At 69.3% G+C, this 56441-nt stretch carries 57 protein-coding genes and 1 pseudogene (2 of these 58 running past the window's edge); 40 read left to right on the top strand and 18 right to left on the bottom strand.

Features of this window, described 5'->3' with window-relative positions:
* From rpsB to AC0KS4_RS16995, 3 genes are all read left to right on the top strand, one after another.
* Positions 1–845 carry the 3' portion of a 30S ribosomal protein S2 gene (rpsB, locus tag AC0KS4_RS17005; protein ID WP_225328568.1) on the top strand. Its footprint begins 1 nt before the window's first position, so 845 of the gene's 846 nt are visible here — the last part of the coding sequence; its start codon straddles the left edge of the window (only 2 of its three bases are visible, at positions 1–2); the stop codon is at positions 843–845.
* Between the two features lie 12 nt (positions 846–857).
* The gene (tsf, locus tag AC0KS4_RS17000; protein WP_238956473.1) at positions 858–1673 is read left to right on the top strand and encodes a translation elongation factor Ts; all 816 of its coding nucleotides are present in this window, start codon (positions 858–860) and stop codon (positions 1671–1673) included.
* A gap of 69 nt (positions 1674–1742) precedes the next feature.
* On the top strand, positions 1743–3149 hold the full coding sequence (locus AC0KS4_RS16995) for an amidase (protein WP_238956472.1): 1407 nt from the start codon (positions 1743–1745) through the stop codon (positions 3147–3149).
* Between the two features lie 9 nt (positions 3150–3158).
* Here the strand turns inward: AC0KS4_RS16995 and AC0KS4_RS16990 are convergent, their stop codons facing one another.
* Positions 3159–3575, bottom strand: a complete 417-nt coding sequence (locus tag AC0KS4_RS16990; protein WP_225328565.1) for a MarR family winged helix-turn-helix transcriptional regulator — start codon at positions 3573–3575, stop codon at positions 3159–3161.
* Positions 3576–3706: 131 nt separating this feature from the next.
* On the opposite strand from AC0KS4_RS16990, the gene AC0KS4_RS16985 reads away from it, so the two are divergent.
* The 5 genes from AC0KS4_RS16985 (at position 3707) to AC0KS4_RS16965 (ending at position 8125) form a co-directional block, all read left to right on the top strand.
* Positions 3707–4120 (top strand): ChaB family protein, encoded by a 414-nt coding sequence (locus AC0KS4_RS16985; protein ID WP_238956471.1) that lies wholly within the window; start codon positions 3707–3709, stop codon positions 4118–4120.
* 322 nt (positions 4121–4442) lie between these two features.
* A complete protein-coding gene (locus AC0KS4_RS16980) occupies positions 4443–5621 on the top strand; it encodes a phosphatidylserine decarboxylase (protein ID WP_225328563.1) in 1179 nt (392 codons plus the stop codon).
* A gap of 134 nt (positions 5622–5755) precedes the next feature.
* The gene (locus tag AC0KS4_RS16975; protein WP_238956470.1) at positions 5756–6256 is read left to right on the top strand and encodes an oxidoreductase; all 501 of its coding nucleotides are present in this window, start codon (positions 5756–5758) and stop codon (positions 6254–6256) included.
* A gap of 11 nt (positions 6257–6267) precedes the next feature.
* On the top strand, positions 6268–7758 hold the full coding sequence (locus tag AC0KS4_RS16970; RefSeq protein WP_238956469.1) for a molybdopterin-dependent oxidoreductase: 1491 nt from the start codon (positions 6268–6270) through the stop codon (positions 7756–7758).
* 1 nt (position 7759) lies between these two features.
* Positions 7760–8125 (top strand): hypothetical protein, encoded by a 366-nt coding sequence (locus AC0KS4_RS16965; RefSeq protein WP_238956468.1) that lies wholly within the window; start codon positions 7760–7762, stop codon positions 8123–8125.
* Here the strand turns inward: AC0KS4_RS16965 and AC0KS4_RS16960 are convergent.
* The 4 genes from AC0KS4_RS16960 to AC0KS4_RS16945 form a co-directional block, all read right to left on the bottom strand.
* Positions 8091–8423 carry a hypothetical protein gene (locus AC0KS4_RS16960; RefSeq protein WP_238956467.1) on the bottom strand — a complete coding sequence of 111 codons (333 nt, stop codon included), beginning with the start codon at positions 8421–8423 and terminating at the stop codon, positions 8091–8093. The genes AC0KS4_RS16965 and AC0KS4_RS16960 overlap by 35 nt on opposite strands.
* Positions 8424–8434: 11 nt before the next feature.
* Positions 8435–9508, bottom strand: a complete 1074-nt coding sequence (locus tag AC0KS4_RS16955; protein WP_238956466.1) for a YncE family protein — start codon at positions 9506–9508, stop codon at positions 8435–8437.
* A gap of 79 nt (positions 9509–9587) precedes the next feature.
* Complete coding sequence (locus tag AC0KS4_RS16950) at positions 9588–10427, bottom strand: SDR family oxidoreductase (RefSeq protein ID WP_225328557.1); 840 nt, start codon at positions 10425–10427, stop codon at positions 9588–9590.
* Positions 10428–10515: 88 nt separating this feature from the next.
* Positions 10516–10692, bottom strand: a complete 177-nt coding sequence (locus AC0KS4_RS16945) for a hypothetical protein (RefSeq protein ID WP_020188525.1) — start codon at positions 10690–10692, stop codon at positions 10516–10518.
* A gap of 303 nt (positions 10693–10995) precedes the next feature.
* Between AC0KS4_RS16945 and AC0KS4_RS16940 the strand changes: the two genes are divergently transcribed.
* Together AC0KS4_RS16940 and AC0KS4_RS16935 are read left to right on the top strand one after the other, a co-directional pair.
* A complete protein-coding gene (locus AC0KS4_RS16940; protein WP_238956465.1) occupies positions 10996–11580 on the top strand; it encodes an MPT63 family protein in 585 nt (194 codons plus the stop codon).
* Positions 11581–11679: 99 nt separating this feature from the next.
* A complete protein-coding gene (locus AC0KS4_RS16935; protein ID WP_225328555.1) occupies positions 11680–12618 on the top strand; it encodes a lysophospholipid acyltransferase family protein in 939 nt (312 codons plus the stop codon).
* Positions 12619–12649: 31 nt separating this feature from the next.
* Here the strand turns inward: AC0KS4_RS16935 and AC0KS4_RS16930 are convergent, their stop codons facing one another.
* Together AC0KS4_RS16930 and mbp1 are read right to left on the bottom strand one after the other, a co-directional pair.
* On the bottom strand, positions 12650–13354 hold the full coding sequence (locus tag AC0KS4_RS16930) for a winged helix-turn-helix domain-containing protein (protein ID WP_238957343.1): 705 nt from the start codon (positions 13352–13354) through the stop codon (positions 12650–12652).
* Between the two features lie 204 nt (positions 13355–13558).
* Positions 13559–13798 (bottom strand): microaggregate-binding protein 1, encoded by a 240-nt coding sequence (gene mbp1 / locus AC0KS4_RS16925; protein ID WP_225328554.1) that lies wholly within the window; start codon positions 13796–13798, stop codon positions 13559–13561.
* A 328-nt stretch (positions 13799–14126) separates the two neighbouring features.
* Here mbp1 and pyrH point away from each other — a divergent pair, with 328 nt between their 5' ends.
* From pyrH to rlmN, 4 genes are read left to right on the top strand one after another with little or no spacing between them, the layout of a single operon-like run.
* A complete protein-coding gene (gene pyrH, locus AC0KS4_RS16920; RefSeq protein ID WP_238956464.1) occupies positions 14127–14924 on the top strand; it encodes a UMP kinase in 798 nt (265 codons plus the stop codon).
* Between the two features lie 15 nt (positions 14925–14939).
* Positions 14940–15497, top strand: a complete 558-nt coding sequence (gene frr, locus AC0KS4_RS16915; protein ID WP_238956463.1) for a ribosome recycling factor — start codon at positions 14940–14942, stop codon at positions 15495–15497.
* 32 nt (positions 15498–15529) lie between these two features.
* The gene (locus AC0KS4_RS16910; RefSeq protein WP_225328552.1) at positions 15530–16459 is read left to right on the top strand and encodes a phosphatidate cytidylyltransferase; all 930 of its coding nucleotides are present in this window, start codon (positions 15530–15532) and stop codon (positions 16457–16459) included.
* 33 nt (positions 16460–16492) lie between these two features.
* Positions 16493–17587, top strand: a complete 1095-nt coding sequence (rlmN, locus tag AC0KS4_RS16905; RefSeq protein WP_225328551.1) for a dual-specificity RNA methyltransferase RlmN — start codon at positions 16493–16495, stop codon at positions 17585–17587.
* A gap of 96 nt (positions 17588–17683) precedes the next feature.
* Here the strand turns inward: rlmN and AC0KS4_RS16900 are convergent, their stop codons facing one another.
* Entirely contained in the window at positions 17684–17938 is a 255-nt protein-coding gene (locus AC0KS4_RS16900) for a DUF2631 domain-containing protein (protein WP_225328550.1), read from the bottom strand.
* A 114-nt stretch (positions 17939–18052) separates the two neighbouring features.
* On the opposite strand from AC0KS4_RS16900, the gene dxr reads away from it, so the two are divergent.
* From dxr to AC0KS4_RS16835, 13 genes are all read left to right on the top strand, one after another.
* The gene (gene dxr / locus AC0KS4_RS16895) at positions 18053–19264 is read left to right on the top strand and encodes a 1-deoxy-D-xylulose-5-phosphate reductoisomerase (protein ID WP_238956462.1); all 1212 of its coding nucleotides are present in this window, start codon (positions 18053–18055) and stop codon (positions 19262–19264) included.
* Positions 19265–19283: 19 nt separating this feature from the next.
* Positions 19284–20507, top strand: coding sequence for a M50 family metallopeptidase (locus tag AC0KS4_RS16890; RefSeq protein ID WP_238956461.1), 1224 nt, complete (start codon positions 19284–19286; stop codon positions 20505–20507).
* A gap of 90 nt (positions 20508–20597) precedes the next feature.
* Entirely contained in the window at positions 20598–21764 is a 1167-nt protein-coding gene (gene ispG, locus AC0KS4_RS16885) for a flavodoxin-dependent (E)-4-hydroxy-3-methylbut-2-enyl-diphosphate synthase (RefSeq protein ID WP_225328547.1), read from the top strand.
* 49 nt (positions 21765–21813) lie between these two features.
* Entirely contained in the window at positions 21814–22668 is an 855-nt protein-coding gene (locus tag AC0KS4_RS16880; protein WP_238956460.1) for a GNAT family N-acetyltransferase, read from the top strand.
* Positions 22669–22817: 149 nt separating this feature from the next.
* Positions 22818–24632: a penicillin-binding transpeptidase domain-containing protein gene (locus tag AC0KS4_RS16875; protein WP_238956459.1), complete on the top strand. Its 1815-nt coding sequence runs from the start codon at positions 22818–22820 to the stop codon at positions 24630–24632.
* Between the two features lie 41 nt (positions 24633–24673).
* Positions 24674–25258, top strand: coding sequence for a DUF1707 SHOCT-like domain-containing protein (locus AC0KS4_RS16870; protein ID WP_225328544.1), 585 nt, complete (start codon positions 24674–24676; stop codon positions 25256–25258).
* Between the two features lie 31 nt (positions 25259–25289).
* On the top strand, positions 25290–26147 hold the full coding sequence (gene map, locus AC0KS4_RS16865; RefSeq protein WP_238956458.1) for a type I methionyl aminopeptidase: 858 nt from the start codon (positions 25290–25292) through the stop codon (positions 26145–26147).
* 25 nt (positions 26148–26172) lie between these two features.
* On the top strand, positions 26173–27693 hold the full coding sequence (locus tag AC0KS4_RS16860; protein ID WP_238956457.1) for a cobyric acid synthase: 1521 nt from the start codon (positions 26173–26175) through the stop codon (positions 27691–27693).
* Between the two features lie 153 nt (positions 27694–27846).
* On the top strand, positions 27847–28398 hold the full coding sequence (locus AC0KS4_RS16855; RefSeq protein WP_225328598.1) for an alpha/beta hydrolase: 552 nt from the start codon (positions 27847–27849) through the stop codon (positions 28396–28398).
* Positions 28399–28418: 20 nt separating this feature from the next.
* On the top strand, positions 28419–29813 hold the full coding sequence (locus AC0KS4_RS16850) for a glutamine synthetase family protein (RefSeq protein WP_275254179.1): 1395 nt from the start codon (positions 28419–28421) through the stop codon (positions 29811–29813).
* Positions 29794–30591: a gamma-glutamyl-gamma-aminobutyrate hydrolase family protein gene (locus AC0KS4_RS16845; RefSeq protein WP_238956456.1), complete on the top strand. Its 798-nt coding sequence runs from the start codon at positions 29794–29796 to the stop codon at positions 30589–30591. Before AC0KS4_RS16850 ends, AC0KS4_RS16845 begins: the two co-directional genes overlap by 20 nt.
* Position 30592: 1 nt before the next feature.
* Positions 30593–31957 carry an aldehyde dehydrogenase family protein gene (locus AC0KS4_RS16840; protein WP_238956455.1) on the top strand — a complete coding sequence of 455 codons (1365 nt, stop codon included), beginning with the start codon at positions 30593–30595 and terminating at the stop codon, positions 31955–31957.
* Positions 31958–31960: 3 nt separating this feature from the next.
* Complete coding sequence (locus AC0KS4_RS16835) at positions 31961–32740, top strand: 3-oxoacyl-ACP reductase (RefSeq protein WP_238956454.1); 780 nt, start codon at positions 31961–31963, stop codon at positions 32738–32740.
* On the opposite strand, the gene AC0KS4_RS16830 is transcribed toward AC0KS4_RS16835, so the two are convergent.
* From AC0KS4_RS16830 to nicT, 6 genes and pseudogenes are all read right to left on the bottom strand, one after another.
* The gene (locus AC0KS4_RS16830) at positions 32737–33687 is read right to left on the bottom strand and encodes a PPE family protein (protein WP_238956453.1); all 951 of its coding nucleotides are present in this window, start codon (positions 33685–33687) and stop codon (positions 32737–32739) included. The genes AC0KS4_RS16835 and AC0KS4_RS16830 overlap by 4 nt on opposite strands.
* Positions 33688–33803: 116 nt before the next feature.
* On the bottom strand, positions 33804–34265 hold the full coding sequence (locus tag AC0KS4_RS16825) for a hypothetical protein (RefSeq protein WP_225341282.1): 462 nt from the start codon (positions 34263–34265) through the stop codon (positions 33804–33806).
* Positions 34266–34347: 82 nt separating this feature from the next.
* Complete coding sequence (locus tag AC0KS4_RS16820; protein ID WP_238956452.1) at positions 34348–35472, bottom strand: alkaline phosphatase family protein; 1125 nt, start codon at positions 35470–35472, stop codon at positions 34348–34350.
* A 106-nt stretch (positions 35473–35578) separates the two neighbouring features.
* Positions 35579–36445, bottom strand: a pseudogene (locus AC0KS4_RS16815) (Kae1-like domain-containing protein); the annotation flags it as partial.
* A gap of 18 nt (positions 36446–36463) precedes the next feature.
* On the bottom strand, positions 36464–36961 hold the full coding sequence (locus AC0KS4_RS16810) for a hydrogenase maturation protease (protein WP_238956450.1): 498 nt from the start codon (positions 36959–36961) through the stop codon (positions 36464–36466).
* A gap of 575 nt (positions 36962–37536) precedes the next feature.
* Positions 37537–38676: a Nickel transporter NicT gene (gene nicT, locus AC0KS4_RS16805; RefSeq protein ID WP_238956449.1), complete on the bottom strand. Its 1140-nt coding sequence runs from the start codon at positions 38674–38676 to the stop codon at positions 37537–37539.
* A 156-nt stretch (positions 38677–38832) separates the two neighbouring features.
* Here nicT and AC0KS4_RS16800 point away from each other — a divergent pair, with 156 nt between their 5' ends.
* Positions 38833–39324 (top strand): Fur family transcriptional regulator, encoded by a 492-nt coding sequence (locus AC0KS4_RS16800; protein ID WP_238956448.1) that lies wholly within the window; start codon positions 38833–38835, stop codon positions 39322–39324.
* A 2-nt stretch (positions 39325–39326) separates the two neighbouring features.
* On the opposite strand, the gene mtr is transcribed toward AC0KS4_RS16800, so the two are convergent.
* Together mtr and AC0KS4_RS16790 are read right to left on the bottom strand one after the other, a co-directional pair.
* Positions 39327–40706 carry a mycothione reductase gene (gene mtr / locus AC0KS4_RS16795; RefSeq protein WP_238956447.1) on the bottom strand — a complete coding sequence of 460 codons (1380 nt, stop codon included), beginning with the start codon at positions 40704–40706 and terminating at the stop codon, positions 39327–39329.
* Between the two features lie 2 nt (positions 40707–40708).
* Positions 40709–41734, bottom strand: a complete 1026-nt coding sequence (locus AC0KS4_RS16790; RefSeq protein WP_238956446.1) for an alpha/beta hydrolase — start codon at positions 41732–41734, stop codon at positions 40709–40711.
* 166 nt (positions 41735–41900) lie between these two features.
* Between AC0KS4_RS16790 and mqo the strand changes: the two genes are divergently transcribed.
* The 8 genes from mqo (at position 41901) to AC0KS4_RS16750 (ending at position 52438) form a co-directional block, all read left to right on the top strand.
* Positions 41901–43334, top strand: a complete 1434-nt coding sequence (gene mqo / locus AC0KS4_RS16785; protein WP_238957341.1) for a malate dehydrogenase (quinone) — start codon at positions 41901–41903, stop codon at positions 43332–43334.
* The gene (locus AC0KS4_RS16780) at positions 43327–43797 is read left to right on the top strand and encodes a GNAT family N-acetyltransferase (protein ID WP_238956445.1); all 471 of its coding nucleotides are present in this window, start codon (positions 43327–43329) and stop codon (positions 43795–43797) included. The genes mqo and AC0KS4_RS16780 overlap by 8 nt, the downstream gene beginning before the upstream one ends.
* Positions 43794–45632, top strand: a complete 1839-nt coding sequence (locus tag AC0KS4_RS16775) for a magnesium chelatase subunit D family protein (protein WP_238956444.1) — start codon at positions 43794–43796, stop codon at positions 45630–45632. Before AC0KS4_RS16780 ends, AC0KS4_RS16775 begins: the two co-directional genes overlap by 4 nt.
* Before the next feature lie 15 nt (positions 45633–45647).
* The gene (gene cobO / locus AC0KS4_RS16770; RefSeq protein ID WP_238956443.1) at positions 45648–46262 is read left to right on the top strand and encodes a cob(I)yrinic acid a,c-diamide adenosyltransferase; all 615 of its coding nucleotides are present in this window, start codon (positions 45648–45650) and stop codon (positions 46260–46262) included.
* Complete coding sequence (locus tag AC0KS4_RS16765) at positions 46259–47659, top strand: cobyrinate a,c-diamide synthase (protein WP_238956442.1); 1401 nt, start codon at positions 46259–46261, stop codon at positions 47657–47659. The genes cobO and AC0KS4_RS16765 overlap by 4 nt, the downstream gene beginning before the upstream one ends.
* Before the next feature lie 81 nt (positions 47660–47740).
* Positions 47741–48946, top strand: a complete 1206-nt coding sequence (gene cobA / locus AC0KS4_RS16760) for a uroporphyrinogen-III C-methyltransferase (protein ID WP_425326324.1) — start codon at positions 47741–47743, stop codon at positions 48944–48946.
* A gap of 33 nt (positions 48947–48979) precedes the next feature.
* Positions 48980–50587 carry an MFS transporter gene (locus AC0KS4_RS16755; protein WP_225330155.1) on the top strand — a complete coding sequence of 536 codons (1608 nt, stop codon included), beginning with the start codon at positions 48980–48982 and terminating at the stop codon, positions 50585–50587.
* Between the two features lie 105 nt (positions 50588–50692).
* Positions 50693–52438, top strand: a complete 1746-nt coding sequence (locus tag AC0KS4_RS16750; RefSeq protein WP_238956441.1) for a proline--tRNA ligase — start codon at positions 50693–50695, stop codon at positions 52436–52438.
* A 7-nt stretch (positions 52439–52445) separates the two neighbouring features.
* Here AC0KS4_RS16750 and AC0KS4_RS16745 read toward each other — a convergent pair whose 3' ends face one another.
* Both AC0KS4_RS16745 and AC0KS4_RS16740 read right to left on the bottom strand, forming a co-directional pair.
* Entirely contained in the window at positions 52446–52892 is a 447-nt protein-coding gene (locus AC0KS4_RS16745) for a ferritin-like domain-containing protein (RefSeq protein WP_238956440.1), read from the bottom strand.
* Positions 52889–53416, bottom strand: a complete 528-nt coding sequence (locus tag AC0KS4_RS16740) for a hypothetical protein (RefSeq protein WP_225330158.1) — start codon at positions 53414–53416, stop codon at positions 52889–52891. The genes AC0KS4_RS16745 and AC0KS4_RS16740 overlap by 4 nt, the downstream gene beginning before the upstream one ends.
* A gap of 208 nt (positions 53417–53624) precedes the next feature.
* Here AC0KS4_RS16740 and rimP point away from each other — a divergent pair, with 208 nt between their 5' ends.
* The 4 genes from rimP to infB form a co-directional block, all read left to right on the top strand.
* Positions 53625–54167, top strand: a complete 543-nt coding sequence (gene rimP, locus AC0KS4_RS16735) for a ribosome maturation factor RimP (protein ID WP_238956439.1) — start codon at positions 53625–53627, stop codon at positions 54165–54167.
* A gap of 52 nt (positions 54168–54219) precedes the next feature.
* Positions 54220–55275, top strand: a complete 1056-nt coding sequence (gene nusA / locus AC0KS4_RS16730) for a transcription termination factor NusA (protein ID WP_472408520.1) — start codon at positions 54220–54222, stop codon at positions 55273–55275.
* Between the two features lie 166 nt (positions 55276–55441).
* Positions 55442–55717, top strand: a complete 276-nt coding sequence (locus AC0KS4_RS16725; protein WP_255641943.1) for a YlxR family protein — start codon at positions 55442–55444, stop codon at positions 55715–55717.
* 85 nt (positions 55718–55802) lie between these two features.
* On the top strand, positions 55803–56441 hold the 5' portion of the coding sequence (infB, locus tag AC0KS4_RS16720; protein WP_238956438.1) for a translation initiation factor IF-2. It continues 2139 nt past the right edge of the window; 639 of the gene's 2778 nt are visible here — the first part of the coding sequence; it begins with the start codon at positions 55803–55805; its stop codon lies beyond the right edge, outside the window.

Genomic DNA, 56441 nt, shown 5'->3' with positions numbered 1-56441 from the left:
TGGCCGTCGTAACCATGAAGCAGCTGCTCGACAGCGGCACCCACTTCGGGCACCAGACCCGTCGCTGGAATCCCAAGATGAAGCGGTTCATCTTCACCGACCGCAACGGCATCTACATCATCGACCTGCAGCAGACGCTGACCTTCATCGACCAGGCGTACGAATTCGTCAAGGAAACCGTCGCCCACGGCGGCAGCGTGCTGTTCGTCGGCACCAAGAAGCAGGCTCAGGAGTCCGTCGCCGCCGAGGCGACCCGCGTCGGCATGCCGTACGTGAACCAGCGCTGGCTGGGCGGCATGCTGACCAACTTCTCCACCGTGCACAAGCGGCTGCAGCGCCTCAAGGAGCTCGAGGCGATGGAGCAGACCGGTGGCTTCGAGGGCCGCACCAAGAAGGAAATCTTGATGCTGACCCGCGAGAAGAACAAGCTGGACCGCAGCCTCGGCGGTATCCGCGACATGGCCAAGGTGCCGTCGGCGATCTGGGTCGTCGACACCAACAAGGAGCACATCGCGGTCGGTGAGGCCCGCAAGCTCGGCATCCCGGTCATCGCGATCCTGGACACCAACTGCGACCCCGACGAGGTCGACTACCCGATTCCGGGCAACGACGACGCGATCCGTTCGGCCGCGTTGCTGACCAAGGTCATCGCCTCCGCGGTCGCCGAGGGCCTGCAAGCGCGCGCCGGGGTCGGCCGCGGCGACGGCAAGCCCGAGGCAGAGGCCGCCGAGCCGCTGCCCGAATGGGAGCAGGAACTGCTGGCCTCGGCCGCTGCGACCGCTCCATCGGCTGCCCCCACCGAAGCCGCTGCGGGCACCTCCGAACCAACCACTGAATCCTCCTAGGAAGGCTGAACATTGGCGAACTTCACCGCTGCCGACGTCAAGCGGCTTCGGGAACTCACCGGTGCCGGCATGCTCGACTGCAAGAACGCGCTTGCCGAAAGCGACGGCGACTTCGACAAGGCGGTCGAGGCGCTCCGGATCAAGGGCGCCAAGGACGTCGGCAAGCGTGCCGAGCGGGCCACGGCCGAGGGCCTGGTCGCAACCCAGGGCGGCGCGCTCATCGAGCTGAACAGCGAGACCGACTTCGTCGCCAAGAACGCGGAGTTCCAGGCGCTGGCCGACCAGATCGTGGCCGCGGCCGTGTCGTCGAAGGCCAAGGACCTCGACGAACTCAAGGCCGCCGCGATCGGTGGCAAGACCGTCGAGCAGGCGATCGCCGAACTGTCGGCCAAGATCGGTGAGAAGTTGGAGTTGCGCCGCGTGGCGAACTTCGACGGCACCGTCGAGGCCTACCTGCACCGGCGGGCCGCGGACCTGCCGCCGGCGGTGGGCGTGCTGGTCGAGTACCAAGGATCGGACAAGGAGGCCGCCCACGCCGTCGCCCTGCAGATCGCCGCGCTCAAGGCCCGCTACCTGTCCCGCGACGACGTGCCCGAGGACGTGGTGGCCAGCGAGCGCCGCATCGCCGAGGAAACCGCCAAGGCGGAGGGCAAGCCGGAGCAGGCCCTGCCCAAGATCGTCGAGGGACGGTTGAACGGCTTCTTCAAGGACGCCGTGCTGCTCGAGCAGCCGTCGGTGTCCGACAGCAAGAAGACGGTCAAGGCCCTGCTCGACGACGCGGGTGTGACGGTGACGCGGTTCGTGCGCTTCGAGGTGGGTCAGGCCTAACGGCCTGCCCGCCGCCGAACAAGCCGGGAAACCTCCCGGCGGTCGCGTGGGCGCGTTAGCGTCACTGCTATGCGACACGTGCACGCCTTCGGCGACGACGCGCTCGGCGATCTCGACGCGGTCGGCCTCGCCGAGGCCATCCGCTCCGGGCGGGTCGGCCGGGCCGAGGCGGTGGAGGCGGCGATCGCCCGCACCGAAGCCGTCGACCCGGCCCTAAACGGGTTGGCGTACGCGGGATTTCAGCAAGCGCGGGCCGCCGTGTCGGACGCTGCGAGCGGCTACTTCTGCGGCGTCCCGACGTTCATCAAGGACAACGTCGACGTCGCGGGCCAGCCCACGATGCACGGCACCGATGCGTGGACGCGCCGGGACGCCCTCACCGACAGCGTGTTCACCCAGCTGTACCTGGCCACCGGGTTGACCTCGCTGGGCAAGACACAGTTGTCGGAATTCGGTTTCAGCGCGTCGGCCGAACACCCGCGGCTGGGCCCGGTCCGCAACCCGTGGGACACCGAATACAGTGCCGGCGCATCATCATCCGGGTCGGGGGCGTTCGTCGCCGCCGGTGTGGTGCCCATCGCGCACGCCAACGACGGCGGCGGCTCCATCCGCATCCCGGCTTCCTGCAACGGGCTGGTCGGGCTCAAACCGTCGCGCGGCCGACTGCCGCTGGACGCGACGCTGCGCCGGATGCCGGTCGGCGTCGTCGTCAACGGCGTGGTGACGCGTTCGGTGCGCGACACCGCCGCGTTCTACCGGGAGGCCGAGCGGATCTGGCGCAACCCCAAGCTGGCCCCGGTCGGGGACGTCACCGGCCCCGGCCGGCAGCGGTTGCGGATCGCGGTGGTGACCCGCTCGATACAGCGCGAGTGCAGTCCCGCGCTGCGGGAGCTGACGCTGAAGTCGGCCGGCCTGCTCGAGGAGCTGGGCCACCGGGTCGAACACGTCGACCAACCGCCGGTGGCGGCCAGCTTCGTCGACGATTTCGTGCTGTATTGGGGCTTTTTGGCGCTGGCCCAAGTGCGCAGCGGACGACACATGTTCGGCGCGACGTTCGACCGCGCCAAGCTGGATTGCCTGACGCTGGGTCTTGCCCGACACACCAGCCGCCACCTGCACCGGCTCCCGTCGGCGATCATGCGCCTGCGGGGGGCGCGGCGGCGCACCGCGCGGTTCTTCGGCACCTACGACGCGGTGCTCACGCCGACCCTTGCCGACGAGACACCCCGCATCGGGGTCCTGGCGCCGACCGATTATCAGCAGGTCATCACCCGGCTGATCGAATGGGTGTCGTTCACCCCGCTGCACAACGTCACCGGTGAACCTGCGATCTCGCTGCCGTTGGCCCAGTCCGCGCACGGCATGCCGGTGGGCATGATGCTGTCGACCGGTATGGGGCAGGAGTCGCTGCTGCTCGAACTGGCCTACGAGCTCGAGGAGGCGCGGCCCTGGGCGCGCATCCAGGACGCCGGGTGATCGGGCCCGCTAATCGGTCCCGAGTTTTTCGAGCATCCTTTTGAATTCGCGCTGCTGCGTGTCGGTGAGCTTGCTCAGGATCCGCGCGTCGGCGCCGCGGACCGCCGCCTCGGCGCGCTTGAGCAGGGCGCGGCCCTGGCCGGTCAGGTTGGCCGGTAGCGCGCGCCCGGACGACACGGACGAGGGCCGCGCCACCGCGCCGACGTCTTCCAGTTTGCGCAGCACCGTGTTCATCGCCTGCGGGGTGACGCCCGCGTGGCGGGACAGCTCGGCGCTCGACATTCCCGGGTACATCGAAAGGATGCGCAGGCAAACGAATTCGGGCAGGGCCAGGCCCAGCGGACTCAATACCGCGGCAACCTCTGGCCGCAGCACCGTCGCCACCCGGTAGAGCAAATAACCCAGCGGGGCGTCGTCCTGATTCATGTCAACCATGTTGACATATTTCCGCCGGCCCGACGCGCACATTTCCCGGACGGCGATTGCCCGGCCCGCAACGGGGTAACCGACTGCGGTAACACGTTTCCTGCACCGCTTTTGGCGCACGAGGAGGTTCGATGCCGAAGACGACGAAAGGCGGAGCGCCAAAAAAGAGTGAATTGCCCAGCACTTTGCGGCGTTCCAACGCCAAAGCCCAACGCACGTTCGCGAAATCCCACGATGCGGCCGCAGATCAGTACGGCAGCGAGGAGCGGGCCCACCGAGTGGCTTACGCCGCCGTCAAGCACAGTTTCGAAAAGGTCGGGGACCACTGGGAACCCAAGGAGCACAAGGGCCCGTCCGACGAGCGCGCCGAGCGTGGTGGGCTACGACCGTCCGGCGAGTCGGCCGAGGGCGTCGACGCCAACGCGAGCAAAAAGCATCTGCTCGACGTGGCCCGCCGGCTCGACGTTCCGGGCCGGTCGACGATGAACAAGTCGGAGTTGGTCGACGCGATCAAGAAGCACGATCGCCGGGTCCGCGGCCGCTGAGCGGGAATCGTCCGGCGACGCAGATGTCGGCCTCGAGTTCGCTCGTAAGCCGACCGCGGGGCCGGAACACCAAATTGCCGGCGCGCCTTGTTGTTTGGCGACGAGCGGCGATACGGGAAGCCGACGCATCAGATCCATCCGAGCGCCGATGCCCACCCGCGACGCGCCGAACCAAACACCCAATGTTCGGCGCCGCGAACCGGGCGCGAACCGCCGCGAGTCGCAGCCCGTTTGCCGCCCGGGAGCGGGGGTACGCGGCCGACGTGGCTCCGAAGCGCTCGGTGCGCGTCGAGCCCTATGGCCACGACAAAGGAGCAGTGATATGAGCGAGCCGGACACCGTCATCAAGGCGCTTCGCGACGTCCTCGACAAGGAACAGGGCCTGGCCGATCGGCTCGAGCGGTCGCTGCAGACCGCGCGCGAGCGGGCCGGGTCCGAACTGAACCCGGACCTGTATGCGGCGCTCGAGTGGCCGCGCGACGTCGGCGAGTACGAGGCCTACCTGAAGCGCTTCATCCGATGGGTGCCGCAGGAGTCGGACGCCGACGCCTGGAAGAACGAAAACCGGCAGGCGCAAGAGGTCAGCGATCGCATGGCGCACTTCTACTTCCTCGTCGACCAGGGTGACGAGCCCGCGCAGGGGTCCGGTGACTTCCGGGAATGGCTGACCGAGTTCGCCCGGCAGTGGGGGAGTTTTTTGGACACGCCGGAGTCGTTCAGCCCCGAAGCCCTGCAGTCGTTCATCGACAATGCGCCGGAGTACCGCATCCATGAGTCACTGGTCGACGGTGCGCCGAACGCGCCCAGCGGATGGCTGACCGCCAACCAGTTCATCGCGCGGGAGATCAACGGGGGGCTGCGCCCGATCGTCGAGCCGACCACCAATCTGGTGGTGACCTCACCGGCCGACTGCAAATACCAGCACGCCTACGACATCGACGCCGACTCGAGCATCCCGGCCACCACCGTCAAGAACGAAAAGTACGGCAATATCAAGCAACTCATCGAAGGCAGCCAATACAGCGAGAGCTTCGCGCGCGGCACCTTCGTCCATTACATGCTGCCGGTGCACGCCTATCACCGCTACCACCTGCCGGTCGCGGGACTGGTCAGGGAGTCCTTCCGAATCAACGGGAAAGTCTTCATGCGGGTCGGCCTAAAAGATCACGAGTTCGCCTCCAGCGACAGCGCCAGCAGCGGCTACGAGTTCTCCCAGACCCGCGGCGTGGTCACCATCGACACCTCGCAGTCGGACTGCGGCGATATCGGCATCGTGGCGGTCATTCCGGTCGGCATGGCCCACGTGTCGTCGGTGGTCCTCACCGCGGTGCCCGGCAAACACATGGCAAAAGGGGAGGAGTTCGGCTACTTCCAGTTCGGTGGCTCGGACATCATCATCCTTTTCCAGGAGGGGGTCGATCCCCAGCTCGACAAGAGCGAGGAATTCCGGCTGGTCGGTTCGCCGGTGGCGCGCTGCGCCGCGGCACGAAAAGCGCAGTGAGGGTGATTATCACGCCACCGATCGGGTAAGGCCCTGCCCGCGGGGGCAGTGGGCTTCGCCCGCGCCGCGCAGTGAGCCGGTCGCGGTCGCGTTGTCGCCGTTTGTGCGCCGATCAGGCGGGGTAGTCAGCCGCAATGGCCGGTCTTTTGGGGCGACTGGGGCTCAAAGCGTGGCACAAGGTGCTGTCCTCGCCCCTGCTCACGCTCAACGGCTACGTCGCCTTCGATTTGCCGCGCGCGGTAACCGCGTTGGGCGCATCGCTGCTCATCGGCCTGGTGGCGGTGCATGCCTATGTGGCGGCGACCCGGCCGGGTTTGCCGCTCTATTTCTGGGTGTATGTGGCCGTGCTGATCGCCGCCTGCCTGGGCGCGGTCACCGCGATGGTGTTTGCCGTCAAACCCCGTGTGCCGCAAGCGGGTTGGTTCGCCGGCAGCCTGATGTGCGCGGCGTTTCTGGTGATCTATCTGGTCAGCCGGTTTGTCAGCCTGCCGGGCTTGGTGGCGGTGACCGGCCGCTGGGACCTCGCGCCGGGGACGTTTGCCATGGCGTTCGCCGGGGGCTTCATCGCCGTACACACCACGGTGCTGTCCGGCATCAACGTGGCATACCCGCAACGACAGAACTGGCACGACTGAACGGTGACGACATGACAGTGCTCGACTATCCGGCGTGGCTGCGCATCGACCACTGGCTCAATGTCCTGTTTTTGACGCTGGTGATCCGCAGCGGCATCGAGATCTTGTCCACGCACCCGAAGTTGTACTGGCACGACGACAGCAAGCCGGGCACCGAGTGGGCGCGCTTCACGGTCAAGGAAATGCCGATCAACAAGCTCTACGACACCCTCGACGAGGAGGAGGACTACAACTCGCTGTTTTCGTTGCCCGGCCACAAGAAACTGGGCATGGGTCGGCACTGGCACTTCTTCTCGGTGATCGGCTGGGTCCTCGTCGGGCTGTCGTATTACATCCTGTTGTTCGCCACCGGCCAGTGGCACCGGTACTGGCCGGCGTCGTGGTCGATCTTCGGTGAGGCGTGGGACGACATCGTCACCTACATGAGTTTCAATTTGCCGCCGCTGCTGCCGGGTGAACCCCTGGATGCCATCCAGAAGCTGACCTACGCGGGTGTCATCTTCGTGCTGGCGCCGTTCCAGATCCTGACCGGCGCCGCCCAGTCACCGGCCATCGAGGCCGCATTTCCCTGGTATGTGCGCATGTGGGGCGGCCGGCAATGGGCGCGGAGCCTGCATTTCCTCGGGCTGATCGCCTTTGTGGTCTTCATCGTCATCCACCTGTCGATGATCTTCTTCTGGAGTTGGGGCCAGCTCACGGCATCGATGATCTTCGGTTCCGTGCGCAACATCGGTTGGGCCACAGCGCTTTCGCTGGTGATCATCGCGGCCATCGTCGCCGTCCACGTCGCGGCGACGGTGTGGAGTCTGCGGCGGCCCGTTCAGGTCCGCCGCGTGCTCGGCGCCGTCGTCACGCGCGTCCGCAAAATCCTGTTGCGGCCGCTGAATTCGAAGCAGAACTACCCCGAGCGGATGACCTCCAAGGAACACCGGGTCAACGGCAAGCCGCCGACGAGCGCTGAGTACAAGGTGATGGCCGTGCACAACTTCGTCGACTGGCGCGTGCGGGTGGGCGGCCTGGTGGAAAACCCGGTGACGCTGGACCTGGACGCGTTGCGCGGCCTGGCCGACCAGCAATCGCAACGCGTGATGCACAACTGCGTGCAGGGTTGGACCAGCATCGGCCAGTGGAGCGGTGTTCCGCTCGCCCAACTCGCCGACCATGTTCGTCCCCTCCCGCAGGCGAAATACATCTGCTTTCTGACCATGCAGGACACGGGCCGCGACGAGCCCAGCGCGGAAGGGGAGGGCCAGTTCTACGAGGTGATCGATCTCGAACTCGCCTACAAACCACAGACATTGCTCGCCTACGAGATGAACGGAATGCCACTGCCCATCAAGCACGGCGCGCCGCTGCGGTTGCGGGTGGAGACCCAGGTCGGCTTCAAGATGGCGAAGTGGATCAACCAGATCGAATTCATCGACGACTATTCCGGCATCGGCCACGGTCTGGGCGGGTGGCGCGAGGACAACGTCCACTACGACAAGGACGTGGAGATCTGATATGACCGACATGACCCGCACCGACGGCGAGCGGCCCGAGCTGATCGACCTGCAAAGCGTTGAGCGCGAACGGGTTTCAGATCTGGTAGCCGTCAAGGGTGGGCACTGTGCCGGGTGCGGCGCCAAGGATTTCGCCGTCGGGCGCGCGCTGTACCTCGGGTTTCTGTTCCTCGACGAGGATGACGACGCCTTCATGGTGGCGTTGACCTGCCGCAACGCCGAATGTCCCGCGCCGCGCACCGGAATCGTGTTGCCGGCCAACGAGTTTCTCTCCGACTACCGAGAGATCTCCGAGATCGAGGACATCGCGAGCCGCGCCAGGGCGAGACAAGCTAGCGCAACCTGGGGTGGCTCGGGGTATCGGTGAAGCGGGGCCGGGCGAGATCGAATCTCTCGATCGAATCCGACACCGAACGCAGGTCGTCACACAGGGATTGGAACCGTCGTTCGTCGGCGTCGTCGAGCACGCCCAGGCAGCTGTAGTGCACCAACCGCCGGAACCTCCCGGCGAGCGCTGCCCCCCAACGGATTCCGAAGTCGTAGGCCTGCCCTTCGGGAACGTCGTCGAGCCGCGCGAGCTCTCTGAGCGCCGCGACCTGCTCGGCGAGCAGCTCGAGATCGTCATCGACACCCACCGGCTCGGGTTTGTGCGCTGTGGTGCTCATCGGCCCTCCCCTCACAGGCGTGGCTTCGCCACGCTGATCACGTAGGGCTGGCCGCGCAGGGTCAGATACACCCGCTTGGGACCGATCGCCATCCCGGACAGCGGCGCCGAGGCGATCGGGCCCGACGGCAGCCCCGCCCGGTAGTCGATCGTGCGGATCACCCGGATGGTCCCGTTCGGAAAGCCGGTGAAGCTCGCCGTTTCCAGCACCGCCACGTCGCGGTCGGTGGCCGCGTAGATGCGGGTGTCGTCGGTGCCCACATAGCGAATCGGCGACGAGAGCTCGGTTCGGGCAAGGACTTCGAGCCCGTCTCCGCCGCGACGCGAGTCGACCGCGTACAGCACCTTGTCGTCGCGGCCGGCCACATAGCTGCGCGTGACCTGAGTGCCGTCGCCGGCCCACACGGCGACGGCCATCGGCAGCGAGCCGCGCTTTTCGGGTGGCGACGTGGGCCCCTTGTAATAGCGGATCCCCGAAGCTCCGTAGAGGTGGTACTCGATTTCCCGCCCGCGGTTGGACCCGTCGATGGTGTCGGCGGCCTGGCCGGTGTAGGTCGCCGTCGGGAGCTTGCGGAAGCCGTACTGGTCCACCGGCGTCACCGACGAGCCGTCCGCGGCCAGCGCCAGCAGCACCCGCATGCCGGCGTCTTCGGCGAGGTAGGACGGTGCGGGGCCGGCGTCGAATTCGGCGACCGGTTGCAGGGTCGCGATGTCGACGACGGCGACCTTGCCGCGCTCCGGCTGCGGCACGAAGACGTGGCGGTCGTCCTTCTGGCTGATCTGCAGGTTGCGCCCAGACCCCATCGGGGCCGACAGCCGGGTGTGGGCGGTGCCCGGGCCGGCGTAGGTGACCGCGGCCAGGCGGTGATCGTCGGTCAGGCCCAGCAGGTCGTTGTCGTGATACGACCACACCGGGTCATGCATGGCGGCGCCGACGGCCGCCATACTGACCGCCGGCGCGCTTTCCAGTGACGATCCGGGCGCGGAACATCCTGCCACCGCCATGATTCCGGCGGCCGCGGCGACAGACCACCGCCGTCGCAGCTTTCGCCGCTGACCGTTTCCGATGGCCACGATCGGTGCCATCCTTTCCCGTTCGCCCGTCCGGGCTGTACCCCGGTGAGCGCCTCGTTACACCTGCCCGATGACGCGCGAGGATCGCCGCCTACAAAATCGGTCGGCCGCCCGTGACGGCCACCCGCGCCCCGGAGATGTAGCTCGCGTCATCGGAGGCCAGCAGCACGTAGATCGGCGCGAGTTCGGCGGGCTGGCCGGCTCGCCCGAGGGGCACGTTGTCGCCGAAGGACTCCACGCTGTCCGGTGGCATGGTGGCCGGGATCAGCGGTGTCCAGATCGGGCCGGGAGCCACGCTGTTGACGCGAATTCCCTTCTCGCCCAACAACTGCGCCAGGCTGGCGGAGAAATTGGCGATCGCCGCCTTGGTCGCCGCGTAGGGCGCCAGGGTCGGATTGGGGCTATCGGAGTTGACCGATGAGCTGCCGATGATCGACGAGCCGGCGTTCATGTACGGCAGGGCCGCCTTGGCGAGGTAGAAATACGCGCCCACGTTGAGCCGGAAGGTGTAATCCCACTCCTCGTCGCTGATCTCGTCGAGGCTTTTGCGCATCATCTGATACGCGGCGTTGTTGACCAGGATGTCGACGCCGCCCAATTCCTGCACCGCCCGGTCCACGACGGCGCGGCAGTGGGCGGCATCGGAGAGGTCACCGGGCACCAGCACGCATTTGCGTCCGGCGTTGGTGACGTAGCGGGCCACGTCGCGCGCGTCGTCGTCCTCGTTGAGGTACGCGATCAGCACGTCGGCGCCCTCCCGCGCGAAGGCGATGGCGACGGCGCGCCCGATGCCGCTGTCGCCGCCGGTGATGATCGCCTTTTTGCCGAGGAGTTTTCCCGAGCCCTGGTAAGTGTTTTCACCACAATCGGGAATTGGATCCATCTGGGACTGCACGCCCGGGACGGATTGTTGTTGCGGGGTAAAACCCATGTGATTTCCTTTGCCTCGCTCGAAAGTTCGCCTTGCCATTCAGAAGCCGGCGGGCAAACGCGCGCCCGCGCCGTGACGGATTCCGCTTTTACGATTCGCGGCGGGTCGGGCCGGCGGTCGGGACGTCCGGATCGTCGTCGGCCGGCGGCTCCGGGTCCCGCCACTCCTCGCTGCGGCTGGAACGATTGCCGCGAACCGTGCCTTCCAATTCGTGCTTGAGTTCGTCGTCTTCCCGTGAGCTGTGCTTGGAGTTACCACGTTGCACCTCATCGCCCCCTTCGCGGATATCTCGGCCAGCGTTGCCCGCTGCGCCGGGAACGCCTTAGCGCATCGACTACCCGGCGGCGCACGGCCTAATCGGCGGGCAGCGCTGTTAGGGATGATGCAGGTGTTATGCCTGTTGCCAAAGGTGTTGTCCGCGAAAACAACCTATTTCGGCAGCTAACTGACCGGGTATTGGCATGCGGCGGAATACACATGTTTAAGGCCGTAGCCGGATGGCTATTTCGCTGCGTATATCTGCATGCCCTTGACGGGGGGCGATTGTGTGCGACGAAAGGAATGAAGAATGAAGGTCACCAAGACGGCCATTAAGACACTTGCCGCCGCCGGGATTGCGGCCGCGGGCGTTTTCGCCGCGGCGCCGGCTCTGGCTTCGCCGCCGCCCAATATTCAGGGATTCGGCACCAGCGAACAGCTCGTGGACGGCGCCCTGATCACCAATTACACCGTGAGCAACCTGCAGCCGAGCAATGTCACCATCCCGGGCTACACGCCCAAAGGCACGCTCTACCAGGCGGACATCAGTGCCCGGTCGGAGGCCGGCCTGGTGACCCCGATGGTCAACGACTTCATCGCCCGCGGACCCAATGGGCAGAACTACCGGGTGATCGACAAGGTCGGGACGCCGAACGGGCTCAGCCCCGCGCCGATCCCGCAGGGCAGTGAGTCCACCGGCACGCTGTATTTCGACGTGACCGGCGCACCCCCCAACGGCGTCGTCTACAACGACGGAATGCAAGACGTTCTGATCTGGACGTCGAACATGGAGGGCGGCTCGGCGTCCGGGACGATCAACAGCCCGGCGCCCGGCGCGCCGAACAGCCCGGCACCCGGTGCGCCGCCGGCCCCGGCGCCGGCGCCCAGCGCCTGATCGCCTGATCCGGCCGTAAAAACTCCCCGCGCCCGAAACGGTGCGGGAAGTTTTTCGGCTGGGGGAATCGCGCGCGCCCGAACCGGGTATCCGGCATCCATGAGTAACCCGGACCACAGACCGGCGAGCGTGCGCAAACAAGCGCAACGCAACGCCGAGCAAACGCGCGCGGCGATGGAAGAGCGGCGCAGCGAACACAACGGGGGGCTCAGCGGCTGGGTTGCCGAGCGCGCCGGCCGCTGGGATCTCTCCGGCCAGGACGAGGCCACCCTGCAGCGACAGAAATATCTGTGGAATGTGCTGGTGGACTACTGGTTTCGGATGGAGATCGACGGGTGGGAGAACATTCCGGAATCACCGCCGGCGCTGCTGGTCGGGATCCACTCCGGGGCCCCGTTCGTGTGGGACGCCTGGACGGTCGGTCTGCAATGGTGGCGACGGTTCGGCCAGGACCGCACACTGCATGGCACCGCCCATGACGCGTTGATGGCAATCCCGTTGTTCGGGCGCTACTTCCGATCGATGGGGGTCCTCCCAGCCGCGCCGGACGCCATCGCCACCGCCTTGGCCGAAGGGCGTGACGTCGCGCTGTGGCCCGGTGGGGAAGTGGATTCGCTGCGCCCGTGGACCGAGCGCGATCGCGCCAACCTCGCGGGCCGGACGGGCTTCGTCAAGATGGCGATCCGGGCCGGGGTGCCGATCGTGCCCATCGCGACCGTCGGCGGGGCCGATGCGATGCCCGTGCTGATCCGCGGCGACCGGCTGTCAAAAGCCTTGCAACTGGACCGTCTACTGCGGCTCAAGGTATTCCCCCTCGCGATCTCGTTGCCGTGGGGGATCGCGCCGGCGGCGCTTCCCCAGCTGCCGCTACCGGCCAAGATCAGGACGCGCTTCATGCCCGCGGTGGAACTCGACCACGATCCCGCGCGGGTGGACGACGAGGAATACATCGACCGCAAATACCACGAGGTGCAGGATTCCATCCAGGAAGGCATGGATGCGCTCGCGCGCAAGCGCGCCTTCCCGTTCTTCGGGTGACGTACCGCGAAAGCTGTTGCGGCCGCGGGTATCAGCGCGGGGGCGTCAGCGCCGGATCGCCGACGATCCACTCCGGTTGCGGGGGCGTCGCCGCTCGGTAACCGACCCCGCGGACGGTGTCGACCATGGATTCGTGCCGGGCTCCGAGTTTGGCGCGCAGTCGCCGAATGTGGACGTCGACGGTACGGGCCCGGCTGCTGCTGTCATAACCCAACGCCTCCTGCATCAGCCGGGTGCGGGTGAATGCCTGACCGGCATGCAGCACAAGGAAATTCAGCAATTTGAACTCGGTCAGTGTCAGGGCGAGGTCGTGGCCGTCCAGCGACGCGGTGAAGCTGGCCGGATGCAGGCGAAGATCGCCGAATTTCAGCGTGCCGTCGGCGGTGCCGCGACGGCGGCCGACCGCCAGCCGCAACCGCGCCCGCAGCTCGTCCCCGCCGGTGCCGGGCAGCATCACGTCATCGAAATTGCCATCGCCGTCGACCGCGGCGCAATCCGCCGGCGCGACCAGGGCCACCACCGCGGTTGCGGGATTGTGGGCCGCCAGTCGACGGCTAACCGCCTGAGCCGCAGCCACGTTGCTGCGCGCGTCGATGATCGCCACGTCGGCAGTGGCGCAATGACCGTCGGTGTGGGCGGTCAACGCCGCGCGCGCCGGAAGCGCGACCGTTGCCAGATCCGGTAAGGCCGATTCGAAATCGGCCTCGTCGGTGAGCACCACAATGTCCATCGACATGTCCAACGACATCTCCAAACCTCGTGAGGTCCCTGCGTTCCCCCCGGTCCGTAGGCGCCTCGCGCGAGATGTCTGGCAGCGCTAGGCGTGTGTACCCGCTCCGCCGAAAATTATGCAAAGCTATGCAAACTCAGGCCGTTGGTGCCAAGAAAGTCGATGGGCCCGGCCCGTTTTCACGGACCGGACCCATCTTTCCCAGCAGGTTTACTGGTTGGACTTCTGGCGTTGCTCGGCCGCCTCGGCGCCGCCGCGTGCGGCTTCGGCCTCGGCTTCCTTCTTCGCCGCGTCGCGCTGCGCTTCGGCCTTGTCTTGCTGCGCCTGGCCCTCACGGGTGAGGTCATCGCGACCGGCCACCGCGCCTACGGCCTCCTTGGCCTTACCCTTGACGTCCTCGACGACGCCCTTCACCGCTTCCGCGGGTCCTGACTTGTTCTCTTCCGCCATGGATCCGTTCCTCCTCGTTGGCGTACTGTGAGCGATCCACGCTCAACGACGATCGCGAGCGATCGACCCGGTCATACGGTGAAGCCGGCCCTTTTTGCTCAAGACCGCATGTGTCACCGCGTTGTAGCGGGTTCCCCTGCCGTCCATGGCTCAAACGCCGCGCGGGACGCCAGGCAATCCGGTACCGGCAGACTCGAAAATCGCTCCGGCACGCCAACTGTGCGCATAATGCACCCCGCCGATGCCGCATTGTGCTGCGATGAGGCAGGATGTGAAATGCCGTTCCGGATGAGATCGCCCGGGATGGCACTCTCATGCGAGGAGTCTGATGACGGAGTCCAGGGAGCCCCACGTCGCCGGCCCGGCGCCTGGAAGGCAGGAGCCGACGAACGGATTGGCTTCCGGCCAGCCGCTGACACGGGCCAGGTATTCGCGAGTGCTGCTCAAGCTTGGCGGCGAAATGTTCGGCGGCGGCCAGGTGGGTTTGGATCCCGACGTCGTGGCGCAGGTGGCGCAGCAGATCGCCGAGGTGGTCCGTGGCGGTGTCCAAGTCGCCGTCGTGATCGGCGGCGGCAACTTCTTCCGGGGCGCGCAACTGCAGCAGCGCGGCATGGAACGCACCCGTTCGGACTACATGGGCATGCTGGGCACCGTCATGAACAGCCTCGCGCTGCAAGACTTCTTGGAGAAGGAAGGCATCGTCACCCGCGTCCAGACCGCGATCACCATGGGCCAGGTCGCCGAGCCCTACCTGCCCTTGCGCGCGGTACGCCACCTGGAAAAGGGACGGGTGGTGATCTTCGGCGCCGGCATGGGCCTGCCGTACTTCTCCACCGACACCACCGCCGCGCAGCGGGCGTTGGAGATCGGCGCCGAGGTGGTGTTGATGGCCAAGGCCGTCGACGGCGTCTTCTCCGCGGACCCGCGGCAGTATCCCGAGGCCGAATTGATCACCGCGATCAGTCATCGCGAGGTCATCGACCGCGGGCTACGAGTGGCCGATGCAACCGCCTTCAGCCTGTGCATGGACAATGGCATGCCGATCCTGGTGTTCAACCTGCTGACCAATGGCAATATCGCCCGGGCGGTCGCTGGTGAGAAGATCGGGACTCTGGTCACCACCTGAGGAGGAGTGGCGCTAATGATTGACGAGGCTCTCTTCGACGCCGAAGAGAAAATGGAGAAGGCCGTCGCGGTTGCCCGTGACGACTTGTCGACCATCCGCACCGGGCGCGCCAACCCGGGCATGTTCTCGCGGATTGTGATCGACTACTACGGCTCCGCCACCCCCATCACGCAACTGGCCAGCATCAACGTCCCCGAGGCGCGGCTGGTGGTGATCAAGCCCTACGAGGCCAGCCAGGTGGGCGCGATCGAGACGGCGATCCGCAACTCCGATCTGGGCGTGAACCCCACCAACGACGGCACCCTGATCCGGGTGGCGGTCCCGCAGCTCACCGAGGAACGCCGCCGGGAGCTGGTCAAACAGGCCAAGAGCAAGGGGGAGGACGCCAAGGTCTCGGTGCGCAACATCCGCCGCAAAGCGATGGAGGAGCTGCACCGCATCCGCAAGGACGGCGAGGCCGGCGAGGACGAGGTCGGCCGGGCCGAAAAGGACCTGGACAAGGCCACGCATCAGTACACCACCCAGATCGAAGAGTTGGTCAAGCACAAAGAAGGCGAGCTGCTGGAGGTCTAGCGACCGCTCGGCAGCTAAGTTGATTCAGGCCCGTGGCTACCCCAGAACCCGGCGCAGGCACACCGCCCGACCAGCCGGCGGCCGCGGCCAAGAAGACGACCGGGCACCCCGCCAAAAAGACCTCGCGGGCCGGACGCGACCTGCGCGCCGCGATCGCGGTGGGCGCCGGCATCGGCGGCGTCCTGGTCGTCACGCTGGTGTTCGCTCCCCGCTTCTGGGTGGCCATCGTCGCGCTCGCCATCGTGGTGGCCACGCACGAGGTGGTTCGCCGGCTGCGCGAAGCGGGATATGTCATTCCGGTCATTCCGCTGCTGGCCGGAGGCCAGCTCACGGTCTGGCTGACCTGGCCGTTCCACGCCGCGGGCGCGCTTGCCGGGTTCGGCGTCACCGTGGTGGTCTGCAACGTGTGGCGGCTGTTCATGCAGGACAACCGCAAGCGGCCCGAGCCGTTCGACGGCTCGGCGTCGGCGAACTACCTGCGCGACGCGTCCGCCACCGTTTTCCTGGCCGCCTGGGTGCCGTTGTTCGCATCGTTCGGGGTGCTGCTCGTCTACCCGCACGACGGGGCGGGGCGGGTGTTCTGCCTGATGATCACGGTGGTCGCGTCGGACGTCGGCGGCTACGCCGTCGGCGTGCTGTTCGGCAAGCACCCGATGGTCCCGGCGATCAGCCCGAAGAAGTCCTGGGAAGGGTTCGCCGGTTCGCTCGTCCTGGGCGTCACCGCGGCCACGTTGACCGCGACCTTTCTGGCCGACAAACCACCGTGGATCGGCGCGCTGCTGGGGGTGATCCTGGTCCTGACCTGCACGCTCGGCGATCTGGTGGAGTCACAGGTCAAGCGTGATCTCGGCATCAAGGACATGGGCCGGCTGCTGCCCGGCCACGGCGGACTGATGGACCGGCTCGACGGCGTCCTGCCGTCGGCGGTCGCGGCCTGGACGGTGTTGACACTCGTTCCGTAGGCCGGCCGCGGCGTGCCGGATACTGGACAGGTCATGGTTCAACAGTTGGTGTTCTCCGAGCCGCGTCCCGGCAAGCCGCCGCGGCACCTGGCCGATCTCGATGCGGATGGCCGCGCGTCGGCCGTCGCCGAGCTGGGCCTGCCCGCTTTTCGCGCCAAGCAGTTGGCGCATCAGTACTACGGCCGGCTGATCGCCGACCCGCGGCAGATGACCGACCTTCCGGCGGGCCTGCGCGACGCGATCGCCGACACGATGTTCCCGATCCTGCTGACGGCGGCCTCCGAGGTCGCCTGCGATGCCGGCCAGACGCGAAAGACGTTGTGGCGCGCCCTCGATGGGGTCACGGTGGAGTCGGTGCTGATGCGCTATCCGCAACGCAACACGGTGTGCATCTCGTCGCAGGCCGGCTGCGGCATGGCGTGTCCGTTCTGCGCGACGGGGCAGGGCGGGTTGAGCCGCAACCTGTCGACGGCCGAGATCCTCGAGCAGGTGCGCGCCGGCGCCGCCGCCTTGCGCGACGACTTCGGTGATCGGCTGTCCAACGTCGTCTTCATGGGCATGGGGGAGCCGTTGGCCAACTACGCCCGGGTGGTGGCCGCCGTGCGGCGCATCATCGCCGCGCCGCCCCACGGCTTCGGCATTTCGGCCCGGTCGGTGACGGTGTCGACGGTCGGCCTGGCGCCCGCGATCCGCAAACTCGCCGACGAAGCCCTCGCGGTGACGCTGGCGCTGTCGCTGCACGCGCCCGACGACGACCTGCGCGACACGCTGGTGCCGGTCAACAATCGGTGGAAGATCGCCGAGGCGCTTGACGCCGCACGCTATTACGCCGACGTCACCGGCCGACGGGTGTCGGTGGAGTACGCGTTGATCCGCGACGTCAACGACCAGCCGTGGCGGGCGGATCTGCTGGGGCAGCGGCTGCACCGCGCGCTGGGGCCGTTGGTGCACGTGAACCTGATCCCCCTCAACCCGACGCCGGGCAGCGAGTGGGATGCGAGCCCGAAGGCGGTCGAGCGCGAATTCGTGCGGCGCGTACGCGCCAAGGGCGTCTCCTGCACTGTGCGCGACACGCGCGGCCGCGAGATCAGCGCCGCGTGCGGGCAGCTGGCCGCCGAAAACAGGTAGCGCGCTGGGCGCGCCGGTGGCCCGCTCTCAGCGCCCAACGTGGACTCGTTGTGGCGAAACACCGCGATTTCGCTGCACAAGTCGACCTTCGACGGGTTAGCGGATCCAGCCGCGTCGGCGGCCCCACAGGTCGCGGATCAGGGCGACCAGAACCAGGGTCGCGAAGCCGATCAGGAACCAGTCCTCGATGTGGCCGACGTGGTTGCCGCGCAGCATCGCCAGCAACAGCCCGAAGATGCACAGGCCGACGATGTGCCAGGTCCGGTGATTGATCCGGCTCCAACCCCACGCCGCCGACGGCACCTCGACGGAGTCGACGCCGGTGAAGTGTTCGACCTCGGTACTGGCCACGGCGAATCCCTTTCGGATCGGATCGGCTTGCTGAACCCAGATTCTGGCACAACCGCCGGCCGGGCGGGCGGGCGCATCGTGGCCCGCGTCGGTGCCGGGCGGCACAATGAATGGGTGACCAACCCGACGACCGACGGGCAAACCCCGGGCCGCCTGCGCGTGCTGGTGCTGGGTAGCACCGGCTCGATCGGCACGCAGGCGCTGGACGTCATCGCGGCCAATCCGGATCGCTTCGAAGTGGTCGGCCTGGCCGCGGGCGGCGCGAACCTGGACACGCTGTTGCGCCAGCGCGTCGCCACCGGTGTGACCAACGTCGCGGTCGCGGACGAACGCGCGGCGCAGCGGGCCGGCGACATCCCGTTTTCCGGGCCCGGCGCGGTGACCCGGCTGGTCCAGGAGACCGAAGCCGACGTCGTCCTCAACGCGCTGGTGGGGGCGCTGGGCCTGCGGCCCACGCTGGCCGCGCTGGAGTCGGGCGCCCGGCTGGCGCTGGCCAACAAGGAATCGCTGATCGCCGGCGGCCCGCTGGTGCTCAAGGCCGCCGGCCCCGGACAGATCGTGCCGGTCGACTCCGAACACTCCGCGCTGGCGCAATGCCTGCGCGGCGGAGCCGCCGATGAGGTCGCCAAGCTGGTGCTGACCGCCTCCGGCGGCCCCTTCCGCGGCTGGACCGCCGCCCAGCTCGAGGACGTCACCCCCGAGCAGGCCGGCGCCCACCCGACGTGGTCGATGGGCCCGATGAACACGCTGAACTCGGCCTCGCTGGTCAACAAGGGGCTGGAGCTGATCGAAACCCACCTGCTGTTCGGCGTTCCCTACGACCGCATCGACGTGGTCGTGCACCCCCAGTCGATCGTTCATTCGATGGTCACCTTCGTCGACGGCTCGACCATCGCCCAGGCCAGCCCGCCGGACATGAAGCTGCCGATTTCGCTGGCCCTGGGCTGGCCGCACCGGGTGCCGGGGGCGGCCGCCTGCTGCGACTTCAGCACGGCGTCTAGCTGGGAATTCGAGCCGCTGGACAACGATGTCTTCCCCGCCGTCGAGTTGGCCCGCCACGCCGGGCAGACCGGCGGCTGCATGACCGCCGTCTACAACGCCGCCAACGAGGAGGCGGCCGAGGCGTTCCTGGCGGGCCGCATCGGGTTCGGTGCCATCGTCAAAACCATCGCCGACGTGCTGCACGCCGCCGACCAATGGGCCGTATCACCGGCTAACGTGGATGAGGTACTCGACGCGCAGCGCTGGGCACGGGAGCGGGCGCAGCGTGCCGTCGCACAAGCGCAGCCCGCCAAATTGTCGGTCAAAGCCTCCGGAGCGGTGTGAGAAAGGTCCTCGCAGCCTAATGATGTTCGTCATCGGCATTGTGCTGTTCGCACTGGCCATCCTGATCTCGGTGGCCCTGCACGAGTGCGGCCATATGTGGGTTGCGCGCGCCACCGGCATGAAGGTGCGCCGCTATTTCGTCGGTTTCGGCCCCACGCTGTGGTCGACCCGGCGCGGTGAAACCGAATACGGCCTCAAGGCCGTGCCGCTGGGCGGCTTCTGCGACATCGCCGGCATGACCTCGGTGGAGGAGCTGGCGCCCGACGAGACCGACCGCGCCATGTTCAAGCAGGCGGTCTGGAAGCGGGTCGCGGTGCTTTTCGCCGGGCCCGCCGCGAACTTCGTCATCTGCCTGGTGCTGCTCTACGGCATCGCGCTGGTCTGGGGTCTGCCCGACCTGCACCCCCCGACCAAGGCGGTGGTCGGTGAAACCGCTTGTGTGGCACCGGAAGTGGCTCCCGGCAAGATCGCGGACTGCACTGGGCCCGGGCCGGCGGCACTCGCCGGAATTCGCCCCGGCGACGTGATCGTCAAGGTGGGGGACACCCCGGTGTCGACCTTCGAGGAGATGGCCGCGGCCATCCGCAAGGTGCACGGCAACACCCCGATCGTCGCCGAGCGGGACGGCACGGCCATCACCACCTATGTCAACGTCACGCCCACGCAGCGCTACCTCACCAACGGGCCCGACGGGCAGGGCGGCCAACCGCAAGCGTCGACCGTCGGCGCCATCGGCGTCGGCGCCGTGCGGACCGGCCCGACGCACTACGGGGTGCTGTCCGCGATCCCGGGCAGTCTCGCCTTCGCCGGGGACCTGACCGTCGAGGTGGGCAAGGCGCTCGTCACGATTCCCACGAAGGTGGGGGCGCTGGTGCACGCGATCGGCGGCGGCCAGCGCGACCCGCAGACGCCGATGAGCGTGGTGGGAGCCAGCATCATCGGCGGCGACACCGTCGACCACGGACTGTGGGTGGCGTTCTGGTTCTTCCTGGCCCAGCTGAACCTCATCCTGGGCGCGATCAACCTGGTGCCGCTGCTGCCCTTCGACGGCGGGCACATCGCCATCGCGATGTTCGAAAAGGTCCGCAACCTGATCCGGTCGGCCCGGGGCATGGTCGCGGCCGCGCCGGTGAACTACCTCAAACTCATGCCCGCGACGTACGTCGTGCTGGTGTTCGTGGTCGGCTACATGCTGCTGACCGTGACCGCCGACCTGGTCAATCCGATCAGGCTCTTCCAGTGACACGCGCGGGTTCGATAACCAACCGAAGGAATCAACAGTGAGCCGCGCTGGCGACGATGCAGAGCGAAGCGATGAGGAGGAGCGGCGCAAATGACCATTGGCCTGGGCATGCCGGACGCTCCGGCGCCCACGCTTGCACCCCGGCGTCGCACGCGCCAACTGATGGTCCGCGACGTCGGGGTCGGCAGCGACCACCCGATTTCGGTGCAGTCGATGTGCACCACCAAGACGCATGACGTCAACACCACGCTGCAGCAGATCGCCGAGCTGACCGCCGCCGGCTGTGACATCGTCCGCGTGGCCTGCCCGCGTCAGGAGGACGCCGACGCGCTGGCCGAGATCGCCCGGCACAGCCAGATCCCGGTGATCGCCGACATCCACTTCCAGCCGAAGTACATCTTCGCCGCCATCGACGCCGGATGCGCCGCGGTGCGGGTGAACCCGGGCAACATCAAGGAATTCGACGGCCGCGTCGGCGAGGTCGCCAAGGCCGCCGGGGCGGCCGGCATCCCGATCCGCATCGGCGTCAACGCGGGCTCGCTGGACAAGCGGTTCCTGGAGAAGTACGGCAAGGCCACCCCCGAGGCGCTGGTCGAGTCCGCGCTGTGGGAGGCCTCGCTGTTCGAGGAACACGGCTTCGGCGACATCAAGATCAGCGTCAAGCACAACGACCCGGTGGTGATGGTCGCCGCCTACGAGCAACTGGCCGAGCGGTGCGACTATCCGTTGCACCTCGGCGTCACCGAGGCCGGCCCCGCCTTCCAGGGCACCATCAAGTCGGCCGTCGCCTTCGGCGCGCTGCTGTCGCGCGGGATCGGCGACACCATCCGGGTGTCGCTGTCGGCGCCGCCGGTCGAAGAGGTCAAGGTCGGCATCCAGATCCTCGAGTCGCTGAACCTGCGCCCGCGCGGGCTCGAGATCGTGTCCTGCCCGTCGTGCGGTCGCGCGCAGGTCGACGTCTACACCCTGGCCAACGCCGTCTCGGCGGGTCTCGACGGCCTCGACGTCCCGCTGCGCGTCGCCGTGATGGGCTGCGTCGTCAACGGCCCGGGGGAGGCCCGCGAGGCCGACCTCGGCGTCGCATCGGGAAATGGCAAGGGGCAGATCTTCGTTCGCGGCGAGGTGATCAAGACCGTGCCCGAAGCGCAGATCGTCGAGACGTTGATCGAGGAGGCGATGCGCATCGCCGCCGAAATGGGCGGCGGTCACGGACCGGACACAACATCGAGCGGTTCGCCGGTTGTGACCGTAAGCTGATAAAGGCCAGCGCCCCAGCCCTGAGTTCGCACCACAGAGAGTTCGCCACATGTCGGCTCCGCCCCTCTTCCGCCTAGTTGGCGAGCGACGGGTGTCCGTGGTGCGTGATGCGGCCGCGGTGTGGCGGGTGCTCGAGGACGATCCCGTCGCGTCGTGCATGGTCGCGGCCCGCGTGGCGGACCACGGCATCGACCCCAATTCCATTGGCGGGGAACTGTGGACGCTGCGGGGCGCCGACGAATCGCTGTGCTTCGCCGGCGCCAACCTGATCCCGCTGCGCGGCGCGCGGGCCGATCTGAGCGCGTTCGCCGACGAGGCCATGCGCGGGACGCGGCGCTGCTCGTCGCTGGTCGGCAGGGCCGGCCTGGTGATGCCGATGTGGGAGCGCCTCGAGGCGGCGTGGGGACCGGCCCGCGATGTGCGCGACCGCCAGCCGCTGCTGGCGTTGTCCACCCACCCGAGCTGCGAGATCGACACGGCGGTGCGCCAGGTCCGGCCGGAGGAGCTGGACGCCTACCTGGTGGCGGCCGTCGACATGTTCATCGGCGAGGTGGGCGTCGACCCGCGGATCGGGGATGGCGGTCGCGGCTACCGGCGACGCGTGGCCAGCCTCATCACGGCCGGCCGCGCCTGGGCGCGGTTCGAGCACGGCCAGGTCGTCTTCAAGGCCGAGGTGGGCTCGCAGTCGCCGGGGGTGGGGCAAATCCAGGGGGTGTGGGTGCACCCGGAGTGGCGCGGCCTGGGATTGGGCACCGCCGGCACCGCCACGGTCGCCGCGGTGATCGTCGGCAGTGGGCGGACCGCCAGCCTCTACGTCAACGACTTCAACGCGGTGGCGCGCGCCGCCTATGCCCGGGTGGGCTTCGCCGAGATCGGCACCTTCGCGACGGTGTTGCTCGACTAGCTGCGCTCCCCGGCTGGACGGGCGCGGCCGGCGAACGCCCGGCTGCCCGGGCCCTCGGCGTCGGGGCGAGCTACCGCGACCACGCATAACGGTTCGGTCTCGGTGTGGCGGCGCCGCGGTTCAGGCCGCAGCTCATAACATCAGCACCGATGGTAACTAGAACAACAGCGGCCTCATCCGTTTCAGGTCTGCTGCTCGTCGCGGTCGTCGCGCTGTCCGGGTGCACGCCGCGGCCCGACGGCCCGGGTCCGGTCGCGGAGCAGTTCTTCCGCGCCCTGGCCGTCGGCGACACCGCGACGGCCGCACAGCTCAGCGACAGCCCCAACGACGCCCGCGAAGCGCTCAACGCGGCCTGGTCCGGCCTGCAGGCGACCCACCTCGACGCGCAGGTCCTCAACGCCAAGTACGCCGAGGACACCGGCACGGTCGGCTATCGCTTCGCCTGGCACCTGCCCAAAAACCGGGTGTGGAGCTACGACGGGCAGCTGAGGATGGCGCGCGACGAGGGTCGCTGGCGGGTGCGCTGGACCACCACCGCGCTGCACGCGAAATTGGGTGAGCACCAGACGTTCGCGCTGCGCGCGGATCGGCCGCGCCGCGCCTCGGTCAACGAACTCGGTGGCAGCGACGTGTTGGTGCCGGGCTACCTGTACCACTACACGCTGGACGCCACCCAGGCTGGGCCCGCGCTGTTCGGCACGGCGCACGCGGTGGTCGACGTGCTGCACCCCTTCAACGATGCGCTCAATGACCCGCAGCTGCTCGCCGAGCAGGCCAGTTCGACGCCCCACCCGGTCGACCTGGGCGTCACGCTGCACCCCGACGACAACGACAAGGTGTTCCCGGCGATCGGCCGGCTGCCCGGCATCGTGGTCACGCCCCAGCCCGAAATGTTGCCCACCGACCCGCATTTCGCGCCCGCGGTCGTCTCCGCGGTGAAGAAGGCCGTCGAGGACCAGCTCGACGGCGAGGCCGGCTGGCGGGTGGTGAGCGTCAACCAGAACGGCGTCGAGGTCGAAGTGCTGCACGAGGTCGAGGGGTCACCGGCCCCGTCGGTGTCGCTCACCATGGACCGGGCCGTGCAAAACGCCGCCCAGCATGCCGTGGACACCCGCGGCGGCAAGGCGATGATCGTGGTGATCAAGCCGTCGACCGGAGAGATCCTCGCGATCGCCCAGAACGCGGGCGCCGACGCCGACGGCCTACCGGCCACCACCGGGCTGTTCCCGCCCGGGTCGACGTTCAAGATGGTCACCGCCGGCGCGGCGGTCGAACGCGACATGGCCACCCCCAACACCATGCTGGGCTGCCCGGGCCATCTCGACATCGGGCACCGCACCGTCCCCAACTACGGGGGCTTCGACCTCGGGGTGGTGCCGATGTCGCGGGCGTTCGCCAGCTCGTGCAACACCACCTTCGCCGAGCTCAGCAGCAAGATGCCCCCGCGCGGCCTGACCCAGGCGGCCTCCCGCTACGGGATCGGGCTGGACTATCAGATCGACGGCATCACCACGGTGACCGGCTCGGTCCCGCCGACGGTGGACCTCGCCGAGCGCACCGAGGACGGCTTCGGCCAGGGCAAGGTGCTGGCCAGTCCGTTCGGCATGGCCCTGGTGGCGGCGACGGTCGCCGCCGGCAAGACGCCCGTGCCGCAACTGATCGCGGGCCGCCAGACGGCCGTCCAGGGCGATACCACGCCGATCAGCCCGAAGATGGTGGACGCGTTGCGGCCCATGATGCGGCTGGTGGTGACCAACGGGACCGCCAAGGAGATCGCCGGCTGCGGCGAGGTGTACGGGAAGACCGGTGAGGCCGAGTTCCCCGGCGGGTCGCATTCCTGGTTCGCCGGCTACCGCGGCGATCTCGCGTTCGCCGCGCTGATCGTCGGGGGTGGCAGCTCGGAGTACGCCGTCCGGATGACCAAGGTGATGCTCGAGTCGCTGCCGCCAGACTTTCTGGCCTAGCGCCCAGACCGCCCGGGCCGCATCGACGGTAAATTGCGAGCATGACCGATACCGGCGGCGACATGGTGGCGCTGCGCGTCTCCGACGCCGACCGCAACGGCACGATGCGGCGGCTGCACAACGCGGTCGCGCTCGGGCTGATCGACATCGACGAATTCGAGCAGCGCTCGTCGCAGGTGTCCTACGCGCGCACGCGCGGCGAGCTGGACGGTCTGGTCGGCGATCTGCCGGGGCCGGGCGCCATCGTCACCTCGGCGGCCGACAGGGTGGAACTGCGCGGCTGGGCGGGCTCGCTCAAGCGGCACGGCGAATGGACGGTGCCCACCCGCCTGGCGCTGGTGCGCCGGCTGGGCTCGGTGGAACTCGACCTCACCAAGGCCCGGTTCGCCGGGCCGGTGGTGGTCATCGAACTGGACATGCGGTTCGGCTCGGTGGAGATCCGATTGCCCGATGGCGCCAGCGCGTCGATCGACGACGTCGAGGTCTACGTCGGCAGCGCCAGCGATCGCCGCAAAGACCCGCCCGGCGAGGGCAGGCCGCACGTCGTGCTGACCGGGCGGGTGGTGTGCGGCTCGGTGATCATCCGGGGCCCGCGCCGCTCGCTGCTGCGCCGCCAGCGACTCTGATCGGCCCGGGGGGCCCGGTTAAGCTGGTCGCATGCCCGCTCGCACCGCGCTTTCCCCCGGAGAGTTGTCCCCGACTCTGCCGGTGCCCGGCAGCATCCCGCGCCCCGAGTACGCCTGGAAGCCGACGGTCCAGGAGGGCAGCGAACCGTGGGTGCAGACGCCCGAGGTGATCGAGAAGATGCGGGTCGCCGGCCGCATCGCGGCGCGCGCGCTGGTGGAGGCCGGCAAGGCGGTCGCGCCGGGCGTGACCACCGACCAGCTTGACCGGATCGCCCACGAATACATGGTCGACCACGGCGCCTACCCGTCGACGCTGGGCTACAAGGGCTTTCCGAAGTCGTGCTGCACGTCGCTCAACGAGGTCATCTGCCACGGCATCCCCGACTCGACGGTGATCGCCGACGGCGACATCGTCAACATCGACGTCACCGCCTACATCGACGGGGTGCACGGCGACACCAACGCCACGTTCCTGGCCGGCGATGTCTCGGAAGAACACCGGCTGCTGGTGGAGCGAACCCGGGAGGCGACGATGCGCGCCATCAACGCCGTGAAGCCCGGGCGTGCCCTGTCGGTCGTCGGCCGCGTCATCGAGTCGTACGCGAATCGGTTCGGCTACAACGTGGTTCGCGACTTCACCGGTCACGGCATCGGCACCACGTTTCACAACGGCCTGGTCGTCCTGCACTACGACCAGCCATCCGTGTCGACGATCATGCAGCCGGGCATGACGTTCACCATCGAGCCGATGATCAACCTCGGCGGCCTGGACTACGAGATCTGGGACGACGGCTGGACGGTGGTCACCAAGGACCGCAAGTGGACCGCGCAGTTCGAGCACACCCTGCTGGTCACCGACACCGGCGCCGAAATCCTCACGCTGCCGTGAGGCTCCCACTGCTCGCCACGACGAGGTGAGCGGGGCGCTGCTGGTCGCCGGCACCAGCTCCGACGCCGGCAAATCGGTGGTGGTCGCCGCCCTGTGCCGGCTACTGGCCCGCCGCGGAATTCGGGTCGCCCCGTTCAAGGCGCAGAACATGTCCAACAACTCCGTGGTCACCGTCGAAGGCGGCGAAATCGGCCGCGCCCAGGCGATTCAGGCCCGCGCGGCCGGTCTGGAACCCAGCGTGCGGTTCAACCCGATCCTGCTCAAACCGGGCAGCGACCGCACCTCGCAGCTCGTGATCAAGGGCCGGGTCGCCGACTCGGTCAGCGCGAAAAGCTATGTGCGACACCGCGATCAGCTCGCCGCCGTCGTGCTCGACGAATTGACGTGCCTGCGCGACGAATTCGACGCAGTGATCTGCGAGGGTGCGGGCTCTCCCGCCGAAATCAACCTGCGCGCCACGGATTTGGCCAACATGGGATTGGCCCGGGAGGCCAACCTGCCGGTGGTCCTGGTCGGCGACATCGACCGCGGCGGCCTGCTCGCGCACCTGTTCGGCACGGTCGCGGTGCTCGAGCCCGACGACCAGGCGCTGATCTCCGGTTTCATCGTCAACAAATTCCGGGGCGATCCCGCGCTGCTGGAGCCGGGATTGCGCCAGCTGCAGGCCATGACGGGCCGGCCCACCTACGGGGTGCTGCCGTACGCCGACGAGCTGTGGCTCGACGCCGAGGACTCCCTGTCGGTGGTCGCGCACCGCGTCATCGGCGCGCCCGCCCCGCCGCGCGGTGACGAGTGGTTGCGGGTGGCGGCGGTCCGGCTGCCCCGGATTTCCAACTCCACCGACGTCGAGGCGCTGGCGTGCGAACCGGGGGTGTTGGTGCGCTGGGCCGCCGACCCCGCCGACGCGGCCGACGCCGACCTGATCGTCGTCCCCGGCAGCAAGGCCACCGTCGCCGACCTGTCCTGGCTGCGCGAGCGCGGCCTGGCCGAGGCAGTCATGGCGCACGCGCGGGCCGGCAAGCCGGTGCTGGGGATCTGCGGGGGATTTCAGATGCTGTGCCGTCGCATCGACGACCCGGTGGAGTCCGGGGCGGGCGACGTGCCGGGGCTGGGCCTGCTGGACGCCGACATCGCCTTCGATCCGGCCAAGACCTTGCGCCGCTGGCAACGTGGGATCGACGGTCCCTTGAGCGGGTACGAGATCCACCACGGGCGGATTGCCCGCTGCGCCGAGCAAACGTGGTTCGACGCGGGCGCCGAGCCGCGACCGCAAGGTGTGGTGCGCGGCGCGGTCTTTGGGACGCATTGGCACGGCCTGCTCGACAACGACGACTTCCGGCGCGCCTGGCTCACCCGGGTCGCCGACGCCGCCGGCCGGCGCGGCTTCGTCGTCGACGACGGCACCAACGTCGCGGCGCGACGCGACGCCCAACTCGATCTCGCCGCCGACCTGCTGGCCGCCCACCTCGACGTCGACGCCGTCCTCGGGCTGCTGCACGGGCCGCCACCGACGCGGCCCTGTCTCGTAAGTCGGTTGCGCCCGTAGGACTTTCGTCGACGTCGCGAAGTGAACATCGCCGTTGACGCCGTGGCCGTAACGCCGTCATACGATGCCGGTGGAAACTGTGTCCCTGTATCACATGCCCCAGAATCGTCGCGCACCCATGCCGTTTGGCTGTAGCGTGCTTGGGTGTCCTCGATGATGACCACCCTGGAGGGGTTCCCGGTCCCGGTCGTTGTGGCCGGACCGGAGACGGGCGTCGTCGTCGTCATATTGGGCGACGAGGAGCGCGCCCCCGCCGCGTATGACGCGGTCTGCGAGCGCCTGCACACCGCATCGCTGCGGACGGTCGTCGTCGGTTTCGACCCGCGGCTGACCCCCAAGTCGGTGATCGGCATTCTCGACGCGCTGGGAATCGGCTGGGCCGTCGTCATGGGCGACCGCGCCGGCGGCGACCTCGCCTGGGAACTGACGGCGACCCGGCTGGGCCGGTTCGTGGGACTGGTGGTGATCGATCGCGGGCATCCGCGCGCCGGCGACCGCGACGGCGCCATCCGCGACGGACATTGCCCGCCGGTCGAGATCGGCACCACCGTGTTGGTCAGCTCGCCGGCCGCCCGGTCGGTGGCCCAGGCCAGCCAGCAGTACGTCTACGCCGACTACCGGGTGGTGCACCTGGGACGGCGCACCGTGCAGGAGTCGACGGCGCAATTGGCCGCCGAGATCATTTTGCGCACCAGCACCTGGTAGCGCCTGGTTGACTAGCGGTCATGGCCTCCGAAGATGACGCCGTGACCGGCCCGAACGCCGCGATGCTCTCGCTGACCGCCCTGCAGCAACTGGTGGCCGGCGGCGCGGTGGACACGGTCATCGTGGCATTCGCCGACATGCAGGGACGCCTGGTCGGCAAGCGGGTGGACGCGCACCTGTTCGTCGACGAGGTGGCCGCCCACGGCGCAGAGTGCTGCGGCTATCTGCTGGCGGTCGACGTCGACATGAACACCGTCGGTGGCTACGCGATGTCGAGCTGGGACACCGGATACGGCGACGCGGTGCTGACGCCTGACCTGTCCACCCTGCGGCGCATTCCCTGGCTGCCCGGGACCGCGTTGGTGATCGCCGACGTGGGCTGGGCGGACGGCAGCCCGGTCGCCGTGTCGCCGCGGGCCATCCTGCGCCGCCAACTCGACCGGCTGGCCCAGCGCGGGCTGATCGCCGACGCCGCGACCGAGCTGGAATTCATGGTGTTCGACGAGCCGTATCGCCAGGCGTGGGCCAGCGGATACCGCGGGCTGACCCCGGCCAGCGACTACAACATCGACTATGCGATCGCGGCGTCGTCGCGCATGGAGCCGCTGCTGCGCGACATCCGGCGCGGGATGGCCGGCGCGGGACTGCAATTCGAGGCCGTCAAAGGCGAATGCAACAGGGGGCAGCAGGAGATCGGATTCCGCTACGACGAGGCGCTGGTCACCTGCGACAACCACGTCATCTACAAGAACGGGGCCAAGGAGATCGCCGATCAGCACGGCAAAAGCCTGACCTTCATGGCGAAATACGATGAGCGAGAAGGCAACAGCTGCCACGTACACCTCTCGCTGCGCGACCCGCAGGGTAGCGCGGTGTTCGCCGACCCCGGCCGCCCGCACGGCATGTCGTCGACATTCGGCAGCTTCCTGGCCGGCCTGCTGGCCACCCTGCGCGACTTCACCCTGTTCTATGCGCCGAACATCAACTCCTACAAGCGATTCGCCGACGGCAGCTTCGCGCCCACCGCGCTGGCCTGGGGGCTGGACAACCGCACCTGCGCACTGCGGGTGGTCGGCCACGGGCCCAACACCCGGGTCGAGTGCCGGGTGCCCGGCGGCGACGTCAACCCGTATCTGGCGGTGGCGGCGATCGTCGCCGGCGGGCTGTACGGTGTCGAACGGGGCCTCGAGCCACCGGAGCCTTACGCGGGGAACGCCTATCACGCCCCCGGCGTCGAGCGGCTGCCCGCCACCCTGGCCGAGGCGGCCTCGGCCTTCGAGCGCTCGACCCTCGCGCGGGAGGTGTTCGGCGACGACGTGGTCGCCCACTACCTGAACAACGCCCGCGTGGAGCTGGCGGCCTTCAACGCGGCGGTCACCGACTGGGAAAGGACGCGTGGTTTTGAACGGCTCTGAGCTGGATGGTGGCGACCCGCTGCGCCCGGCTGCGCCGCGCTTGCGATCGCCACAGGCACCAAGCCGCCCGGTGGTGGGCCTGACCACGTACCTGGAGCGGGTGCAGACCGGGATCTGGGACATCCCGGCCGGATACCTGCCGACCGACTACTTCGAGGGCGTCATCCAGGCCGGCGGGATCGCCGTGCTGCTGCCCCCGCAACCGGTGGACGCCGAGATCGTCGGCGCGGTGCTCGACGGCCTGCACGCGCTGGTGATCACCGGCGGCTATGACCTCGACCCCGCCAGCTACGGCCAGCAACCGCATCCGGCGACCGACGAACCCCGCACCGACCGCGACGCCTGGGAGTTCGCGCTGCTGCGCGGCGCGCTGGACCGGGGGCTGCCGGTGCTCGGGATCTGCCGCGGCGCACAGGTGCTCAACGTCGCGCTCGGCGGCACGCTGCACCAGCACCTGCCCGACGTGCTCGGGCACTGCGGGCACCGCGCCGGCGACGGGGTGTTCACCCGGTTGCCGGTGCGCACCGTGGCGGGCACCCGGCTGGCCGCGCTGGTGGGGGAGAGCGCCGACGCCCCGTGCTATCACCACCAGGCCATCGACCGCGTCGGGGACGGGCTGGTGGTCAGCGCGACCGATGCCGACGGCGTCGTCGAGGCCCTGGAGCTCCCCGGGGACCGGTTTGTGCTTGCCGTGCAATGGCATCCGGAACAGTCCCTGGAGGATCTGCGGTTGTTCGCCGCGATCGTGGACGCGGCCCGGTCGTATGCGGGGTGCTGACATGAGCGCCACCCAACTGATCAACCCGGCGACCGAGGAAGTGCTGCGCTCGGTCGAGCACGTCGACGCCGCGGCCGTCGACGACGCGGTGGCCCGGGCCCGGGCGGCGCAGCGGCGGTGGGCGCGGCGGTCACCGGCCGAACGGGCGGCCGGCCTAAGGGCTTTCGCCGCCGCCGTCGACACCCATGTCGACGAGCTGGCGGCCCTCGAGGTCGCCAACGCGGGGCATCCCGTCGCCTCGGCCGAGTGGGAGGCCGGCCACGTCCGCGACGTGCTGACCTACTACGCCGCCAGCCCGGAACGATTGTCCGGCAAGCAAATTCCGGTGGCCGGCGGCCTGGACGTCACCTTCAACGAGCCGCTGGGTGTGGTCGGGGTGATCACCCCGTGGAACTTCCCGATGCCCATCGCCTCCTGGGGCTTCGCGCCGGCCCTGGCCGCCGGCAACGCCGTGCTGATCAAGCCCGCCGAGGCGACGCCGCTGACCACGATCCGGCTCGGCGAGCTGGCGGCGGAGGCCGGCCTGGACGAAGGCCTGCTCCAGGTGTTGCCCGGGCCGGGCGCGGTGGTCGGGGAGCGGTTCGTCACGCACCCCGACATCGCCAAGATCGTGTTCACCGGCTCGACCGAAGTCGGCAAAAGGGTGCTGGCCGGCGCGGCCGCCCGGGTGAAGCGGGTGACCCTGGAGCTGGGCGGCAAGAGCGCCAACATCGTGTTCGCCGACTGCGATCTGGAGCGGGCCGCCGCCACCGCGCCGGCCGGCGTCTTCGACAATGCCGGGCAGGACTGCTGCGCCCGCAGCCGGATCCTGGTGCAGCGCAGCGTGTATGACCGCTTCATGGAGCTGCTCGAACCCGCGGTCAAGGGCGTCGTCGTCGGCGATCCCGCGTCCCGGGACACCGAGATGGGCCCGCTGGTGTCGGCCGCGCACCGCGCCAAGGTGGCCTCCTACGTGCCCGACGGCGCGCCGGTCGCGTTTCGCGGCACCGCGCCGAGCGGGCGCGGATTCTGGTTCCCGCCAACGGTTCTGACCCCGCAGCGCACCGACCGCAGCGTCACCGAGGAGATCTTCGGCCCGGTGGTCACCGTGCTGGCCTTCGACGACGAGCAGGACGCCGTCGCGCTGGCCAACGACACCGCCTACGGCCTGTCCGGATCGATCTGGACGCGCGATCTGTCGCGTGCCCTGCGCGTGTCTCGCGCGGTCGAATCCGGCAATCTGTCGGTGAATTCGCACTCATCGGTCCGGTACAACACCCCGTTCGGTGGGTTCAAGCAGTCGGGCCTGGGCCGCGAGCTGGGCCCGGATGCGCCGTTGGGATTCACCGAGACCAAGAACGTCTTCATCGCGATCGGAGAGGATTAGGCGGTGGCGGTCGATCTCACCCAACGGTTGGCGGGCCGGGTCGCCGTCGTCACCGGCGCCGGCGGCGGCATCGGGTTGGCGTCGGCGCGGCGCATGCGTGCCGAAGGCGCCACCATCGTGGTCGCCGACGTCGACGGCGACGCGGGCGCCGCCGCGGCCGACGAGCTGTCCGGCCTGTTCGTGCCCACCGACGTCGCCGACGAGGACGCGGTCAACGCGTTGTTCGATACCGCGGCCCAGGCCTACGGCCGCGTCGACATCGCGTTCAACAACGCCGGCATCTCGCCGCCCGATGACGACCTCATCGAGAACACCGAACTGCCCGCCTGGCAACGCGTCCAGGACGTCAACCTGAAGTCGGTGTACCTCTGCTGCCGGGCGGCGTTGCGGCACATGGTCCCCGCGCGGCGGGGCTCGATCATCAACACGGCGTCGTTCGTCGCCGTCCTGGGGTCGGCGACGTCGCAAATCTCCTACACCGCCTCCAAGGGCGGCGTGCTGGCCATGTCGCGGGAACTGGGGGTGCAGTTCGCCCGGCAGGGCATCCGGGTGAACGCCCTGTGCCCGGGGCCGGTCAACACCCCACTGCTGCAAGAGCTTTTCGCCAAGGACCCCGAACGGGCCGCGCGCCGGCTGGTGCACGTGCCGGTGGGCCGCTTCGCCGACCCCGGCGAAATCGCTGCCGCGGTCGCGTTTTTGGCGAGCGACGACGCGTCGTTCATCACGGCGTCGACGTTCCTGGTCGACGGCGGCATCAGCTCGGCCTACGTGACCCCGCTCTAGCCGCCGTATTCGCCGGCCGGATGCCGCACCGGCCGTGACCACGCGCGCGTGTTCGCCCGCCGGTCCCCGCGCAACGCCTGGGCGTCGGGTGCGGCCGTGGCCCAGGTGCGCGGCACCGACAGCGCGCCGAGCGATATCCCGCGGCCGAGGCGCGCGCTGACCCCGTTGGCGGCGGCCGGTTTGGGGAAAAGTGTTCGCAGCGCCGCCGCCTTGTTCATCGAATTCAGGTGGCCGATCGCGAAATCCGACGGCGCGGTCAGCGAATTGAGCTTCGACAGCGACGGTGTCACCGAGGCAAGGGACGCCTCGAACGTGGTCTGCGTTGCCGACGACAGGTGCTTGAGGGCACCCGGAATGGCCGACATCACTTGGCGGGCGGCCGATACGACCTCGGGCGCCGCCTTCAACGGCCAGGTGTCTGCGGGTGCACCGGCATCGGCGGGCGGCGGGGCGAACGGGGTCATCGTCACCGCGTTGGCGGCGGCGCAGGCGTAGGCGTACATGGCACCGGCGTTGCGCGCCCACATGGCGTCGTATTCGGTGTCGACGTCCGCGATCGCCGCGCTGTGCTGGCCCAGACAGTTCGCCGACACCAGCGCCGTGCGGCGCGTGCGGTTGCCGGCGATCGCCGGTGGGGGCACCGTCGCCGCGAACGCCGCCTCGTGCGCCCCGGCCGCCGCACCGAGCTGGACGGCCGCCTCCTGGCTTCGTGCGGCGTTGGCGTCCAGCCAGTCGGTGTAGAGCGCGGCGGCGTCGCGCAGCGCCGAGGGCGTGCCCTCCCATTGCGCCGCCAGCTTCGCGGTCACCGCCCGGTAGTCGGCCGCCGCGGTGCACAGCCACGCGGCGAGTTTGTCCCACGCCGCGGCGGCCGCGACCATCGACCCCGCGCCGGGACCCGAATACATCAGCCCGGAGTTGATCTCCGGCGGGAGCGTCGCGAAATCCATCACAGCCTCCGCCGGGGGAGGGCGGTGTGGTTGGTGCTCGAAAACATGGGGGCGTCCTTCACGAGATAGGCACGGGGGTGACAAGCCCTTTCGCGCGAATGCGCGGCGTGCGGCGATCAGACGCGGGCGATGCAGAGCCGGGTCAAGGTATCTCGGTCGGCGGGAATGGTTGCGGGAGAACGGGATTGGGTGTCGTCGGGCGGGACCCGCGCCGGGCCGAACATCGTCGGCGCCGGCGACAGGGCCGAGTGGGCTGACCAACGGTTCCAGGACTGGGGCCGTTCCTTCGTCATCCACATGCTGTGGAACGGCTTCTTGGTGGTGTTGTTGGCCGGCGCCGGCGACTGCGCCGCGGCCAGCGCCGGGCGGGCGACGGCCGCGTCGCGGCCCCGCGGGAGCGCGTGCGCGCCGGCCCCCGGGGTGGCGCCGGACCAGGCGGCCGGCTCCGGCAGGGTCGCCGCGGCGAACTGGGGCCGCAGCGACGAACCCGCGATCAGGGCGACGAACACACCCAGCGCTGCGACGATCGCGGTGGCGAGCTGCCACCGCCGAGTTTCACCGCCGCCCCGGAACAACACAGTGGGCCGAATGTACAACGTCAATCGTGGTAAACCGGTCGGAACGAGCTGTGAAGTCGGTCCGAATCCACGGTCGGTGCAGCTAGGGGCGGAAAACGATGAGCGGGATCGCCATCTCGGCCGGGCTGGCTCCGCCGTGGAAACCGATCAGGCGGGACGCTTCTGGGGGCTCGTGCGCGCTGGCCAGCACCGCCGTGTCGCCCGAGCAGACGACCACCACGTCGCCGAGCCGCTCCAGGTGCGCCGCGGCGACCGGCCCGAACATCCCGGTGTTCACCGCCTGCTCGCGGCTGTACACGGTGGCCCGGGCGCCCAGGACCTCGGCCCATGCGGCCTGCACATCGGGCCCGGCGCCCGGTTCGGTATGCAGGTAGCGGACCCGAGGCTCGCCGGCGACCACCCGGACGCCCTGAACCAACCGCGGATCGGCGTCCAGGTCGATACGGGCCTCCGGCGGGACGTTGAGGCCCCCGTGGTCGGCGGTCACCAGCAGCGCCGCGTTCGGCGGCAGCGCCTCGAGCAGGCGCGAGAGGAGCGCGTCGACGCTGGCCGCCGCCGCATGCCACTGCTCGGAGCTGACGCCGAAGACGTGCGCCGCGGTGTCGAGCTCGGCGGTGTAGCCGTAGACCAGCCCGGGCGCCGAAAGCAGGTCGTCGATCACCAGCCGCGCGTAGTCGTCGGCGGGGCCGGCGGGGCGGAATTCCGCGCCGCGGTAGGCGGCCCCGGTCAGCCCGCTGCCGAGGAACAGCGCCGGCAGCACCGCGCGGGCGCTGATGCCGGCGTCTTTGAGCCGCTGGAACCAGGTCGGCACCGGCTGCCAGACGGCCGGGGATGGGTCGTCGCGCCACCGGACGTGGTTGAGCACCGTCTCGGTGCCCGGCACCCGCAGGGTGAAGCCCAGCACGCCGTGCTCGCCGGGCGCCGCGCCGGTGCCCAGGGACACCAGGCTGGTCGGCGTGGTCGACGGGAAGGTGCACTCGAGCTGGGTCAGCCGGCCGGTGGCGCCGGCCAGCGCGGAGGCCAGCAGCGGCGCGCCGCCGGCCAGCCGCGGAAGCAGGTGCCAGCCCAACCCGTCCACCAGCACGACGAGCACCCGGTCGATCCGATCGGAGCCGGCCCGGTCGGTCACCGCCAGCGTGTCGACCGCGCCCGGAACGCCGAGCAGGGCGGCCGCGGCGGGCAGCACGTCGCGCAGGGAACCGGGCACCGGGCCAGTCTGACGTCGAAGCTAGACGCGCGCCAGTCGATGGTCGGTCACCGGCGATTGCCGGTTCGTGCTGTCGGCCAGCGAGCACAGCTGGCGGCGGTGGTCGTCATCGCGTCGCCTCCTCCCGCGCCGTCAGCACCGAGACCGCGGCCCGGCCCAGCGCGGGTCCGCCGTCGTTCGGCGGCGCGGTGCGGTGGGTGAGAACCTCAAAACCGTTGCGCTGCAATATGTCACGGCAGGCACACGTCAGCAGAGTGTTCCGGAACACTCCGCCGGTGAGGCCCACCAACCTGGTCGTGCCGGCCACCCGCGCGACCACGTCGGCGACCGCGTCGGCGACGGCGTGGTGGAAGACCGCGGCCAGCACCGCGCGCGGTGTCCCGGCGTACAGCGCCGCGACCATCGTCTGCACCATCGGCACCGGATCGATCACCCCGTCAGGGCGCACCGCCAGCGGCAACGACGGACGTGGCCGCCCGGGATCGTGGTCGGCCGGCTCCGCCAGCGCCTCGAGCTCGATGGCGGCTTGCCCCTCGTAGTCGAGACGGTGCCGCACCCCGAGCAGGGAGGCGACCGCGTCGAACAGCCGTCCCATGCTCGAGCACGGCACACAGCCCGTCCCGGTCTCCAGTTGCGAACGGACCAGGCGCAGTTCGTCGTCGGTCGCGGCGGCGACGGGCGCCAGATCCGGAGTCCAGTCGATGTCGGCCGCCCAGAGCTGGGACAGCGCCGTCCGCCACGGATTGCGCACCGCTGCATTGCCACCCGGCAGCGGCACCGGCAACAGGTGGCCGGCCCGGACGAAACGGTGGCTCCGGGCATCCAGCGTCAAAATCTCACCGCCCCAGATCGTTTCGTCGCAGCCGTAACCGGTGCCGTCGAAAAAGACCCCGACGATGGGTTCGCCGATGCGCCCGTGTTCGGCCAGCAGCGACACCACGTGGGCGTCGTGGTGCTGAACCAGATCCAGCGGTATGCCCAGACACATGATTCAGCACCTGTCTTCGGCCGCGAACAATGGCGATCCGTGCAACGCCGCGACGATCTCTTCGACCGCCCGCGCCGCCCGGGGGACGGCCTTGGCGACGGGTTCGGTCAGCCCGATGCCCTCGTGGACGCTGCCCGCCTCGCACCCGACGACCACGGTGTAGGGCGGACGGCCGCCCAGCGCCCGCAGGCTGGCGAAGACCGCGGCCGGGTCCATGCTGTGACCATCCAGACCGACTGTCCGCGACGGTGATTCGTGATCGGCCTGAAAGACGTGCAACGTGCCGGGATGGCCGCGGCTGGGTACGGCGTCGACGAGGACCAGCGTGTCCCACTCCTCGAGCAGGTCATAGGCCAGGTGCATCCCTCTGATTCCGTAGTCGATGACCTGGACTGTCGGATCATCCTGCGGCAGTTCGGCATTGCGGACCACTTCCGAGCCGAACCCGTCGTCCCCCAGGAAGATGTTGCCGATCCCGGCTACCAGGATGCGCGCTGTCATGCCGGCACCCGGGTCGGCCGGCCGGGATCGTCCACCTCGCGCCACTGCGCTTGTCTTGCTGAAGTTTCCGTCGGCTGCACCGGGCGATCCGCCATGGCGTCACCCCCGACGGGTGACTGTGTCGGCGCTTGCGGTCTGTCCAGGGACTTGCCTTCCATTCCAGTCTCTTCGGGTCGCGCTGATGGGCATTCGTCGGTGCGCGCGAAAGGGAGCGCCGACCCGGTAGCTGACCTACCGGGCGCGGCGCGTTCGGATGGTGAGTTGGTTGCCGTGATGGCGCCACGACGGTTGTGTGTCGACGATGCGTTCCGTGATACCCCTCGAACTTCGAATCACGGTTTCGTGCAAACGCGACGCGGCGCCCGAGACCTTGCCGCGCAGAGCATGGGTCAACGGTTGTGCTGTCTTGACTGCTGCTTCCGTTGGCATGCTGCAGCTTTCCGGAGCCGGGCCGGGGCTCCTGCGCCGCCGGAGTCGACCGTCGGCCCACTTGCGCGGCGCTGTTTTTTGGGTCTACTCCCGCTGCCGGGCGTTGTCAACGCTTCGCGCCGCGCACGCCCGTCCCCGGTGACCCGCTAGGTCGCGGACTCGGCCCCCAGATCGGCGGGGCCCCACTTCTCTTCGATGCGGCCGTAGCGCCAGACGAGCAGGGCCACCGCCCACGTGACGACGAACATGCCGACGACGATGTAGCCCACCGTGTTGAGGTCGAGCCCGCCGATCCAGTTCCAGAACGCGCCCCGCCAACCGAATTGGTCGGCGAACAGGACGAGCAGTTCGACGCTCCCGATCAGCAGGGCGACCGCCACCGACAGCGCGGTGATGGTGATGTTGTAGTAGATCTTGCGCACCGGATTGGAAAAGGCCCACCCGTAGGCGAAATTCATGAACGAGCCGTCGATGGTGTCCAGCAGGCACATGCCCGCGGTGAACAGCACCGGCAGGCACACGATGGCGTACCACGGCAGCCCGGCCGCGGCGCTGGTGCCGGCCAGCACCAGCAGCGCGATCTCGGTGGCGGTGTCGAAACCCAGCCCGAACAGCAACCCGATCGGATAGCAGTGCCACGACTTGGTGATCGACTTGGTGAACCGGCCGAGGAGCCGGTTCACCAGTCCGCGGCTCTGCAATTGCCGCTCGAGTTCGGCCCCGTCGGTGTCGGGATCGTATTCGCCGCGGCGCAACCGCGCGAAGACGCGCAGGATGCCGACCAGGACGATGACGTTGAGAAGGGCGATGGCGTACAGGAACACGCCGGAGACGCTGGTGCCGATCAACCCGGTGTAGTGGTGCAGCGTCGAGGAGTCGTCCTCGACCGGCCCGACGACCGTCTTCACCCCGCACGCCAGCAACAGCGCCAGCCCGAACACCACCGTGGAGTGGCCCAGCGAAAAGAAGAAGCCGACGGCCAGCGGACGCTGCCCATCGTTCATCAGCTTGCGGGTGGTGTTGTCGATGGCGGCGATGTGGTCGGCGTCGAAGGCGTGCCGCATGCCCAGGGTATAGGCCGTCAATCCGATGCCGACACCAAAAGCTTTGCCGCCCAAGCTGTATTGGGCCGGAGCCACCAAGAGCACCAGGGTGAGCCAGCCGAGCAGGTGCAGCGCGAGGATGACCGCCAGCATCGAGGCCAGGCGCCACCACTCCGCGCGAGTCAGCGAGCCGAGCAGCCTGGTGGTCCGTGACGGCCGCCAGTCGATCTCGGTGCTGGCCACTGGGGTCCTTCCGGCGCATCCGTGCGGTATCGGGCAGAGAACAACCGGCACGACTGTAAGTACCGCGCCGCGCCAGTTGCAAGTGAATCGCAGAATCGTGACCCTCGATCGCGTCGAAGGCTGGCGATCCCGGCGCCGCGGCGTGACACTGAACCGGTGACGCCCAAGCCGCCATTACTCGATGCCTCGGTCACCGAGCGGATCGGCGATCTGCTGCGCGCCCGCGGGCTGCGGCGGATGGCGTCGCGGATCCAGGTGCTGGCGGTGCTCGAACCCGTCAACGGGCACCTGTCGGTGGCCGAGATCGACCGGCGCATGCGTGAATGTCTGCCCCCTGGAGCCCAGGCGCCCGACGTGGCCACCGTCTACCGCACGGTGACCACCCTGGTCGATCAGGGGGTGCTGCACGCGCTGACCGTCGACGGGGGCGTCACGACCTACGGGATGGCCACCGCGCCCCACCACCACGCGGTATGTACGAAGTGCGGCACGATCATCGAGGTGCCCGCCCGCCGGCTGAGCCTGGCGCTCGAGCATGCGATCGCGGGCAGTTCCTTCGCGCTGTCGGAGGCGGCGGGACTGACGCTGCACGGCGTGTGTCCCCAGTGCCAAAACGACGAACCCCCCGCCCGGGCGCGCCGCCGCTGAGGTCAGTGCAGACCCAGGAGCGCGTTCTCCACCACCTCGGGCAGCGCCGGGTGGATCCAGTACTGCCCGCGGGCCATCTGCGGCGCGGTCAACCCGAAGCTCATCGCCTGGATCAACGGCTGGATGATCGACGAAGCCTGATGGCCCATGATGTGCGCGCCCAGCAGGCGGCCGGTGCCGCGCTCGGCGACGAGCTTGACGATCCCGGTGGTGTCCTCCGACGCCCAGCCGTAGGCGACGTCGCCGTAGTCCTGGATCTTCACCGAGACCTTGAAACCTTTTGCGAGGGCCTCGTTTTCGGTCAGCCCCACCGAGGCGACCTGCGGATCGGTGAACACCGCCGCGGGCACGTAGCGATGGTCGGTGACGGCCATCGCCTCGGTATCGTCCCAGTCGCAGAACAGGTTGTGCTGCACGACGCGCGCCTCGTGGTTGGCCACGTGCTTGAGCTCATACGGCGACGAGACGTCGCCGAGCGCGAAAACCCCACGCGCCGTGGTCCGCTGGTACTGATCCACGGCCACCAGGCCGTCCTCGACGGCGACGCCGGCCTGCTCGAGGTCGAGCTGATCGGCGTTGGACACCCGGCCGGTCGCCACCAGCAGCGCGTCGGCGCGCACGGTGCGACCGTCGTCGAGTTGCACCGCTACGCCCGAACCTTGGTTTTCGGCGCCCACGACGTTGCGGTGGGTGTGCAGCTCCCATTTGCTCGCCGCGATGCGGGTGAAGCGCTCGCCGATGACGTCGTCGAGATGCCGCAGCAATGTGGAGCCCCGGACCACCAGCGTGACGCGCGAGCCCAGCGAGGAAAAGATGTGGGCGAATTCGGCCGCGACGAAACCGCCCCCCACGATCAACAGATGCTCCGGCAGTGCGGGGATTCGCATGATCGTGTCGCTGGTGTGGTACGTCGCGCCGCACTCGAGGATCGCCGGCGGCACCACGGCCCGCGCGCCGGCCGCGATCACCACCTGGTCGGCCGTGAACTCGTCGCCGGCGTCGGTGCGCAACAGGTAGCGCCCGTCGGCCTGGACCCGACCGAACCGGGTGTGCTGTTTGTACACGTCGATATTGGGCGCGGAATTCCGATAATCCTCACCGCTGACCCCGATCGGATCGATGCGCCCGAAGACGCGCGAGACGATGTCGTCCCAGCGCACCCGCTCGATGCGCGCGTCGATGCCGAAGCGCGCCGCCTCCCGGATCGTCTGGGCGATTTCGGCGGCGTAGACGAACATCTTGGTCGGGATGCACCCGACGTTCAGGCAGGTGCCGCCGAAGGTGCCCTGCTCGCAGATCGCCACCCGTTTGTCGGCGAAGCGGTCATCGAGAATGCTGTTGCCCGAACCGGTTCCGATGATCGCGATGTCGTAGGTCTCCACCGTCACCCCCTTCCGAACGACGCCGGGGCGTCGTTGTTGCTGGTGGGCAGGAACTCGTCCAGCCAGAGATCCAATTCCCGGTAGGCGACGTCGCGCGGTCCCTCCAGCGACAAGAACACGTCGTGTTTGGCATCGACCACCGGAACGATGATGCTGCGGTTCCCGATACAGCCTGCCCACCTGGCGATCTGGGTGACGTCGAGAACGGCGTCGCCGCACCGCATGGACGCCGGGTCCGCGGTTTCCGGCACGCTGTGGTCCGAGCGTAGGATCAGGTTCGGCACGCCGACGTCGAGGCCGCGGTGCAGCCGCGCCTGGCCGCGGCGGACGGCGTTAAGCCAACCGAACGTGATCGGGAAGCCGCCCACGGGTTTCCACTGCAGGTTGTAGTCGAATTGCCCGCCGTAGTCGCGGTGCAACGTGGTGCCGTAGCCGCCCTCGCCCGGTGACCGGGCCACCGCCTTGGACCGCACCCGCGACAGACCCGCGATCAGGGCCACGGTCGCCGAACGCCGCAGAATAGCCGGGCCGGGCAGCTCCAAGAACGGGCTGTTGAGCACCAGTCCGCCAATGTTGGCGTGCGCGGCCGGGTTGTGCCGGCGCAACCGGTCCAGCCACAAGGACACGATGAGCCCGCCCGCGGAATGCCCGTACACCAACACTTCGCGGGCCTGCGCGCTCACGGCGCCCAGGGCGTGCTCGAGTTCGGCGTCGTAGTTGGCGAGGTCGGTGACGAAGTGCGGTGTCTGGCCGTCGCGCCGCGACCGGCCGCACTTGTGAAGGTCCAGCGCGTAGAAGGCGAAGCCGCGGGCGGCGAAGTGGTCGGCCAGCTCGGTGTGGAAGAAGTAATCGGTGTAGCCGTGCACCGCCAGCACCGCGCGCATCGCCGGGCCCGTCTGGCCGTCCGCCTGTGCCGGCCCGCGCCGGATCAGGGTCGCGACGATGTCGCCCTCACCGGCGGGATCGCAGCCGAGCGCGATGGTGCGCTGCCAATATCCGGGTAGGACATCGGGCACCCAGCCAGTCACGAGGCAAGCTTAGCTTTTGCTGGGCACGGGGAGCCGCACGTCGTCCGCGGCCACTTTGCCTCGGGATAACCTGGGGATCGGCCCAATCGAGGGAAGGACCAGCAAGCCGGTGTCATCGCTAGCCACAACCGCGCGGACGGACGTCGTGCTGGTGGGCGCGGGCATCATGAGCGCGACGCTGGGCGCGTTGCTGCGCCGGCTGCAACCGGAGTGGTCGCTGACCTTCGTCGAGCGTCTCGACGCCGTCGCGGCCGAAAGCAGCAGCCCCTGGAACAACGCCGGCACCGGGCATTCGGCGCTGTGCGAGCTGAACTACACCCCGCAGCGCCCCGACGGCTCGATCGACATCAGCAAAGCGGTGAGCATCAACGAGCAGTTCCAGGTGACCCGCCAGTTCTGGGCTTACGCCGTCGAGAACGGCATCCTGACCGATCGGCGCTTTTTGACCCGGATCCCGCACGCGAGTTTCGTGCGTGGGGCGCAGGGCGCCGACTATCTGCGGCGACGCAGGGACGCTCTGGCCGCCAACCCGCTGTTCGCCGGCATCGAATTGATCGAGGACACCGGTGAGTTCGCGCGCCGGCTGCCGTTCATGGCCGCCAAACGCGACTTCTCCACGCCGACCGCGCTGAACTGGGCCGCTCACGGCACCGATGTCGACTTCGGCGCGCTGTCGCGCCAGCTGGTCGGGTTCTGTGTCCGGGGCGGCGCGACGGCCCTGTTCGGCCACGAGGTCCGCAACCTGACCCGCGCGTCCGACGGCGGCTGGACGCTGTCCATCCGCAATCGTCGCACCGGCGAAAAGCGCCGCCATCACGCCAAATTCGTGTTCGTCGGGGCCGGCGGTGACGCACTGCCGCTGCTGCAGAAGTCCGGCATCGGCGAGGTCAAGGGCTTCGCGGGATTCCCGATCGGCGGCCGATTCCTGCGCGCCGACAACCCGGCGCTCACCACCGCGCACCGGGCCAAGGTGTACGGGGCGCCCGCGCCCGGGGCCCCGCCCCTGGGGGCGCTGCATCTGGACCTGCGCTACGTCAACGGCAAGCCGTGGCTGGTGTTCGGCCCGTACGCCGGCTGGTCACCGAAGTTCTTGAAACACGGGCACTTCACCGACCTGCCCCGCTCGGTGAAGCCCCACAACCTGGCCTCATTGCTCGGTGTCGGCGCCAGCCAGCTGACGCTCGTTCGGTACCTGCTCGGCCAACTGCGACTCTCCGAACCGGACCGGCTGCGCATGCTGCGCGAATTCGCCCCCACCGCAGCGGATTCCGACTGGGAGCTGACGGTGGCCGGTCAGCGCGTGCAGGTGATCCGGCGCGACAAGCGCAAGGGCGGCGTGCTCGACTTCGACACCACGGTGGTCGGTGCCGCCGACGGCACCATCGCGGGTCTGCTCGGCGGCTCGCCCGGGGCGTCGACCGCGGTGCCGATCATGCTCGACGTTTTGCAGCGGTGCTTTGCCAACCGCTTTCAGTCGTGGCTGCCCGCGCTCAAGGAGATGGTTCCGTCGCTGGGTGCGTCGCTGTCGGATGAGCCGGCGCTCTACGACGAGGTCTTTTCGTGGGGGACAAAGGTATTGGGGTTGGATGTCAATGACTGAAGCGTTGCGGCGGATCTGGGCCAAAGACCTTGATGCCCAGACACTTTACGAGCTACTCAAGTTGAGGGTGGAGGTGTTCGTCGTCGAGCAGGCGATCCCGTACCCGGAATTGGACGGCCGTGACCTCCTCGCCGAAACCCGCCACTTCTGGCTGGAGAGGGCCGACGGCGAGGTGATCTGTACGCTGCGCCTGATGGAGGAGCACGCCGGAGGCGAGAAGGCGTTCCGCATCGGGCGGCTGTGCACCAAGCGCAGCGCCCGCGGGCAGGGCCACACCACCCGGCTGCTGCGCGCGGCCCTGGCCGAGGTGGGTGACTACCCATGCCGGATCAACGCCCAGACCTATTTGGCCGACATGTACGCCCAGCACGGATTTGTGCGCGACGGCGACGATTTCCTCGACGACGGTGTCCCGCACGTGCCCATACTGCGGCCCGCCTCCGGTCCGGCGGCCAAGCCGTGAGGCCCTACCCGTTCAGCGCCATCGTCGGGCACGACCAGCTGCGGCTTGCCCTGCTGTTGTGCGCCGTGCGCCCCGAGATCGGCGGCGCGCTCATCCGCGGCGAAAAGGGCACCGCCAAGTCGACGGCCGTGCGCGGCCTGGCGGCGTTGCTGTCCGCGGCGACCGGCAGCGATTCCGGCCTGGTCGAAATGCCGCTCGGGGCAACCGAAGACAGGGTGATCGGCTCGCTGGATCTGCAGCGCGTGCTGCGCGACGGCGAGCACGCGTTTTCGCCGGGCCTGCTGGCCCGCGCGCACGGCGGCGTGCTCTACGTCGACGAGGTCAACCTGCTGCACGATCATCTGGTCGATGTGCTGCTCGACGCCGCGGCGATGGGGCGGGTACACATCGAACGCGACGGCATCTCGCATTCGCATGAGGCGCGGTTCGTGTTGATCGGCACCATGAATCCCGAAGAGGGCGAGCTGCGTCCGCAACTGTTGGACCGGTTCGGGCTCACCGTCGACGTGCACGCCTCCCGCGACGTCGACGTCCGGGTGCAGGTCATTCGGCAGCGAATGGCTTACGAGGCCGACCCGGACGGTTTCGCCGAGCGCTACGCCGCCGCCGATGCCGAGCTGGCCCGGCGCATCGCCGAGGCCCGCGCGCTCGTCGACGATGTGGTGTTGCCCGACAACGAGTTACGGCGTATCGCGGCGCTGTGCGCGGCGTTCGACGTCGACGGCATGCGCGCTGACCTGGTGGTGGCCCGCACCGCCGTCGCCCACGCCGCCTGGCGCGGGGCGCACACCGTCGAGGAACAGGACATCCGGGTCGCCGCCGAGCTGGCGCTGCCGCATCGGCGCCGCCGCGATCCCTTCGACGATCCGGGTATCGACCGCGACCAGCTGGACGAAGCCCTGGCGCAGGCCGGCACCGACCCGGACCCCGAGCCCGACCCGCCCGGCGGGGGTCAATCGGCGGACGCCGAACCCGATGGGCCACAACGGGACTCGGGGGAGAGCCCTGCGGCGGCGCCGAAGACCAAGCCCAGCGCGCCGCCGTCGAAAACCTTCCGCACCCGCGCGCTGCGCGTTCCGGGTGTCGGAGAGGGCGCGCCCGGGCGGCGATCACGCGCGCGCAACGCCAGCGGCAGCGTCGTCGCCGCCACCGACGGGGACGACACCAGTTGCGGCGGGCACGGCCTGCACCTGTTCGCCACGCTGCTCTCGGCCGCCGAGCGCGCCGGAGCGGGCCCGCTGCGGCCACAGCCCGACGACGTGCGGCGCGCCGTGCGCGAGGGACGCGAAGGCAACCTGGTGATCTTCGTCGTGGACGCCTCGGGCTCGATGGCCGCACGCGACCGCATGGCGGCGGTCAGCGGCGCCACGCTGTCGCTGCTGCGCGACGCCTATCAGCGCCGCGACAAGGTCGCCGTGATCACCTTCCGGCACCAGGAGGCGCGGTTGCTGTTGCCGCCCACCACCTCGGCGCACATCGCCGGCCGCCGCCTGGCCCGGTTCGACACCGGCGGCAAGACCCCGCTGGCCGAAGGCCTGCTGGCCGCGCGCGAACTGATCGTGCGGGAGAAGGCCCGTGACCGGGCCCGCCGCGCGCTGGTGGTGGTGCTCACCGACGGCCGGGCCACCGCCGGGCCCGATCCGTTGGGCCGCACCCGATCCGCGGCGGCCCGGCTCGTCGCCGAAGGCGCCGCGGCGGTGGTCGTCGATTGCGAAACGTCGTTCGTGCGGCTCGGCTTGGCCGAGCAGCTGGCCCGCCAGCTCGGCGCCCCGGCCGTCCGGCTGGAGCAGTTGCACGCGGACTCGTTGACGCGTGCGGTGCGCGACGTGGCATGAGAAAGGTAACCCGTTATGCCGCAAGGAGTTCCGCTCCAAGTCCCCGATGACGGCCTGACCACCCGGTCGCGACGACACACGCCGGTGCTGGCGGTGCACACCGGCGCCGGCAAGGGAAAGTCGACGGCGGCGTTCGGTATGGCGTTGCGGGCCTGGAACGCCGGGCTTTCCGTTGCGGTGTTCCAGTTCGTCAAGAGCGCCAAGTGGAAGGTGGGCGAAGAGGCGGCTTTCGCCGCACTCGGCGACGTGCACGAGCAACACCAGGCCGGCGCACCCGTCGAGTGGCACAAGATGGGTGCGGGCTGGTCCTGGACGCGCAAGGCGGGCAGCGACATCGACCACGCGGCGGCCGCGGCCGACGGCTGGGCCGAGGTCGCGCGCCGGCTGGCCGCCCAGCGTCACGACTTCTACGTGCTGGACGAGTTCACCTACCCGCTGAAGTGGGGCTGGGTGGACGTCGACGAGGTGGTCGAGGTGCTGTCGGCCCGGCCCGGCCATCAGCATGTCGTGATCACCGGACGCGATGCCCCACAGCGGTTGATCGACGCGGCCGACCTGGTCACCGAGATGACCAAGGTCAAGCATCCGATGGACGCCGGGCGCAAGGGGCAGAAGGGCATCGAGTGGTGAGAGTTCCCGCCGTGGTCATCGCCGCTCCCGCCTCCGGCAGCGGAAAGACCACCGTGGCAACGGGTTTGATCGGCGCCCTGCGACAGGCGGGTCACACCGTCGCGCCGTTCAAGGTGGGCCCGGACTTCATCGACCCCGGCTATCACGGCCTCGCCGCCGGCCGGCCGGGCCGCAACCTCGACCCGGTGCTGGTCGGGGAGGACCTCGTCGGCCCGCTGTACGCGCATGGCGCCGCCGGCGCGGACATCGCCGTGATCGAGGGCGTGATGGGGCTGTTCGACGGGCGGATCGGGCCGTCCGCCGCCACCCCCGCCGCGGGATCCACCGCCCACGTCGCCGGCCTGCTGGGCGCGCCCGTCGTCCTGGTCATCGACGCGCGCGGTCAAAGCCAGAGCATCGCCGCACTGCTGCATGGCTTTTCGACGTTCGACACCGCCACCCGGGTCGCCGGCGTGATCCTGAACCGGGTCGGCTCGCCCCGGCACGAGCAGGTGCTGCGGCAGGCATGCGAGCAGGCCGGTGTCCCGGTGCTGGGCGCCATCGGGCGCGCTGCCGAATTGGAGCTGCCCACCAGGTATTTGGGGTTGGTCACCGCCGTGGAGTACGGGCGCCGGGCCCGCCACGCGGTAGACGCGATGACCGCCCTGGTCGCCCGCCACGTCGACCTGGCGGCCGTGATCGCGGTCGCGCGAGCCCCGGCGGCGCAGCGACCGTGGGATCCGGCGGCCGCGGTGGGGGAGGCGGCGCGGCGGGGCGGCGAGCGTGCCACCGTCGCCGTGGCGGCCGGGAAGGCCTTCAGCTTCGGCTACGCCGAGCACGCGGAGCTGCTGGCGGCCGCCGGCGCGGACGTCGTCGACTTCGATCCGCTCGGTGACGCGTTGCCCGACGGCAGCGATGCGGTGTTGTTGCCCGGCGGTTTTCCCGAACAGTTCACCGCCGAACTCTCGGCCAACGAGGTCGTGCGCCGGCAGATCAAGGAGCTGGCCGCCGCGGGGGCACCCGTCCACGCTGAGTGCGCCGGGCTGATCTACCTGGCCGCCGAGCTCGACGGCCACCCGATGTGCGGCGTGCTCGCCGGGCAGGCCCGCTTCACTCCGCACCTGACGCTGGCCTACCGCGATGCCGTCGCCGTGGCGGACTCCCCGCTGTACACCGCGGGCCAGCGGGCCGTCGGGCACGAATTCCACCGCACCACAGTCACATTCAGCGACAGCTATCAGCCGGCATGGATGTACCGGTCCCATGACGCCGACCCTGCGGGCGGGGCCGTGCGCGACGGCGTCGTGCACGCCGGCGTGCACGCGTCGTACCTGCACACCCATCCGGCCGCCGCGCCGGAGGCGGTGGCGCGCTTCGTCGCACACGCCGCCGCCCGGCGGGCCGGTTCGCGGGCGTAACCCCACGGCGAAAAAGTGCGGCAAAAATCGCCGCCCGGTTACGCGCGCGGTGCCAGGGCCACCAACCACTAGGCTTGCCGCGTGACTGAGAGCGCCTACCTCGTTGGGCTGCGGCTGGCCGGCAAGAAGGTCGTCGTCGTCGGCGGCGGCACCGTCGCCCAGCGCCGGCTGCCGTTGCTCATCGCCAGCGGCGCCGACGTCCACGTCATCTCCCGCAGCGCCACCCGGTCGGTCGAGGCGATGACCGGAATCACCCTGGCGTTGCGCGAATACCGCAACGGCGACCTCGAGGGAGCCTGGTACGCGATCGCGGCCACCGACGACCCGCGCGTGAACGAGGCCGTGGTCGCCGAGGCCGACAGCCGCCAGATCTTCTGCGTGCGGGCGGACGTCGCCGTCGAGGGGACCGCGGTCACCCCAGCGACTTTCAGCTATGCGGGGTTGTCCGTCGGTGTCCTGGCCGGCGGCGAGCACCGACGCTCGGCGGCGATCCGCTCGGCCATCCGGGAGGCCCTGCAGACCGGCGTCATCACCCCCGAGGGCCCGGTGAGCTCCGACGCCGTCACGGGCACCGTGGCGCTGATCGGCGGCGGTCCCGGCGACCCCGAACTGATCACCGTGCGCGGCCGCCGGCTGCTCGCCCAGGCCGACGTCGTGGTCGCCGATCGCCTCGCCCCGCCGGAACTGCTCGCCGAGCTGCCTCCCCACGTGGAAGTCATCGACGCCGCCAAGATCCCGTACGGGCGGGCGATGGCCCAGGACGCCATCAACGACGTGATGATCGAACGCGCCCGGGCCGGAAGCTTCGTGGTGCGCCTCAAAGGCGGGGACCCGTTCGTGTTCGCCAGGGGCTACGAGGAGGTGCTCGCGTGCGCCGACGCCGGGATCCCGGTCACCGTCGTGCCGGGTGTGACAAGCGCCATAGGAGTGCCCGCATTGGCGGGTGTCCCCGTCACTCACCGGGCGATCAATCACGAATTCGTGGTGGTCAGCGGCCATCTCCCACCCGGGCATCCCGAATCGTTAGTGAATTGGGATGCGCTGGCCGCACTCTCGGGCACGATTGTTTTGCTGATGGCCGTCGAGCGCATCGAACTTTTCGCCGAAGCACTCTTGAAGGGCGGGCGACCTGCGGATACACCCGTGCTAGTCGTTCAGCATGGAACGACGGCCGCTCAACACACTTTGCGGGCCACGCTGGCCGACACGCCCGAAAAGATTCGCGCCGAGGGTATTCGACCTCCCGCGATCATCGTGATCGGCGCCGTGGCGGCGTTCGGGCTTTAAACGGTTCTTAAGATTACTGTAAGGTAACCCTTTATGACGGCTCTCAACGACTCAGAGCGCGCTGTCCAAAACTGGACGTCTGCACGCCCCGATCGTCCGGCCCCGGTGCAACCGGCGGAGACCGCCTCAAAGCCCCCGGCGGAGACCGCCTCCACTCGCATCAGCAAGTACTACCCGGCGTGGCTGCCGTCGCGACGCTTCATCGCGGCCGTCGTCGCCATCGGCGGTATGCAGCTGCTCGCGACGATGGACAGCACCGTCGCGATCGTCGCGCTCCCCAAGATCCAAAACGAGCTCAGCCTGTCCGACGCCGGGCGCAGCTGGGTGATCACGGCCTATGTGCTGACCTTCGGCGGGCTGATGCTGCTCGGCGGCCGACTCGGCGACACCATCGGGCGCAAGCGCACCTTCATCGTCGGCGTCGCCCTGTTCACCATCTCCTCCGTGCTGTGCGCGGTCGCCTGGGACGAGGCGACCATGGTCATCGCCCGGCTGTCGCAGGGTGTCGGGTCGGCCATCGCCTCGCCGACGGGCCTAGCGCTGGTGGCGACCACCTTCCCCAAGGGGCCGGCGCGCAACTTCGCGACCGCGGTCTTCGCCGCGATGACGGCTGTCGGCTCGGTGATGGGCCTCGTGGTCGGGGGAGCGCTGACCGAGGTGTCGTGGCGGCTGGCGTTCCTGGTGAACGTGCCGATCGGCCTGGTGATGATCTACCTGGCGCGCACCGCGCTGCGCGAGACCAACCGCGAGCGGATGAAGCTGGACGCCACCGGCGCCATGCTGGCCACCCTGACGTGCACCGCCGCGGTGTTCGCCTTCTCGATGGGGCCGGAAAAGGGGTGGGTGTCGATCACCACCATCGGTTCGGGTGTGGTGGCGATGCTCGCGGCGCTGGCCTTCATCATCGTGGAGCGCACCGCGGAGAACCCCGTCGTGCCGTTCGATCTGTTCCGTGACCGCAACCGGCTGGTCACCTTCACCGCAATCTTCTTGGCCGGCGGGCTTATGTTCAGCCTGACCGTGTGCATCGGCCTGTACGTGCAGGACATCCTCGGCTACAGCGCGCTGCACGCCGGCGTCGGTTTCATCCCGTTCGTCATCGCGATGGGAATCGGCCTCGGGGTTTCCTCGCAGCTGGTATCACGGTTCTCGCCACGGGTCTTGACCATCGGCGGCGGCATCCTGCTCTTCTGGGCGATGCTGTACGGCTGGGCGTTCATGCACCGCGGCGTCGCCTACTTCCCGAACCTGGTGCTGCCGATCGTCGTCGGCGGGATCGGCATCGGCATGGCCGTCGTGCCGCTGACGCTGTCGGCCATCGCCGGCGTGGGCTTCGATCAGATCGGCCCCGTCTCCGCGGTCACGCTGATGCTGCAGAGCCTGGGTGGCCCGCTCGTGTTGGCCGTCATCCAGGCCGTGATCACTTCGCGGACACTGTATTTGGGTGGCACCACCGGCCCGGTGAAGAACATGACCGACGCGCAGCTGCAGGCGCTCGACCACGGCTATACCTACGGCCTGCTGTGGGTGGCCGGGGTGGCCGTCATCGTCGGCGGTGCGGCGCTGCTCATCGGCTATACGCCCGACCAGGTCGCGCACGCGCAAGAGGTCAAGGAAGCGATCGACGCCGGGGAGCTGTAGCTCCCTCACCCGCCGCAAGGCTGTCCTACCCCGGGAAACGCGTCGCTGGTTGCAGTCTCGGCCTGCCGGATGCCGGGCCCTGCGTCACCGCTAGGCTGGCCCGCTGTGATCACCCGGATGTCCCAGCTGTTTTTGCGCACGTTGCGCGACGATCCCGCCGACGCCGAAGTCGCCAGCCACAAGCTGCTGATCCGCGCCGGCTACATCCGGCCCATCGCGCCCGGGCTGTACAGCTGGCTGCCGCTGGGACTGCGGGTGCTGCGCCGCATCGAGCGCATCGTCCGCGAGGAGATGAATGCCATTGGGGGGCAAGAAATCCTGTTTCCCGCCCTGCTGCCCCGCGCGCCCTACGAGGCGACGAACCGGTGGACCGAATACGGCGACTCGGTGTTCCGGCTGGCCGACCGCCGCGGCAACGACTACCTGCTGGGCCCCACCCACGAAGAGCTGTTCACCCTGACCGTCAAGGGCGAATACAGCTCCTACAAAGACTTTCCGGTCCTGCTGTACCAGATCCAGAACAAATACCGCGACGAGGCGCGGCCGCGGGCCGGCATCCTGCGCGTGCGTGAGTTCTTGATGAAGGACTCCTACTCGTTCGACATCGACGACGCCGGACTCAAGGCCGCCTACCACGCCCACCGCGAGGCCTATCAGCGCATCTTCGCCCGGCTGCAGGTCCGCTACGTCATCGTCTCCGCGGTCTCCGGCGCCATGGGCGGCAGCGCCTCCGAGGAGTTCCTGGCCGAAAGCCCCGTCGGCGAGGACACCTTCGTGCGGTGCCTGGAGTCCGGCTACGCGGCCAACGTCGAGGCCGTCGTCACCGCGCGCCCGGAGGCGCAGCCGATCGACGGGCTGCCCGAGGCGGTGGTCCACGACACCGGCGACACCCCGACCATCGCCACCCTGGTGGACTGGGCCAACACCGCCGGCCTGGGTCGAGCCGTCACCGCGGCCGACACGTTGAAGAACGTGCTGCTCAAGGTGCGCCAGCCCGGCGGGGACTGGGAGCTGCTGGCGATCGGGCTGCCCGGCGACCGCGATGTCGACGACAAGCGGCTGGGCGCGGCGCTCGAACCCGCCGAATACGCGATGCTCGACGACGCCGACTTCGCCAAGCACCCCTTCTTGGTGAAGGGATACATCGGTCCAAAAGCGTTACAAGACAACGGCGTTCGTTACCTGGTCGATCCGCGGGTGGTCGACGGCACCAGCTGGATCACCGGGGCCGACGAGCCCGGCCGCCACGTCGTCGGGCTGGTCGCCGGCCGGGACTTCACGGCCGACGGCACCATCGAGGCCGCCGAGGTGCGCGACGGCGACCCCTCGCCGGACGGCGCCGGCCCGCTGGTGTCGGCGCGCGGCATCGAGGTCGCGCACATCTTCCAGCTCGGCCGCAAATACACCGACGCCTTCACCGCCGACGTGCTCGGCGAGGACGGCAAGCCGGTGCGCCTGACCATGGGCTCCTACGGGCTGGGGGTGTCGCGGATGGTGGCCGTGATCGCCGAGCAGCACCACGACGAGCTGGGGCTGCGCTGGCCGTCGGCCGTCGCCCCGTTCGACGTCCACCTGGTGATCGCCAACAAAGACGACCAGGCCCGCACCGGGGCCACCGAGCTCGCCGGCGAGCTGGACCGGCTGGGCGTCGACGTGCTGCTGGATGACCGGCAGGCCTCGCCCGGCGTGAAGTTCAAGGATGCCGAGCTGCTGGGCGTGCCCTGGATCGTGGTGGTGGGACGCGGCTGGGCGGACGGCGTGGTGGAGCTGCGCGACCGCTTCGGCGGGCAAACCCGCGAACTCGCGACCGGCCCGTCGCTGGCCACCGACATCGCGGCCGCGCTGCGATAGCCACGGGTTAGTCGTTGCCGCCCGGGAAGCTCGTCGTGATCGGCCAGGCGCCCAGCACCCGGTTCCACCGGGCGGCCATGACCGCGCTTTGAACCAGCGCCGTCGAGGCGAACGCCCGATCCTCGGCGGTCTCGGCGTGTTCGGCGACCACGCGCCACGCGCCCGCGCCGTCGTTCTCCATCCGCGCGGCCAGCCGCGCCGCGTCCGCCGGGCTGCCGACCACCATGGGCAGCTGGTAGCCGGCCGCGGCAACCGGAGCGGTGACCTTGCGGGCGGTCAGCATCGCGATGACGTCGTCGCGGCGTCGGCGGTGCTGCTCGAGGGCCTCCACCACCATGTCGTTCACGCTCGGGGGGGACATCGCCGAAACGATGCCGTAGCCGTAGATCGTCGAGTGTTCGATGGCCAGCGCGTCCGACAGCGCCGCGTTGTCGGCGTCCTTCCCCGAAGTCATATCGACGGCCCCCCCGGCACCAGAGCCACGGTGTAGGACGCCGTGCAGGACGCGGCGATCGACGCGAGCAGCCCCGCCCGGTAACCGGATTCGGTGCCCACCAGGCGAGCCGCACTGTCGGCCGAGGCGTGCAGCGCGTTGATCACGTCGGCCACCGGCGGCGGGGGAGGCGGGGGGCCGGCCGGTTCGGCCTGACTCGGGCTGGTCGTTTCGCTCGATGACGGCGCGGCGAGCTTGCCGGCGGCCCGCGAGATCTCGGTGGACAGCGCGCGGGCGTGCGCGGCGCGTTGGCTCGCCACCACCGTCAGCGCGGCGGCGACCTGCGGGGGGTTCCCGACGGCCGAGGCGGCGGCACTCGCCAGCGCGCTGTCGTGGCGCGCCTGGTCCAACGGGCCCAGCAGTTGTTCGACCGGCGGGGGCTTGGGCGCGGACTTGCCGCACGCGGCCACCACCGTCAGCGCGGCCAACGCGACGCCGCCGGAGAGGACGTCTCGCCTGTTGACGAACGGAACTGCGCTAGGCACAAGGACATCCTGCCACCGGTGCCGCAGCGGGCACGAAGCCAGCACGCGATCGCGCCGCCATCCGCGATTCCTGGCGTATCGTGGATAGCTGGTTCTCGCAGAGGGCGGCCAGCAGGTTCCTCCGCCGGGACACCGGAAGCCGGACGCGAAGCCATCGCGGCGGCGACATCCGCCAGATGACCGGACAACTCAAGATGAGGAGCTCGCCGTGACCACCGGGCTACCGTCGCAGACGCAGGTGATCGAGCTACTCGATGCAGAGTTTGCGCGCGCCGGATACGAGATCGAAGACGTGGTCATCGACGCCCGCACCCACCCGCCGCGCATCACGGTGATCGCCGACGGCGACGACGGCCTCGACCTGGACACGGCGGCCACGCTGTCGCGCTCGGCGTCGGCGCTGCTCGACCGTCTGGACACCATCGGGGACCACTACGTGCTCGAGGTCTCCTCGCCCGGCGTGGACCGCCCCCTGACCTGCGCGAAACACTTCCGCCGCGCCCGCGGCCGCAAGGTCGACGTCACCCTCTCCGACGGATCGACGCTGACCGGACGCGTCGGCGAGACAAACGAGGACGCGGTCGCGCTGGTGGTGCGCGCGGGCCGGGACTGGGCGATACGCGAAATCTCGCTCGATGACGTCGTCAAAGCTGTTGTCCAGGTGGAGTTTTCGCCCCCTGCCCCAGCGGAACTGGAACTCGCGAAGCGTGGCGACGATGCAGAGCGTAGCGACGAAAAGGAGCGGTGCTGATGAACCGCGCCGGCGACGATGCAGAGCGTAGCGATGAGGAGGAGCGGCGCAGATGAACATCGACATGGCCGCACTGCACGCGATCGAGGTGGATCGGGGCATCTCGGTCAACGAGCTGCTCGAGACCATCAAGTCCGCGCTGCTGACCGCCTATCGGCACACCGAGGGCCATCAGAACGACGCGCGGATCGAGATCGACCGCAAGACCGGCGTCGTCCGGGTGATCGCCCGGGAGACCGACGAAGACGACAACGTCATCAGCGAATGGGACGACACCCCCGAGGGCTTCGGGCGCATCGCCGCCACCACCGCGCGCCAGGTGATGCTGCAGCGATTCCGCGATGCCGAAAACGAGCGCACCTACGGCGAGTTCTCCACCCGGGAGGGCGAGATCGTCGCGGGCGTGATCCAGCGTGACAGCCGGGCCAACGCGCGCGGCCTCGTGGTGGTGCGGATGGGCACCGAGACCAAGGCGTCCGAGGGCGTGATCCCGGCGGCCGAACAGGTTCCCGGGGAAAGCTACGAACACGGCAACCGGGTGCGGTGCTACGTGATCGGGGTGACCCGCGGGGCCCGAGAGCCGCTGATCACGCTGTCGCGCACCCACCCCAACCTGGTTCGCAGGCTGTTCTCCCTGGAGGTGCCCGAGATCGCCGACGAGTCGGTCGAAATCGTCGCCGTGGCGCGGGAGGCCGGCCACCGCTCCAAGATCGCCGTGAAGTCGAACGTTCCCGGCCTGAACGCCAAGGGCGCCTGCATCGGCCCGATGGGCCAGCGGGTCCGCAACGTGATGAGCGAGCTCTCCGGCGAGAAGATCGACATCATCGACTACGACGAGGACCCGGCCCGCTTCGTCGCCAACGCGTTGTCGCCGGCCAAGGTGGTCTCGGTGTCGATCATCGACCAGTCCGCCCGCGCCGCCCGGGTCGTCGTCCCCGACTTCCAGTTGTCACTGGCCATCAGCAAGGAGGGCCAGAACGCGCGGCTGGCCGCCCGGCTCACCGGCTGGCGCATCGACATTCGCGGGGACTCGCCGGCCGGCGCCGGCGGGCATCCGGAGAGCGAGCCCGAACGCGGCGCCAGCCACGGAATGGCCCACGACCGCTAGCGGCACGCCGGGCACGGCCGCACATCCTCGGGCGGTTCTGCGCGTCGATCCGGTGACGCTAGACTGAGCCGTGATCCAGCACGAACTTTCGGCTCCCGAGGCCAATAGGGCGCACCGACACGCGGGTGGACCCGTGCGGACGTGCATCGGGTGCCGAAAGCGAGAGTTGGCCGTCGAACTGCTTCGCGTGGTGGCTGTGCCGACCGGGAACGGCGAATTCGCCGTGATCGTTGACACAGGCAGTGGCCTGCCGGGGCGGGGTGCATGGCTGCATCCCGTGTCGCAGTGCGCGCAACAGGCGATCCGGCGGCGGGCTTTCACCAGAGCGCTGCGCATCACCGGTTCACCGGACACCTCCGCGGTGGTCGAGCACATAGAGTTTGTCAGTGCGCCCGATCGCCCGGCAACAGAACAGGTAGCAAAGAACATGAGCACACCGTGAAGTCCCGATGACTCGCATCCCCATGCGTTACAGCTAATTCCCGAGGCGCGGCCCCACGACTGTCGCCTCATAGACAGGAGATGTAGTGGCAGGTAAGGCCCGCGTACACGAGTTGGCTAAGGAACTCGGTGTTACCAGCAAGGAAGTCCTCGCCCGGCTGAATGATCAGGGCGAATTCGTCAAATCCGCATCGTCGACGGTAGAAGCGCCGGTCGCTCGCCGGCTGCGCGAGTCCTTCGGCGGCGGCAAGGCCGCGGCCGAGAAGGCCCCCGCGAAGGCCGCAAAAGGCGAGGCCAAGCCCGCCGCCAAGGCTCCCGACAAGTCGCTCGACACGGCCCTCGACAACGCGATCAACAAGGCCGGCGGCAACGGCGAGGCGACAGCGACGCCCGCCCAGCCCGGTGGCGCGGCGCCGTCCGCCGCCGCCGCCCAGGCCTCCGGCGCCGCCCCGACCGACGCCCCGGCACGACCGGGGCCGGCCCCCGCGCGCCCGTCGGCGCCGGCGCCCGGGCAGCCCAAACCGCCCGCGCCCGGCCAGGCGCCGCAACCCGGCATGACGCCGGGCCCGCGCCCCGGCCCCATCCCCAAGCCCCGCGCCCCGCGCGTCGGCAACAACCCGTTCTCGTCGGCGCAACCCGTCGACCGGCCCATTCCACGCCCGGCGGCGCCCCGTCCCGGAGCGCCCCGTCCGGGCGCCCCGCGGCCCGGCGCTTCCCCGGGCAAC

It is taken from the genome of Mycobacterium sp. NTMscope_MAC_12 (assembly GCF_976985675.1).
The sequence above is the reverse complement of the archived record's forward strand: the minus strand, read 5'-3'. Positions and strand labels throughout refer to the sequence as shown.

Bases quoted from the DNA above. Each gene is read 5' to 3' on its own strand.
- AC0KS4_RS16975 (WP_238956470.1), top strand. From the start codon at position 5,756: ATGGCCGGTCTTTTGGGGCGACTGGGGCTCAAAGCGTGGCACAAGGTG.
- AC0KS4_RS16990 (WP_225328565.1), bottom strand. From the start codon at position 3,575: ATGAATCAGGACGACGCCCCGCTGGGTTATTTGCTCTACCGGGTGGCG.
- nusA (WP_472408520.1), top strand. From the start codon at position 54,220: ATGAACATCGACATGGCCGCACTGCACGCGATCGAGGTGGATCGGGGC.
- frr (WP_238956463.1), top strand. From the start codon at position 14,940: ATGATTGACGAGGCTCTCTTCGACGCCGAAGAGAAAATGGAGAAGGCC.
- AC0KS4_RS16870 (WP_225328544.1), top strand. From the start codon at position 24,674: ATGACCGATACCGGCGGCGACATGGTGGCGCTGCGCGTCTCCGACGCC.
- AC0KS4_RS16940 (WP_238956465.1), top strand. From the start codon at position 10,996: ATGAAGGTCACCAAGACGGCCATTAAGACACTTGCCGCCGCCGGGATT.
- AC0KS4_RS16970 (WP_238956469.1), top strand. From the start codon at position 6,268: ATGACAGTGCTCGACTATCCGGCGTGGCTGCGCATCGACCACTGGCTC.
- AC0KS4_RS16850 (WP_275254179.1), top strand. From the start codon at position 28,419: ATGGCCTCCGAAGATGACGCCGTGACCGGCCCGAACGCCGCGATGCTC.
- AC0KS4_RS16780 (WP_238956445.1), top strand. From the start codon at position 43,327: ATGACTGAAGCGTTGCGGCGGATCTGGGCCAAAGACCTTGATGCCCAG.
- AC0KS4_RS16880 (WP_238956460.1), top strand. From the start codon at position 21,814: ATGTCGGCTCCGCCCCTCTTCCGCCTAGTTGGCGAGCGACGGGTGTCC.
- AC0KS4_RS16960 (WP_238956467.1), bottom strand. From the start codon at position 8,423: ATGAGCACCACAGCGCACAAACCCGAGCCGGTGGGTGTCGATGACGAT.
- AC0KS4_RS16875 (WP_238956459.1), top strand. From the start codon at position 22,818: ATGGTAACTAGAACAACAGCGGCCTCATCCGTTTCAGGTCTGCTGCTC.
- AC0KS4_RS16745 (WP_238956440.1), bottom strand. From the start codon at position 52,892: ATGACTTCGGGGAAGGACGCCGACAACGCGGCGCTGTCGGACGCGCTG.
- rlmN (WP_225328551.1), top strand. From the start codon at position 16,493: ATGGTTCAACAGTTGGTGTTCTCCGAGCCGCGTCCCGGCAAGCCGCCG.
- AC0KS4_RS16890 (WP_238956461.1), top strand. From the start codon at position 19,284: ATGATGTTCGTCATCGGCATTGTGCTGTTCGCACTGGCCATCCTGATC.
- AC0KS4_RS16985 (WP_238956471.1), top strand. From the start codon at position 3,707: ATGCCGAAGACGACGAAAGGCGGAGCGCCAAAAAAGAGTGAATTGCCC.
- AC0KS4_RS16955 (WP_238956466.1), bottom strand. From the start codon at position 9,508: ATGGCACCGATCGTGGCCATCGGAAACGGTCAGCGGCGAAAGCTGCGA.
- AC0KS4_RS16995 (WP_238956472.1), top strand. From the start codon at position 1,743: ATGCGACACGTGCACGCCTTCGGCGACGACGCGCTCGGCGATCTCGAC.
- AC0KS4_RS16755 (WP_225330155.1), top strand. From the start codon at position 48,980: ATGACGGCTCTCAACGACTCAGAGCGCGCTGTCCAAAACTGGACGTCT.
- AC0KS4_RS16840 (WP_238956455.1), top strand. From the start codon at position 30,593: ATGAGCGCCACCCAACTGATCAACCCGGCGACCGAGGAAGTGCTGCGC.
- AC0KS4_RS16830 (WP_238956453.1), bottom strand. From the start codon at position 33,687: ATGGATTTCGCGACGCTCCCGCCGGAGATCAACTCCGGGCTGATGTAT.
- AC0KS4_RS16855 (WP_225328598.1), top strand. From the start codon at position 27,847: ATGATGACCACCCTGGAGGGGTTCCCGGTCCCGGTCGTTGTGGCCGGA.
- map (WP_238956458.1), top strand. From the start codon at position 25,290: ATGCCCGCTCGCACCGCGCTTTCCCCCGGAGAGTTGTCCCCGACTCTG.
- AC0KS4_RS16810 (WP_238956450.1), bottom strand. From the start codon at position 36,961: ATGACAGCGCGCATCCTGGTAGCCGGGATCGGCAACATCTTCCTGGGG.
- ispG (WP_225328547.1), top strand. From the start codon at position 20,598: ATGACCATTGGCCTGGGCATGCCGGACGCTCCGGCGCCCACGCTTGCA.
- AC0KS4_RS16980 (WP_225328563.1), top strand. From the start codon at position 4,443: ATGAGCGAGCCGGACACCGTCATCAAGGCGCTTCGCGACGTCCTCGAC.
- AC0KS4_RS16930 (WP_238957343.1), bottom strand. From the start codon at position 13,354: ATGTCGATGGACATTGTGGTGCTCACCGACGAGGCCGATTTCGAATCG.
- mqo (WP_238957341.1), top strand. From the start codon at position 41,901: ATGAGCGCGACGCTGGGCGCGTTGCTGCGCCGGCTGCAACCGGAGTGG.
- pyrH (WP_238956464.1), top strand. From the start codon at position 14,127: ATGACGGAGTCCAGGGAGCCCCACGTCGCCGGCCCGGCGCCTGGAAGG.
- cobO (WP_238956443.1), top strand. From the start codon at position 45,648: ATGCCGCAAGGAGTTCCGCTCCAAGTCCCCGATGACGGCCTGACCACC.
- mbp1 (WP_225328554.1), bottom strand. From the start codon at position 13,798: ATGGCGGAAGAGAACAAGTCAGGACCCGCGGAAGCGGTGAAGGGCGTC.
- AC0KS4_RS16965 (WP_238956468.1), top strand. From the start codon at position 7,760: ATGACCGACATGACCCGCACCGACGGCGAGCGGCCCGAGCTGATCGAC.
- AC0KS4_RS16935 (WP_225328555.1), top strand. From the start codon at position 11,680: ATGAGTAACCCGGACCACAGACCGGCGAGCGTGCGCAAACAAGCGCAA.
- AC0KS4_RS16950 (WP_225328557.1), bottom strand. From the start codon at position 10,427: ATGGGTTTTACCCCGCAACAACAATCCGTCCCGGGCGTGCAGTCCCAG.